Origin of the sequence: Planomonospora sp. ID67723 (assembly GCF_015711605.1) — a bacterium.
Lineage (GTDB): Bacteria > Actinomycetota > Actinomycetes > Streptosporangiales > Streptosporangiaceae > Planomonospora_A.
In genome coordinates this window covers 340,055-397,397 of the sequence record NZ_JABTEZ010000003.1, presented here as the reverse complement: position 1 = coordinate 397,397, position 57,343 = coordinate 340,055, and the positions used below count along the sequence as shown (strand labels likewise).

Annotated in this window: 46 protein-coding genes (2 of these 46 cut by a window edge); 22 read left to right on the top strand and 24 right to left on the bottom strand. The window is 72.1% G+C overall.

The window, feature by feature from the left end; translation table 11 throughout:
- The 4 genes from HS041_RS23505 to HS041_RS23490 all read left to right on the top strand — a co-directional run.
- Positions 1–2,124: the 3' portion of a chitinase C-terminal domain-containing protein gene (locus HS041_RS23505; RefSeq protein ID WP_196442974.1), read on the top strand. The gene continues 186 nt to the left of window position 1, outside the view; 2,124 of the gene's 2,310 nt are visible here — the last part of the coding sequence; the start codon falls outside the window, past its left edge; the stop codon is at positions 2,122–2,124.
- A 180-nt stretch (positions 2,125–2,304) separates the two neighbouring features.
- On the top strand, positions 2,305–2,886 hold the full coding sequence (locus tag HS041_RS23500) for a copper resistance CopC family protein (protein WP_196442973.1): 582 nt from the start codon (positions 2,305–2,307) through the stop codon (positions 2,884–2,886).
- Positions 2,883–3,926 (top strand): CopD family protein, encoded by a 1,044-nt coding sequence (locus HS041_RS23495; RefSeq protein ID WP_196442972.1) that lies wholly within the window; start codon positions 2,883–2,885, stop codon positions 3,924–3,926. Before HS041_RS23500 ends, HS041_RS23495 begins: the two co-directional genes overlap by 4 nt.
- Before the next feature lie 139 nt (positions 3,927–4,065).
- Positions 4,066–5,316, top strand: coding sequence for an extracellular catalytic domain type 2 short-chain-length polyhydroxyalkanoate depolymerase (locus HS041_RS23490; protein WP_196442971.1), 1,251 nt, complete (start codon positions 4,066–4,068; stop codon positions 5,314–5,316).
- A 78-nt stretch (positions 5,317–5,394) separates the two neighbouring features.
- Here HS041_RS23490 and HS041_RS23485 read toward each other — a convergent pair whose 3' ends face one another.
- A complete protein-coding gene (locus tag HS041_RS23485; RefSeq protein WP_230879565.1) occupies positions 5,395–6,522 on the bottom strand; it encodes a hypothetical protein in 1,128 nt (375 codons plus the stop codon).
- A 107-nt stretch (positions 6,523–6,629) separates the two neighbouring features.
- Here HS041_RS23485 and HS041_RS23480 point away from each other — a divergent pair, with 107 nt between their 5' ends.
- From HS041_RS23480 to HS041_RS23470, 3 genes are read left to right on the top strand one after another with little or no spacing between them, the layout of a single operon-like run.
- Complete coding sequence (locus HS041_RS23480) at positions 6,630–7,133, top strand: GNAT family N-acetyltransferase (RefSeq protein WP_196442969.1); 504 nt, start codon at positions 6,630–6,632, stop codon at positions 7,131–7,133.
- Positions 7,134–7,177: 44 nt separating this feature from the next.
- Complete coding sequence (locus HS041_RS23475; protein WP_196442968.1) at positions 7,178–9,883, top strand: alpha/beta fold hydrolase; 2,706 nt, start codon at positions 7,178–7,180, stop codon at positions 9,881–9,883.
- Complete coding sequence (locus tag HS041_RS23470) at positions 9,880–10,815, top strand: ABC transporter permease (protein ID WP_196442967.1); 936 nt, start codon at positions 9,880–9,882, stop codon at positions 10,813–10,815. The genes HS041_RS23475 and HS041_RS23470 overlap by 4 nt, the downstream gene beginning before the upstream one ends.
- Before the next feature lie 6 nt (positions 10,816–10,821).
- Here the strand turns inward: HS041_RS23470 and HS041_RS23465 are convergent, their stop codons facing one another.
- A complete protein-coding gene (locus HS041_RS23465) occupies positions 10,822–10,989 on the bottom strand; it encodes a hypothetical protein (RefSeq protein WP_196442966.1) in 168 nt (55 codons plus the stop codon).
- A 139-nt stretch (positions 10,990–11,128) separates the two neighbouring features.
- Between HS041_RS23465 and HS041_RS23460 the strand changes: the two genes are divergently transcribed.
- On the top strand, positions 11,129–13,249 hold the full coding sequence (locus HS041_RS23460) for an ATP-binding protein (RefSeq protein WP_196442965.1): 2,121 nt from the start codon (positions 11,129–11,131) through the stop codon (positions 13,247–13,249).
- Between the two features lie 45 nt (positions 13,250–13,294).
- Here the strand turns inward: HS041_RS23460 and HS041_RS23455 are convergent, their stop codons facing one another.
- A complete protein-coding gene (locus HS041_RS23455) occupies positions 13,295–14,293 on the bottom strand; it encodes a 4-epi-cubebol synthase (RefSeq protein WP_196442964.1) in 999 nt (332 codons plus the stop codon).
- A 69-nt stretch (positions 14,294–14,362) separates the two neighbouring features.
- Positions 14,363–14,746, bottom strand: coding sequence for an ankyrin repeat domain-containing protein (locus HS041_RS23450; RefSeq protein ID WP_374058869.1), 384 nt, complete (start codon positions 14,744–14,746; stop codon positions 14,363–14,365).
- 111 nt (positions 14,747–14,857) lie between these two features.
- On the opposite strand from HS041_RS23450, the gene HS041_RS23445 reads away from it, so the two are divergent.
- Together HS041_RS23445 and HS041_RS23440 are read left to right on the top strand one after the other, a co-directional pair.
- The gene (locus HS041_RS23445) at positions 14,858–15,766 is read left to right on the top strand and encodes a proteasome assembly chaperone family protein (RefSeq protein WP_196442962.1); all 909 of its coding nucleotides are present in this window, start codon (positions 14,858–14,860) and stop codon (positions 15,764–15,766) included.
- Positions 15,759–16,808, top strand: coding sequence for a Gfo/Idh/MocA family oxidoreductase (locus tag HS041_RS23440; protein ID WP_196442961.1), 1,050 nt, complete (start codon positions 15,759–15,761; stop codon positions 16,806–16,808). The genes HS041_RS23445 and HS041_RS23440 overlap by 8 nt, the downstream gene beginning before the upstream one ends.
- Positions 16,809–16,941: 133 nt before the next feature.
- Here HS041_RS23440 and HS041_RS23435 read toward each other — a convergent pair whose 3' ends face one another.
- On the bottom strand, positions 16,942–17,739 hold the full coding sequence (locus HS041_RS23435; protein ID WP_196442960.1) for a tyrosine-protein phosphatase: 798 nt from the start codon (positions 17,737–17,739) through the stop codon (positions 16,942–16,944).
- Positions 17,740–17,900: 161 nt separating this feature from the next.
- On the opposite strand from HS041_RS23435, the gene HS041_RS23430 reads away from it, so the two are divergent.
- Positions 17,901–18,776 carry a hypothetical protein gene (locus tag HS041_RS23430; protein WP_196442959.1) on the top strand — a complete coding sequence of 292 codons (876 nt, stop codon included), beginning with the start codon at positions 17,901–17,903 and terminating at the stop codon, positions 18,774–18,776.
- Positions 18,777–18,870: 94 nt separating this feature from the next.
- On the opposite strand, the gene HS041_RS23425 is transcribed toward HS041_RS23430, so the two are convergent.
- Positions 18,871–21,498 carry an ATP-binding protein gene (locus HS041_RS23425; RefSeq protein WP_196442958.1) on the bottom strand — a complete coding sequence of 876 codons (2,628 nt, stop codon included), beginning with the start codon at positions 21,496–21,498 and terminating at the stop codon, positions 18,871–18,873.
- Positions 21,499–21,625: 127 nt separating this feature from the next.
- Between HS041_RS23425 and HS041_RS23420 the strand changes: the two genes are divergently transcribed.
- The gene (locus HS041_RS23420) at positions 21,626–22,771 is read left to right on the top strand and encodes an acyl-CoA dehydrogenase family protein (RefSeq protein WP_196442957.1); all 1,146 of its coding nucleotides are present in this window, start codon (positions 21,626–21,628) and stop codon (positions 22,769–22,771) included.
- Between the two features lie 168 nt (positions 22,772–22,939).
- Here the strand turns inward: HS041_RS23420 and HS041_RS23415 are convergent, their stop codons facing one another.
- The gene (locus HS041_RS23415; protein WP_307845427.1) at positions 22,940–25,033 is read right to left on the bottom strand and encodes a M6 family metalloprotease domain-containing protein; all 2,094 of its coding nucleotides are present in this window, start codon (positions 25,031–25,033) and stop codon (positions 22,940–22,942) included.
- Between the two features lie 147 nt (positions 25,034–25,180).
- Here HS041_RS23415 and HS041_RS23410 point away from each other — a divergent pair, with 147 nt between their 5' ends.
- Entirely contained in the window at positions 25,181–26,293 is a 1,113-nt protein-coding gene (locus HS041_RS23410) for an amidohydrolase family protein (RefSeq protein ID WP_196442956.1), read from the top strand.
- 137 nt (positions 26,294–26,430) lie between these two features.
- Positions 26,431–27,123: a nucleotidyltransferase domain-containing protein gene (locus HS041_RS23405; RefSeq protein WP_196442955.1), complete on the top strand. Its 693-nt coding sequence runs from the start codon at positions 26,431–26,433 to the stop codon at positions 27,121–27,123.
- 111 nt (positions 27,124–27,234) lie between these two features.
- Here HS041_RS23405 and HS041_RS23400 read toward each other — a convergent pair whose 3' ends face one another.
- The 3 genes from HS041_RS23400 to HS041_RS23390 all read right to left on the bottom strand — a co-directional run bounded on the left by HS041_RS23400 (position 27,235) and on the right by HS041_RS23390 (position 30,810).
- Positions 27,235–28,785, bottom strand: a complete 1,551-nt coding sequence (locus HS041_RS23400) for a sensor histidine kinase (protein ID WP_196442954.1) — start codon at positions 28,783–28,785, stop codon at positions 27,235–27,237.
- A gap of 115 nt (positions 28,786–28,900) precedes the next feature.
- Positions 28,901–29,581 carry a response regulator transcription factor gene (locus HS041_RS23395; RefSeq protein WP_196442953.1) on the bottom strand — a complete coding sequence of 227 codons (681 nt, stop codon included), beginning with the start codon at positions 29,579–29,581 and terminating at the stop codon, positions 28,901–28,903.
- Between the two features lie 173 nt (positions 29,582–29,754).
- Positions 29,755–30,810: a carbohydrate-binding protein gene (locus HS041_RS23390; protein WP_196442952.1), complete on the bottom strand. Its 1,056-nt coding sequence runs from the start codon at positions 30,808–30,810 to the stop codon at positions 29,755–29,757.
- A 168-nt stretch (positions 30,811–30,978) separates the two neighbouring features.
- Between HS041_RS23390 and HS041_RS23385 the strand changes: the two genes are divergently transcribed.
- Positions 30,979–32,517: a gamma-glutamyltransferase family protein gene (locus HS041_RS23385; protein WP_196442951.1), complete on the top strand. Its 1,539-nt coding sequence runs from the start codon at positions 30,979–30,981 to the stop codon at positions 32,515–32,517.
- Between the two features lie 94 nt (positions 32,518–32,611).
- On the top strand, positions 32,612–32,908 hold the full coding sequence (locus tag HS041_RS23380; RefSeq protein ID WP_196442950.1) for a hypothetical protein: 297 nt from the start codon (positions 32,612–32,614) through the stop codon (positions 32,906–32,908).
- 99 nt (positions 32,909–33,007) lie between these two features.
- On the opposite strand, the gene HS041_RS23375 is transcribed toward HS041_RS23380, so the two are convergent.
- Positions 33,008–33,673 (bottom strand): HAD family hydrolase, encoded by a 666-nt coding sequence (locus tag HS041_RS23375; protein WP_307845426.1) that lies wholly within the window; start codon positions 33,671–33,673, stop codon positions 33,008–33,010.
- 210 nt (positions 33,674–33,883) lie between these two features.
- On the opposite strand from HS041_RS23375, the gene HS041_RS23370 reads away from it, so the two are divergent.
- Positions 33,884–36,187, top strand: a complete 2,304-nt coding sequence (locus HS041_RS23370) for an ATP-binding cassette domain-containing protein (RefSeq protein WP_196442949.1) — start codon at positions 33,884–33,886, stop codon at positions 36,185–36,187.
- Between the two features lie 26 nt (positions 36,188–36,213).
- Here the strand turns inward: HS041_RS23370 and hrpA are convergent, their stop codons facing one another.
- The 7 genes from hrpA to HS041_RS23335 form a co-directional block, all read right to left on the bottom strand.
- The gene (gene hrpA / locus HS041_RS23365; RefSeq protein ID WP_196442948.1) at positions 36,214–40,107 is read right to left on the bottom strand and encodes an ATP-dependent RNA helicase HrpA; all 3,894 of its coding nucleotides are present in this window, start codon (positions 40,105–40,107) and stop codon (positions 36,214–36,216) included.
- A 219-nt stretch (positions 40,108–40,326) separates the two neighbouring features.
- Positions 40,327–42,630: a glycoside hydrolase family 6 protein gene (locus HS041_RS40145; RefSeq protein ID WP_196442947.1), complete on the bottom strand. Its 2,304-nt coding sequence runs from the start codon at positions 42,628–42,630 to the stop codon at positions 40,327–40,329.
- Between the two features lie 162 nt (positions 42,631–42,792).
- Positions 42,793–43,698 carry a class F sortase gene (locus HS041_RS23355; protein WP_196442946.1) on the bottom strand — a complete coding sequence of 302 codons (906 nt, stop codon included), beginning with the start codon at positions 43,696–43,698 and terminating at the stop codon, positions 42,793–42,795.
- Positions 43,691–44,242: a hypothetical protein gene (locus HS041_RS23350; RefSeq protein ID WP_196442945.1), complete on the bottom strand. Its 552-nt coding sequence runs from the start codon at positions 44,240–44,242 to the stop codon at positions 43,691–43,693. The genes HS041_RS23355 and HS041_RS23350 overlap by 8 nt, the downstream gene beginning before the upstream one ends.
- Positions 44,243–44,365: 123 nt before the next feature.
- Complete coding sequence (ppgK, locus tag HS041_RS23345; RefSeq protein WP_196442944.1) at positions 44,366–45,100, bottom strand: polyphosphate--glucose phosphotransferase; 735 nt, start codon at positions 45,098–45,100, stop codon at positions 44,366–44,368.
- 80 nt (positions 45,101–45,180) lie between these two features.
- Positions 45,181–46,941: an ABC transporter ATP-binding protein gene (locus HS041_RS23340; RefSeq protein ID WP_196442943.1), complete on the bottom strand. Its 1,761-nt coding sequence runs from the start codon at positions 46,939–46,941 to the stop codon at positions 45,181–45,183.
- A 97-nt stretch (positions 46,942–47,038) separates the two neighbouring features.
- Complete coding sequence (locus HS041_RS23335; RefSeq protein WP_196442942.1) at positions 47,039–47,611, bottom strand: NADPH-dependent FMN reductase; 573 nt, start codon at positions 47,609–47,611, stop codon at positions 47,039–47,041.
- A gap of 200 nt (positions 47,612–47,811) precedes the next feature.
- Between HS041_RS23335 and HS041_RS23330 the strand changes: the two genes are divergently transcribed.
- Complete coding sequence (locus HS041_RS23330; protein ID WP_196442941.1) at positions 47,812–48,732, top strand: trypsin-like serine peptidase; 921 nt, start codon at positions 47,812–47,814, stop codon at positions 48,730–48,732.
- Positions 48,733–48,765: 33 nt separating this feature from the next.
- Here HS041_RS23330 and HS041_RS23325 read toward each other — a convergent pair whose 3' ends face one another.
- Positions 48,766–50,403, bottom strand: coding sequence for an ABC-F family ATP-binding cassette domain-containing protein (locus HS041_RS23325; protein ID WP_196442940.1), 1,638 nt, complete (start codon positions 50,401–50,403; stop codon positions 48,766–48,768).
- A gap of 285 nt (positions 50,404–50,688) precedes the next feature.
- On the opposite strand from HS041_RS23325, the gene HS041_RS23320 reads away from it, so the two are divergent.
- Both HS041_RS23320 and HS041_RS23315 read left to right on the top strand, forming a co-directional pair.
- On the top strand, positions 50,689–51,441 hold the full coding sequence (locus HS041_RS23320; RefSeq protein ID WP_196442939.1) for a lipocalin/fatty-acid binding family protein: 753 nt from the start codon (positions 50,689–50,691) through the stop codon (positions 51,439–51,441).
- Between the two features lie 164 nt (positions 51,442–51,605).
- Positions 51,606–52,757 (top strand): acyl-CoA dehydrogenase family protein, encoded by a 1,152-nt coding sequence (locus HS041_RS23315; RefSeq protein WP_196442938.1) that lies wholly within the window; start codon positions 51,606–51,608, stop codon positions 52,755–52,757.
- An 80-nt stretch (positions 52,758–52,837) separates the two neighbouring features.
- On the opposite strand, the gene HS041_RS23310 is transcribed toward HS041_RS23315, so the two are convergent.
- The 5 genes from HS041_RS23310 to HS041_RS23290 all read right to left on the bottom strand — a co-directional run bounded on the left by HS041_RS23310 (position 52,838) and on the right by HS041_RS23290 (position 56,611).
- Complete coding sequence (locus tag HS041_RS23310) at positions 52,838–53,095, bottom strand: hypothetical protein (protein WP_196442937.1); 258 nt, start codon at positions 53,093–53,095, stop codon at positions 52,838–52,840.
- Positions 53,096–53,137: 42 nt separating this feature from the next.
- Positions 53,138–53,572, bottom strand: a complete 435-nt coding sequence (locus HS041_RS23305) for a hypothetical protein (RefSeq protein ID WP_196442936.1) — start codon at positions 53,570–53,572, stop codon at positions 53,138–53,140.
- A gap of 102 nt (positions 53,573–53,674) precedes the next feature.
- Complete coding sequence (gene mihF / locus HS041_RS23300; protein WP_196442935.1) at positions 53,675–53,983, bottom strand: integration host factor, actinobacterial type; 309 nt, start codon at positions 53,981–53,983, stop codon at positions 53,675–53,677.
- A 90-nt stretch (positions 53,984–54,073) separates the two neighbouring features.
- A complete protein-coding gene (locus HS041_RS23295) occupies positions 54,074–55,492 on the bottom strand; it encodes a DJ-1/PfpI family protein (protein ID WP_196442934.1) in 1,419 nt (472 codons plus the stop codon).
- Between the two features lie 111 nt (positions 55,493–55,603).
- Positions 55,604–56,611, bottom strand: a complete 1,008-nt coding sequence (locus HS041_RS23290) for a GlxA family transcriptional regulator (RefSeq protein WP_196442933.1) — start codon at positions 56,609–56,611, stop codon at positions 55,604–55,606.
- A 205-nt stretch (positions 56,612–56,816) separates the two neighbouring features.
- On the opposite strand from HS041_RS23290, the gene HS041_RS23285 reads away from it, so the two are divergent.
- Positions 56,817–57,224, top strand: a complete 408-nt coding sequence (locus tag HS041_RS23285; protein WP_196442932.1) for a hypothetical protein — start codon at positions 56,817–56,819, stop codon at positions 57,222–57,224.
- Positions 57,221–57,343, top strand: partial view of a zinc-dependent alcohol dehydrogenase gene (locus HS041_RS23280; RefSeq protein ID WP_196442931.1) — the 5' portion only. 1,047 nt of this gene lie beyond the right edge of the window; only the first 123 of its 1,170 coding nucleotides appear in the window; its start codon is at positions 57,221–57,223; its stop codon lies beyond the right edge, outside the window. The genes HS041_RS23285 and HS041_RS23280 overlap by 4 nt, the downstream gene beginning before the upstream one ends.

Here is a 57,343-nt window from a genome sequence, read left to right as displayed (position 1 = left end):
GGCCGGGAGAAGATGGGCGCCGACCACCCGCGCCGCATCATCGGCTACTTCACCAGCTGGCGCACCGGCAAGAACGGCCAGCCGTCCTACCTGGCCAAGGACATCCCGTGGGGCAAGGTCACCCACATCAACTACGCGTTCGCGCACGTCGGCAGGGACAACAGGATCTCGGTCGGCGCCGACGGGCCGGGCAACGCGGCCACCGGCATGGAGTGGCCGGGAATCGACACGCTCGACCCGGCCCTGCCGTACAAGGGCCACTTCAACCTGCTGAACAAGTACAAGAAGGCCAATCCCGACGTCAAGACGCTGATCAGCGTCGGCGGCTGGGCCGAGACCGGCGGTTACTTCGACGACTCGGGCAGCCGCGTGGCCTCCGGCGGCTTCTACTCGATGACCACCAACGCCGACGGCTCGGTCAACCAGGCCGGCATCGACGCCTTCGCCTCCTCCACGGTGGACTTCATCCGGAAGTACGGCTTCAACGGCGTCGACATCGACTACGAGTACCCGACCTCGATGAAGGACGCCGGCCACCCGCTGGACTGGCAGATCGCCAACGCCCGCCGCGGCTCGCTGATGAAGGGCTACGCCGCGCTGATGAAGACCCTGCGCGACAAGCTCAACACCGCCTCCGCGGCCGACGGCAGGTACTACATGCTGACGATCGCCTCGCCGTCCTCGGGCTACCTGCTGCGCGGCATGGAGACCTTCCAGGTCACCCAGTACCTGGACTACGTCAACATCATGTCCTACGACCTGCACGGCGCCTGGAACGAGTTCGTCGGCCCCAACGCCGCCCTCTACGACGACGGCAAGGACGCCGAGCTGGCCAAGTGGGGCGTCTACACGACCTCCCAGTACGGCGGGATCGGCTATCTGAACACCGACTGGGCCTACCACTACTTCCGCGGCGCCATGCAGTCCGGCCGGATCAACATCGGCGTGCCGTACTACACGCGCGGCTGGCGCAACGTCACCGGCGGCACCAACGGCCTGTGGGGCAAGGCGGTCGGTTCCAACTGCCCGACCGGCCTGACCGCCTGCGGCGACGGCGCGCGCGGCGTCGACAACCTCTGGCACGACCTGGAGAACGACAAGGAGGTCAGCGGCGGCGGCAACCCGCTCTGGCACGCCAGGAACCTCGCCGAGGGCCGCATCGGCTCCTACGCCCCCGTCTACGGGCTCGACCCGAACGACCCCGAGGACAGGCTGACCGGCACCTACACCGAGCACTACGACCCGACCATGGCCGCGCCGTGGCTGTGGAACCCCGCCAAGAAGGTCTTCCTGTCCACCGAGAACGAGAAGTCGATCGGCACCAAGATCGACTACGTCAAGGACAAGGGCATCGGCGGCATCATGATCTGGGAGCTGGCCGGCGACTACGACTGGGACGCCGCCAAGGGCGAGTACTTCATGGGCGACACGCTCACGACCCTGATGTACGACAAGCTCAAGACCGCCGCACCGTACGGCGCGGCCCGGTCCAAGGTCGCGATCCCCGGCCAGAAGCTCGACGTGCGGATCGAGGCCGGGAACTTCCCGGCCGGTGACAGCAACTACCCGATCAGCCCCAAGCTGACCATCACCAACAAGTCCTCGCTGACGGTCCCCGGCGGAGCCGAGTTCCAGTGGGACTACGCCACCGCCGCGCCGAACAACGCCAAGGACCAGTCCGGCTTCGGACTCAAGATCATCAGCAGCGAGCACTCCACCGCCGGCAACGTCGGCGGGCTGAAGGGCGACTTCCACCGGGTCTCGGTGAAGCTCCCCGCCTGGCAGTCCCTGGCCCCGGGCGCCTCGGTGACCATGGACTACGTCTACTACCTGCCGACCCCGGGCACCGCCAACCACACGCTGACCTTCGGCGGCAAGACCTACGGCCTGGCCATGGACAACGCCCGGGGCGCCACCGAGCCCGACCCGAGCCCGACGCCGACCGTCACCCAGGACCCGGGCGGCGACTGCGCCCACCCGGCCTGGGAGCCCGGGAAGATCTACAACGGCGGTGACAGGGTCTCGCACGAGGACCGCAACTGGGAGGCCCGGTGGTGGACTCAGAACAACGAGCCCGGCACCACCGGCGAGTGGGGCGTCTGGAAGGATCTCGGCCCCTGCTGAGGCACCCGGCGGGACGCCCGCGCCACAGCGCCCGCTGAGGCGTCCGCCGGTCCGCCGGTGACGGAACCCCCGCCCCCGCCCGGTTCTCCGGGCGGGGGCGGGCCGCGTTCCCGGGGCGCCCGGCCGGGATGGGAACATGGTTGGGTTATGAGGACACCCAACACAAGGTCGCGATCGGCGATGCGGCTGCTCACCGTCCTGCTGCTGGCCGGTGCCACGCTGCTCGGCGCGGGGACCCCGGCGCAGGCCCACAACGTGCTGATCGGCAGCGATCCCGAAGACGGCGCCCGGCTCGCCGCCGGCCCGGAGAGGATCACGCTCACCTTCGACCAGCCGGTGCGGCAGGGCTTCGCGAAGATCAGCGTTACCGGCCCCGACGGGACCCGCTGGGAGGACGGCGAGGCCGCCGTCAACGGCGAGAAGGTCACCATCGGCGTCGGCCCCCTCGGCCCGGCCGGGGAATACACCGTGGGCTACCGCATCCTCTCCTCCGACGGCCATCCGGTCGCCGGCAAGGTGGCCTTCACCCTGACCACGCCGGGTCAGGGGGCCGCCTCCCAGGCGCCCCCCGCCGCCACCGCCCCGGCCGCCACCGCAGCACCCGCGACGACCACCCCCGACCTGAGCGCCCAGGCGGCCGAGGCCGCCCAGAACGGCGGCGCCGGCATGGCCGTGCTCTGGATCGCCGTGTCCCTGGTCGTGCTCGGCGGCGCCACCGTCGTCGCGCTGCGCCGCAGCCGGGAACGGGAGGCCGCGGAGTGACCGCGACCACCGGACCGGCCGGGGGTCACACCTCCGAGCGGGGCGCGGTCAGGAGACTGCTGCTCGGCGGCCTCGTCTCCGGAGCCGTCGTCTCCGTCCTCGTCGCGACGGCGCTCGGCGCCGAGGAGGCGGTGCCGGGCATCGTGCTGCCCGGCCCCCTGGTGGTGTACGGCCTGCCGGTGCTGCGGGTCCTGCTGGACCTGGCGGCGGTGGCGGTGGTCGGGCTGAGCCTGCTTCCCAAACTGCTCGGCTTCGACGACCCGGAGCGCACCGAGCCGGTGATGCGCCGGGCCCGGCCGCTGGCCGTCTCCTTCGCCTGGGCCTGGGCGCTGCTGGCGCTGGCCGTCATCGTGTTCCAGACCGCCGAGCTGAACCCCGGACAGGTTCCCACCCCCGGGATGATCGCCGGATACGTCGGCAGCGTGGGCGCGGGCCAGGGCATGCTGTTCACCGCCGCCTGCGCGCTCGCCTACGCCGGGATCGGCCTGCTGGCGGTGCGGTTCGGCGAGAAGGTCCCGGCCGAGCTGCGGATCGTGGTCGCCATGTTCGGCCTGCTGCCGATCCCGGTCACCGGCCACGCGGTGGACTCGGTCTGGCACGACCCCATCATGATCTCGATGGAGCTGCACGTGCTGGGCTCGGCGGCGTGGACCGGCGGGCTGGCCGCGATCGCACTGCTCGCCGCCCGCGACCGCGAGCTGCTGGCCCGCGTGCTGCCCAAGTTCTCCCGGCTGGCGACCACGGCGCTGGTCCTGGTCGGCGTCTCCGGCCTGGTGAACGGCCTGGCCACCATGGCGCTCACCCCCACGGTCGAACTGCCCGGCGCCCTGCTGACCAGCGAGTACGGCCTGCTGGTGGTGGCCAAGACGGCGGCCATGGCCCTGCTGGTCCCGCTCGCCGCCCACATCCGCTTCCGCCTCCTGCCGCGGATCGAGCGGCGGGAGGCGACGGCCGTCGTCGGGTGGGCGGCGGCCGAGGTCACCGTGATGGGGCTGGCCTACGGCGTTGCGGTGGCGCTGACCACGGCCCTCATCGCCTGACCCGGTCGCGGCGCCGGCGTCTCCGCGGAGGATGGTGATCCACGCCATATCACATCTCCGGAGAGTGATGGTGAACCACGTGGGCCGGGATGCCCCGAAAGCCGAAGATGGCGGCATCCCCCCACCTGGAGGCGTCCAGATGAGACTTCGGCGAACACTCGCGACCACCCTGTCCGCGGTCGTCGCGGCCGCGACGACGGCGACCGTCGCGGCGGCGTCCGTTCCTCCGCCCGTCCAGGGCACGCTGCAGCGTTACGACGTCACGGACGTGTACGTCTCGGGGCTGTCGTCCGGCGGCTTCATGGCGAACCAGCTGCACGTCGCCCACTCGACCGTGATCGAGGGCGCCGGGATCTTCTCGGCCGGCGCCTACCGCTGCGCCCAGGGCAACCTGGGATCCGCGCTGTACGCGTGCATGGACACGATCCTGGCCCGCAGGACCCCGGCGGAGCTGGCCGCCGAGACCGCGGAACTCGCGTCGGCGGGCAGGATCGACCCGGTCTCCGGCCTCTCCGGCGACCGGGTGTACCTCTACCACGGAACCGCGGACGGCACGGTGAAGGAGCCGGTCAACGACGACCTGGCGGCGTACTACCGCCGTCTCGGCTCCGACGTCGTCTACGACAGGACCTCCGGTGCCGGGCACGCCTGGGTGAGCCGGCTGGGAGCGAACGCCTGCTCCTCGACCGCCTCTCCGTACGTCAACAGGTGCGGTGACAGCGATCCCGTGGGAGACATGCTCGGCCACCTGTTCGGCGCCGTCACCGCGCCCGGCGGAACGGCCCTCACCGGGAAACTGGTCGAGTTCGACCAGGACCGGTACGTCCCGGGCGGGAGCGCGAGCGCCGTCAGCATGGGAGAGGAGGGGTTCGTCTACGTCCCCCGGGACTGCGAGTCCGGCCCCTGCAGGCTGATGGTCACGCTGCACGGCTGCTACCAGTACTACGGGCTGGTGGGGAACGCGCTGATGGACAAGTCCCATCTCAACGAGTACGCCGACGCCAACCGCATGATCGTGCTCTATCCGCAGGCGACGACCGCCGCGGACAACCCGCGCGGCTGCTGGAACTGGTGGGCCTACGGCGGGGACGGCGCCTACGCGGAGAAGGGCGGCAAGCAGATCACGGCCCTGATCACCATGGTGCGGGCGCTGGGCGGCGCCGGCGGGACCGGCCCGACACCGACACCGACACCGACACCGACACCGACACCGACACCGACGGCAGCGTGCATCACGACGAGCAACCACGCGCACGTCTCGGAGGGCCGGGCCTATCCGCAGTACGGCCACGCCCACGCCAAGGGGTCCGGCCAGGACCTCGGCCTGTGGAACGTCCACGTCACCAGCTCGGTCAGGGAGTCCGGCCCGGGTCACTGGGTGAGGTGCTGAACCGCCGGGAGGAGCCGCACGGCCCCGCGGGCCCGGGCGGAGATCCTGCCGCCGCTGCGGCGGGATCTCCGGACCGGCTCACCCGGCGGCCACGGCCTCCGCCGCCGGGGCGCGGAGCCGGTACCGGCTGAGGAACCACTCACCGCCCAGCCAAAGGACGGCGAGCCCGGCTCCCCCGATCGCCACGGTCACCGGGCTGATCAGGGGCGGGGAGGCCAGCCACGCGTTCTGCAGCCGGAGCGCCTGGTCCACCACGATGGTCGCGAGCAGGGAGCCGACCAGTGCCCGCAGGATCGGGCTGCGGAGCAGGAACGCCAGGTCGATGGCGACCGCCCCGGCGATCAGGAAGGCGGGGACCGCCGAGCGAGGGAAGTCGGCGACCGCGAGCAGCGGCCAGATCAGGGTCCGGTAGGCGACGTAGACGCCGATCACGGCGGTGGCGGCGAACGTCCGGCCGATCATCGCCCGGGCGAAGACGAGCACGATCATCGCGACGGCCACGGCGTAGAGCGGGTAGACCTGGTCGGGCACCGGCAGCGAGAAGTTGACCACCATCTCCCGGTCCACCGGGCGGCCCATCTGGTCGGCGGCGAACTGCAGCAGGATCGGCTCGGCCTCCGGCCTGCCCGCGTCCCACGCCCTGATCCCGAAGACGCCGTACTCCTGGTGCTGGGCGGGGAACCAGACGTTCTCGAACATGAACACGAACAGGGCGCTCAGGACGAGCGTGCGCGTCCGGCCGGGCGGCGCCCCGGTGAACCAGCCGCGGATCACCCCGCAGATCATGAAGAACGTGCCGATGTACAGCAGCATGTGCGACGGGCTCCACGAGGTGATGTCGAGCCCGTTGATCTGGTGGTTGATCAGGTCCAGCGGGACGGCGATCAGGAAGGTCGCGGTGCCCCACTGGATGAGGCGCTGCGCCGTCTTGTCGACGCCGTAGCCCGTGTAGACATGGATGATCGTCAGCGCGATCACGATGACCGTGCCGACGCTGTTGAGCAGGTGCGGCGGCGCCAGGTCGTCACGGAGCCACTTGAAGTGCCAGGAGACGTCCCAGGACGCCCCGAGCACCTTGAAGGAGAACGCGACCAGCCAGCCGAGGTAGAGAACCCGGAACAGGTCCTCGGGGGTCTGCCTGCCTGCCTCCCCACGAGTCCAGTACGGCAGTGCCCACCCGATGACCGAGGTGGCGGTTCTTCTCATACTCGCTGCTGGCTTCACGCGTCGAAATGATGCCCGGCCTTGATGAAGACCGCAATCAGGGACATCCCCGAGACCTCGATCGATAATCTCCAGATGTGAGAGCTTTCGTGAGAGAAGGAGCTCCCGGCGACGTCGAGGCCGTGTTGCGGATCAAGAACGAGACCTGGAGAACCGCCTACCGCGGCCTGCTCCCGCAGGACTTCCTCGACGGGCTGAGCGTCACGCCCCGGGCGGTGGAGACCTGGCGGGCGCGGATCGGCTCCGGCGCGCAGCGCCTCGTGGTCGGCGAGACGGCCGGGGAAGTCTCCGGCTTCGCCCTGTACGGCCCGGCGGAGGACGAGCGGATCGGCGGCGGAGAGATATACGCGATCTACGTGCTCGCCGGGCACTGGTCCACGGGGCTCGGCCGGGCCCTGATGACACGCGCGACCGGCCACCTGGCCGCGCTGGGGCACCGCGAGACCGGCCTGTGGGTGCTGGAGGGCAACGCCCGCGCCCGCCGGTTCTACGAGCGCTTCGGCTTCACCCTCTCCGGCCGCGTCCAGGACGTGGACGGCCTGCCGTTCCCGGTCCCCGAGGTGCACTACCGGATGGTTCAGGCCACCGGCTGAACCCGTCTCAGCGATCTCTCAGCTCCGCTCTGTAATCTCCCTTCATGAGGCTTTCGGGGAGACGTGCCGCCTGGACCGCGGCGGCCGTCGTGCTGGTCGTCGCCGTCACGACCTGGGTGGTGTGGCCGTCCGAGCCGCGGATACGGGTTCAGGACCAGGCCATCACGGTGGTCGACGGGCCCGCCGACGACCAGCGGGTCACGCTCGACACGAGCTTCTTCCCTCCTGCGGAGGGCGGCAAGGCACCGGCGGTGCTGCTCGCGCACGGCTTCGGCGGCAGCAAGCAGAGCGTCCGCGAGGCCGCCCTCCGGCTGGCGCGGGAGGGGTACGCCGTGCTGACCTGGTCGGCACGGGGATTCGGCCGCTCGACCGGGCAGATCGCGCTCAACTCCCCCGACTACGAGGTCAAGGACGTCCGCCAGCTCGTCGACTGGCTGGCCGGCCGGCCCGAGGTCCGGCTCGACGGCGACGGCGACCCGCGCGTGGGCATCGCGGGCGGGTCGTACGGCGGAGCCATCGCGCTGATGGCCGCCGCCCACGACAGCCGGATCGACGCGATCGTCCCCCAGATCACCTGGCACGACCTGGCCGACGCCCTCTTCCCCGACGCCGGCGGGCAGGGTCCGGAGAACGGCGTGTTCAAGCGGATGTGGGCCGGGCTGTTCTTCAGCCGGGGCGGCCCCCAGGCGGGGGGCGGCCTGGCGGCGCTGACCGGGCAGGGCGGCTCCGGCGGAAACGACGCGGACGACCGGGCCGGGCAGGACCGCGCGGATCCGGCGACGGCCAGGCCGCCGACCGCCGAGGAGGTCAGGTGCGGCCGGTTCCTGCCGGAGATCTGCGACATGTACCAGCAGGTGGCCGAGACCGGCCGGGCGACCGCCGCCGCCGTGGCGACGCTGCGCAGGTCCAGCCCGGTCTCCGTGCCGGGCAGGATCAGGATCCCGACCCTGCTGATCCAGGGACAGCGCGACTCGCTGTTCCCGCTGGGTCACGCCGACGCCAACGCCAGAGCCGTCGCGGCGACCGGCGCCCCAGTCGGCGTCGCCTGGTTCGACGGCGGACACGACGGCGGCAACGGTGAGATCGACTGGCTGCACGAGCAGACCCTCGGCTGGTTCGACCACTATCTGAAGCAGGCTCCCGCGGGGAACACCGCGGGAACGGCCCGGCCCGGATCGGCGCGGCTGCCGGAGGGCGTCAGCCCGTTCACCGTCACCCGTGACGGCGGCCGGGACCCCGGCACCCGCCAGCAGGTCCGGCTGCACGCCACCTCCGGCGCCTACTCCGGCCTGGCGGGAGCGGAGCGGGTCTCCGTCCCCCTCAGCGGTCCCGAGCAGCCGGTGGCCAACCCGCCCGGCGGCTCCCCCTCCTCGATCTCGGCCATCCCCGGCTTCGGCGGCCTGGCCGGAGCCGGCAATCTGAGCGTGTCGACGGACATGGCGGGCCAGAGCGCGAGCTTCGAGTCCGCGCCCCTCGCCTCCCCCCTGCAGGTCACCGGTTCCTCCACGGTCAAGGTCAGGGTCCGGGTCGCCACCCCCGCCGAGACGGGCGCCGGCGACGGCGGCGCGGAGGGGGCCCCGGGAGGGGACGCCGCGGGCCCGCGGGAGGTGACGCTGTTCGCCAAGCTGTACGACGCCGCCGGCGGGGCCCAGGCCCCGGTCCTGCCCGAAGGGCTCGTCGCCCCGGTCAGGATCACCGTGCCCGGGGGCGGCGCGGGAGAGGCCACCGTCGTCCTGCCCGCCGTCGATCACCGCTTCGACGTCGGCCACCGGCTGCGCGTCACCTTCACCACCACCGACCTCGGTTACGACACCCCGGACGCCCCGGCCGTCTACCAGGTCGGCCTGGCCGCCCCGGCGCTGACCGCGCCCACCGCCACCGCCCTGCGCACCCCGCCCACCGGCCCCGCCTGGTGGACCTGGGCCCTGCCGCTGGTCTCCGTGGTCGCCGCGGCGGCCCTGATCCTCACCGGACGGCGTCGGCTGCGCGACGACCACGAGCCGGCGCTGGAGGCCGTACCCCTGCGGATCGAAGGGGTGACCAAGGCCTACCGCAACGGCGAGCTCGCGGTGAACGACCTGTCCTTCACCGTCGAGCAGGGCCAGGTGCTCGGTCTGCTCGGCCCCAACGGCGCGGGCAAGACCACCACGATGCGCATGATGATGGGCCTGATCCACCCCGACGCCGGCGAGATCAGGATCTTCGGCCACCGGGTCGTCCCCGGCGCGCCGGTCCTGTCCCGGCTGGGCTCGTTCGTCGAGGGCGCCGGGTTCCTCCCGCACCTGTCGGGCCGGGCCAACCTGGAGCTGTACTGGAAGGCCACGGGCCGCCCCGCCGGGGACGCCCGCTTCGAGGAGGCCCTGGAGATCGCCGGGCTCGGCGCCGCCCTGGAGCGCGCCGTGCGGACCTACTCGCAGGGCATGCGCCAGCGCCTGGCCATCGCCCAGGCCATGCTCGGCCTGCCCGACCTGCTGGTCCTCGACGAGCCCACCAACGGTCTCGACCCGCCCCAGATCCGTGAGATGCGCGAGGTCCTGATCCGCTACGCGGAGCGGGGCCGTACCGTCATCGTCTCCAGCCACCTGCTCGCCGAGGTGGAGCAGACGTGCAGCCACGTGGTGGTCATGCACCGCGGCCGCCTCGTCACGGCCGGCCCGGTGAGCGAGCTGCTGCGCGACCGCACGACCGCCGACGGCACGGCCACCCGCCTGGAGGACGTGTTCCTGGACCTGATCGGGGAGAAGGCATGAACGACGCCAACGGCACGGGCGCCGCTGCGGGGACGGACGGCTCCGGTACGGCTCTCGCCGGACCCCGCGGCCACGACACGGCTCACGGGGCGGCCCGCGGATACGCGCCGGGGCACACGCTCCCCCTCGGTGTGGAGATCGTCCGGCAGTTCAGGCGCCGCCGGACCATGGTGATGTTCGGCCTGCTGCTGGCGCTGCCGTGGGTGCTGGTGGTCGCGTTCAAGGTCGGCGGCGGATGGGGGCGGCCCGGTGGCGCCACCCTGCGCATCTCCGACTTGGCCACCGAGGGCGGGCTGAACTTCGCCGCGTTCGCGCTCTCGGTCTCGGCGAGCTTCCTGCTGGTGGTCGCGGTGGCGCTGTTCTGCGGGGACACGGTGGCCAGCGAGGCCGACTGGTCCTCTCTGCGCTACCTGCTGGCCGCGCCGATCCCCCGCGACCGGCTGCTCCGGCAGAAACTGATCGTGGCGCTGGTCTACTCGGCGGCGGCGGTGATCTGCCTGCCGCTGATGGCGCTGCTCGCCGGGACCCTCGCCTTCGGCTGGAACGACGTCCGCGTCCCGGGGACGGGCGAGACCATCGCGGCGCTGGACGTGCTGCCCCGGTTCGGGATCGTGATCGGCTACGCCCTGGTCAGCCAGCTCGTGGTCGCCTCGCTGGCCTTCCTGCTCTCCGTCGGCACCGACTCCCCGCTGGGGGCGGTCGGCGGGGCGGTCGGGCTGGTGATCGTGAGCAGCATCCTGCAGGCGGTGGACGCGCTCGGCGCGCTCCGCGAGTTCCTTCCGACGTTCTGGAACACGGCCTGGCTGGACGCGCTCACGCCCCAGCCCGACTTCAGCGGCATGATCAAGGGCGTGGCCGTCTCGGTGACCTACTCGGCGATCCTGGTCGCCTTCGCCTTCCGCCGGTTCCGGAGCAAGGACGTGGTGTCGTAGGGCCGCCTACCCCCAGTGGGGCGGGCGGTCCTCCAGCAGCCGGTCGTCGTCGCCGGAGCCGCGCCACTCGCCCCACCCGAGGTCGGTGTCGTCGGAGGTCTGGTCGGGCAGGATCTCCGGTCCGTCCTCGAAGAGGTCGACGGTGCGCAGGTCGTCTGGGTGCTGCTCTGTCACCCGTCCATGGTAACGAGCGTCACGATCGGCGACGACCACCCAGGTAAAGCCCGCAGTACGCGCCCACAGCACAAAAGACAGTCAACGGCCCAAGCTGTACGATGCCAGAGCAGGTGTCAGCTACCCCCGTGAGGCGGCCATGGCAACGCCATCAGGATGGCGGCGAGAGGGCAATCTCCCCAACGAGCTCACGAGCTTCGTGGGACGCACCAGGTTGCTGACGACGCTGCGCCAGCGTTTGCAGGAGCACCGCCTCGTCACCGTCACCGGGATCGGCGGTGTCGGCAAGTCCCGGACCGCGCTGCGCATCGCGCACATGGTGCGCGGCCAGTTCAAGGACGGCGTGTGGTTCGCCGACCTGGCCCGCCTCCAGGACCAGGGGATGGTCCGGCACACGATCACGTCCGCGCTCGGGATCGCCGACCAGTCGCCGCGCTCGGCGGACGAGACGCTGGTCGAGTGGCTGGGCGACCGCGAGATCCTGCTGATCATCGACACCTGCGAGCACCTCGTCGACGCCTGCGCGGCGCTCTTCGAGGACCTGCTGTCCCACGCGCCGGGGCTGACCATCCTGGCCACCAGCCGCCAGTCGCTGAACGCCCGGGGCGAATACACCGTCACCATCCCGCCGCTGGCCGTCCCCGGCGACGCCCCCGGGGAGAACCCCTTCACCAACGAGGCGGTGCAGCTCTTCGCCGCCCGGGCCGGCGCGGTCCTGCCCAGCTTCACGCTCGACGAGCACAACATCGGCCCGGTCTCCGAGCTCTGCCGCCGGCTGGACGGCATCCCCCTGGCCATCGAGCTGGCGGCGGTCCGGATGCGGGCGCTGTCGGTGGAGCAGATCCTCGCGCTGCTGGCCGACCGCTTCAGCCTGCTGGCCGGCGCCAGCCGCACGGCGTTGCCCCGGCACCAGACGCTCCGCGCCGCGATCGGGTGGAGCCACGAGCTGTGCGAACCCGCCGAACGGCTGCTCTGGGCCCGGCTCTCGGTCTTCGCCGGGGACTTCGAACTGGACGCCGCCCGCTACGTCTGCGCCGGGGAGAACCTCCCCGGCGAAGGGATCATGAATCTCATCTCCAGCCTGGTGGAGAAGTCCATCCTGCTGAGCGACGGCACCCCCTCGGGGCACCGCTACCGGCTGATCGACACCCTGCGCCAGTACGGCGAGGAGTGGCTGGACAAGCTCGGCGAGACCGACGCGGTGCGCGAGCGGCACCGCGACTACTACCTGCAGCTCGCCATACGCGGCGAGGAGGCCTGGTCCGGCCCCCGCCAGGTCTACTGGTACGTCCGGATGCGGCACGAGCACGACAACGTCCGCGTCGCGCTCGACTACTGCCTGAACAGACCCGGCGAAGCGGAGGCCGGCCTGCGGCTGCTCTCCTCACTCTGGTTCATGTGGGTGGCCTGCGGGCTGGCCCGTGAGGGCAGGCTCTACCTGGAGAAGGCGCTCTCGCTGGTCCCCAACCCCAGCTCCGAGCGGTGCAAGGCCCTGTGGGTGCTGTCCTACATCCACAGCAGCCAGGGCAACACCAAGGGCGCCATCGAGGCCGCGGAGCAGTGCAGCTCCGACGCGGTCCGGGTGGGCGACTCGGGCGCCGTCATCCTGGCCACCAAGATGCTGGGGACCGCGGCGTTCCTCCAGGGCGACCTGCAGAAGGCCAGCGCGCTGCTCGGCGTCGCGATCGAGTTCCACAAGAGCGGCCGCGAGCTGAACCCCGGCCTGCTCCCCTCGATCGTCGAGCTCTCGATGGTGCTGCTCATGCAGAACGACCCGGCCGAGGCCGAGGTGCTGCTGCGCGACTGCATCGCCGTGTGCACCCAGCGCGGCGAGGTCTGGCTGCGCTCCTACGCCATCTACGCCCTGGCCACCGCCTTCCACGGGCTCGGCCGGGCGGACGAGGCGATGGCGCACGCCCGCGAGTCGCTGCGGCTCAAGCGTTACTTCCACGACCTGCTCGGCATCGGCCTGACGGTCGAGCTGATCGCCAGGCTGACCCTGGACGAGGGCCGTCCCGCGCTCGCGTCGCAGCTGATGGGAGGCGGCCAGCAGAACTGGCGGGCGTTCGGGATGCCGCGGCTGGGTTCGCCGTTCTTCAACACCGAGCACGACCAGGCCATCAAGGAGTGCAAGCGGCTCCTCGGCGAGCAGGAGCACGAGGAGATGTTCGCCCGGGGCAAGAAGCTCAACCTGGACGAGCTGATCGAGCTCGCCCTCGGCGACGACCCCGAACCGGAAGACCCGTTCTCCCCGATCTGAACCGCCGGTCCGGATGCGCCGTCCCTTCTGACCCCCCGGTCCGGGTCACCCGGCGCGCAGACCGTCCCCCTTCCAGGCGGTGGTGTAGCGAGGGCTGCTCAGCGAATAGTCGATGCTTCCGCTGACCCAGTACTCCAGCCCTCGCACGTAGGCGTCCACCGCCTCCGAGCCGAGCTCCGCCAGCGACGTCCCCAGCCCGACCATCCGGCCGACGGCGAGGTTCCTCATCCCGCCGATCTCGTCCATGGCCTCCTGGAAGGAGCAGCCGCGGTGCCGGGCCAGCACGTTCACCAGGTTGTTGACCGAGTTGCCCGCGCCTCGCTCCTTGGGGTAGGAGATGAGGTCGTTGTCCCAGACCACGACGTCGTTGGCGCTCTCGGTGATCGCCCGCACGTCTGGATGGCGCCACTCCTGCGGAGTGAGGCGCAGCCCGGAGGCGACGTCGATGAGGGCGAAGACGGTGAGCATCGCCCCGGTCCGCCGCCGCATGAGGATGTAGTCGTCGAAGGTCGGCACCACCTTGTCCTGCCGGTTGGCCGCCTCCCAGACCTGGGCGAACAGGTAGTCCTTGGTGACGCCGCGCCACCGGTCGACCTGGTCGGCCCCGCCGTACCGGGAGACCCGGCCCTTGAGCTCCAGCAGCGCCCGGGCGAACACGTTTTCCACCTGCCCGTCGTCCTGCCCCGCCTCGAGATCGTCGAGGACGGCGACGAACTGCGGCAGCGCCCGGGCGATCTCGGCGGCGTGCCGGTCGGTCTCGCAGAAGACGTCGTCGAAGGCGAACAGCCACACACACCAGTCGGTCACGAGGCGAAGGGTGTGGTAGGCGGCGTAAGGGTAGGTCCGGGCTCCCAGCCAGCCGTACCTCGCCTGCCTGTAGCGGGACAGCATCTCGGTGCCGTCCAGCAGTCCGGCTCCGGCGGCCCAGACGATGGTCTCCTTGTCGACCCGCTCCGCGTAGGGACTCACCTCACTGGGGAAGGGGCAGGACAGCGGGGGGAGCTGGAGGGGCTGGCAGGACAGGTTCGCCGGAGGGAGTGCCACAGAACAAGCATGGCCGAAGGCCACAAAATTTCCTATATACGTGGAATAACGGACAGCCTAGCCTTTCGGCTATTGACCGAACCATTCAAGATACTCGTCCTGGCCGAACATCCGCGCCGCGTCGGACGCCGACGGCGTGCCGGCGTCCGGATCCGCGCCCGCTTCCAGCAGCGCCCGGATCACCTCGGACTCCTTCTTGAAGACGGCTCCGGCGAGCGGGGTCTGGCCGCGGTCGTTGGGCCGCCCCGGGTCGGCGCCCAGCACCGCCAGCGCCCGGACCGTCTCCGTGTGACCGTGGTAGGCGGCGAGCATCAGCAACGTGTCGCCCCTGTCATTGGTCAGGTTCGCCGGGACGCCGGCCTCGACGTAGGCGCGCAGGTGCTCGGTCTCCCCGCGCCTGGCCAGGTCGAACAGGCGGGTGGCGAACTCCTCGAGCTCCGGGTCGGACTGCATGCAAACCATTGTGCCCCGGTAGGGTGCCCTCCAGTGTCGCCGGGACCGCCGGAATTCACCGGGCATCCCGCGGGTTCATCTGAAGAGACGATCGACGAAAGGCTGGAAACGGTGTCCGACCCGACGGATCTCTACCGGCTCAGCGAAGACCTTCCTGAGCTGACCGATCCGGTGCTGCTCTACCACTTCGACGGTTTCGTGGACGCGGGCGGGGCCGGTCGGCTCGCCGTCGGCCATCTCCTCGCCGAGCTGGAGCACCGGGTCATCGCGACCTTCGACGTGGACCGCCTGCTCGACTACCGGTCCCGGCGCCCGGTCATGACGTTCGACACCGACCGATGGGTGGACGTCGAGAGCCCCCAGCTCGTCATGCGCCTCGTCCACGACGCGACGGGCACGCCGTTCCTGCTGCTGTCCGGTCCCGAGCCGGACCGTGAGTGGGAGCTGTTCACCGCCGCCGTCGAGGCCCTCGTCATCCGTCTGGGCGTCGGCAAGCTGGTCACCACGCACGGCATCCCGATGGCCGTCCCGCACACCCGCCCGCTGGGCGTCACCGGTCACGCCAGCCGTCCCGAGCTGGTCTCCGGGCAGACCAGCGCCTTCGGCAAGGTCCAGGTCCCGGGGAGCGCGGCCGCCCTGATCGAGTTCCGGCTCGGCGCGAAGGGCCACGACGCCCTCGGCTACGCCGTGCACGTCCCGCACTACCTCGCCCAGGCCGAGTACCCCACGGCCGCGGTGACCGCGCTGGAGGCGGTCACCGGCGGCACCGGCCTGGTCTTCCCGCTGGAGAGCCTGCGTGAGGCCGCGAGCCGCACCACCGCGGAGATCGCCGCGCAGATCGAGGCGTCCGAGGAGCTGTCCACCGCGATCAGCGGCCTGGAGCAGCAGTACGACGCCTTCGCCGCCGGTTCCGAGCGGGAGAACCTGATCGCCGAGCCGGCCGAGATGCCCACCGGTGACGAGCTCGCCGCCCAGTTCGAGGCCTTCCTGGCCGAACGGGACGAGCGCCGCAATGACTGAACTGCGTGTCGGCCTGGTCGGGTACGGCGTGGCCGGAGCGTTCTTCCACGCCCCGCTGATCGCCGCCACGCCCGGCCTGCGGTTGTCGGCCGTGGTGACCCGTGACCCCGGGCGGGCCGACGAGGTCTCGGCCCGGTACGGCGCGCGGCCGGTGGCCGACGCCGCCGAGCTGAACGACTCCGTCGATCTGGTCGTGGTCGCCTCCCCCAACCGCACCCACGTCCCACTGGCCGAGGCGGCCCTGAAGGCGGGGCTGCCGGTGGTGGTGGACAAGCCGCTGGCGGCGACCGCGGAGGAGGCGCGGGGCCTGCTGCGGCTGGCCCGTGAGAGCGGGCTGATGCTGACCGTCTTCCAGAACCGGCGATGGGACGGCGACTTCCTGACGATCGAGCGGCTGGTCGCCTCCGGCGAGCTCGGCACCGTGAACCGGCTGGAGTCCCGCTTCGAGCGGTGGCGACCGGTCCCCAAGGGCGGCTGGCGGGAGCTGGGCGGCGCGGAGGAGGTCGGCGGCCTGCTGTACGACCTCGGCAGCCACCTGGTCGACCAGGCCCTGCACCTGCTGGGCCCGGCCGTCTCGGTCTACGCCGAGTCCGACGTCCGCCGGTCCCAGGTCGTCTCCGACGACGACACCTTCATCGCCCTCGCCCACGCGAGCGGCGCCCGGTCGCACCTGTGGGTCAGTGCGGTGACCCCGCAGCTCGGGCCGCGTTTCCGCGTGCTGGGCTCGCGAGCCGCCTACGTCAAGCACGGCCTGGACGTCCAGGAGGACCGCCTGCGCGCGGGTCTCACCCCGGACTCGCCCGGCTTCGGCGACGACCCCGAGGAGCGCTGGGGCGTGCTCGGCACCGACGCCGACAGCCGCAGGATCCGCACCGAGCCCGGCGACTACCTCGGCTTCTACCGGGCCGTGGCCGCGGCTCTCCGCGAGGGTGCTCCGCCCCCGGTCGGCGTCGAGGAGGCGGTCGAGGCCCTCACCGTCCTGGAAGCCGCCCGCCGCTCCGCCGCCGAGGGCGTGACCGTCTCCCTGCGCCCCGCCCCGTAGGCCCCGCCGTCGTCCTCGCCTCGGCCCCCCACCACCGTGGGCGGGTTCCCGGTCCGCGCTTCCCCGGCCGCCGTGGCCGGGGAAGCACCGGTCGCCGGGCTTCCGGTCGCGGAGGCTCCCCGCTGCCGGGGTCTCAGTCGCGCAGGCGGGACTTCAGCGCCCGGGAGTCGGCCTCGGTCCAGCCCTGGGCGGCGAGCCACTCCAGCGGCCCGCCGAAGCGGTCGTCCAGCACGCGGAGGAACTGCTCGATGTACTCGTGGCGGGGACGGTGCTCGTCGGCCGAGCGGGTGTCGAGGTCGTCGCGGTAGGTGGAGCTGGCGCGCAGCCGGGCCAGGATGCCCTCGATGCGTTCGCCGGTGGCGACGTAGTCGGCGACGATGGCCTCGCGGGTGGCCCCGGCGACCTCCAGAGCGAGGGCGCAGACCACGCCGGTGCGGTCCTTGCCCGCCGCGCAGTGCACGATCGCGGCACCGTCGTCGTGGGCCATGGCACGCAGGGCGGCCACCACGGAGTCGGGGCGGTCGCGCAGGTAGGCGTAGTAGAAACCGGTGACCCGCAGCTCGGCCAGGTCCTCCTCGGCGCGTTGCTGCCAGGGCAGCACCCGGTCGGCGTCGATCGTGTCGGCGTCGACGTCGGTGTGCTTGCCCCCCTCGGCGAAGAGGGTGAGGTGGTGGATGCTCACCTCGGGGACCCTGGTGAGCGGGCCGGGCCCTTCCAGGGAGACCTCGGGGCCCGAGCGCAGGTCGATGACATGGCGGAGCTTGAGCTCGGCGACGAGGCGTTCGACGTCGCGCTCGGTCAGCCCCTGCAGGTTGTCCGACCGGTACACCCGGCCGAATCGTGTGGTCCCGCCGTCTACGGTGGCGAGCCCGCCGAGGTCGCGCACGTTGACGGCACCGTCAAGATCGATCCATCGCGTGAAGTCGTTCATCACGGACGAGTCTATACATCGGTATATGACCGCACAGTTAGCAGACAGGGTGTATTACCGAAAATGCCAATGTTCATCCTCTAGCGTCCTAAATTGCTCCACAACGCTCAGGATGCTTAAAAGTGGGAAGCACCTGACGATTCTCACCGCGAGGAGGTCGTGTGGAGCCACGCACCCGTCCCCCCAGCCTGGTCGTCGATCCCTCCCTCCCCGCCTCCGTCTCCTCCGTGCTGCGCTCCAGCCCCGAAATCCTCCGCTCGGTCCGGCTGGGCGACATCCCCTCCGCCCCGGGGCCGGACCCGGTCAAGGTGTTCTCGGTCACCGCCCTGCTGGGACTGGTCTGGGCGTTGACCAGCCTGGCGGGCATGCTCGTCCTCCTGGTCGTGGTCGGCGCCCTCACCGGGATGCGCCGGCTGACGGCCGACCCCGCGGCCCGGCAGGCACGGCGCCGCATGCGGGTGGCCCTCGACCACGGCAACCGGTTCATCCTGCCCGAGGACCTCGACGCCGGCTGCGGCGCGCTGCTGCGCCGCGCGCAGGACGCCGCCGAGACCGTGCTCGGCTCCCAGGTCAACCGCGCCGGCCTGCTCGATGCGATCGACAACGCGGTGACCCTGCCCGACCAGGTATGGCAGATCGCCACGAAGCTGGCCCGGCTCTCGGCCATGAGGGCCGAGCACCGGCGGATCGTCCCGGGCACGCCGCCTCCCGAGGTGGCCGAGGCCTTCGCCCCCTACTCCAGGGCGCTGGAGCGGGTCGCGGACTCCCTGACCGAGCGGGTCCGGGCGCTGGAGGAGTACGCCGCCCAGGTCCGCAGGGCCGACGCGGTCTACCACTCCTACCGGCAACTGGAACTGCTGGCCGAGCGGACCTCGCAGTACGAGGACCTGCTCGCCGAGACGGCCGGCGACGAGCTGGCCGTACCGCGCCTGGAGGAGATGACCGGCCAGGCACGGCAGATCAGGGAGCTGTTCCTGGAGAGCATGGAGGAGGCCCGCCGGGCCGCAGGGCACCTGGCCGGCACCGGGAGGACGTGACCGGGCCCCTCCGGAACCGGCGACCCGCGACCGGGCGTCCCTGCGGGGCTCCGCGCGGAGCCTGTGGAACGGGGCACCGGAGACGGGGGCCGGGTCAGGTCCGGTCCGGGCACTGCCTGGCGCGGTGCAGGAAGTCCAGGGTCCGGCCCATCCCCGACTGGTTGCCGAGGCTGCGGTAGATCTCCAGAGCGTCGCTGAGCGGCGGGATCGCCGCCTCGCACTCCCCGGCGTCCAGGTGCGCCTCTCCGAGGTAGCGCAGGCCCCGCGCCATCCACCACCGGTCCTCCAGCTCCTCGAAGGCGGTCACGGCCTGCCGGAGCGAGCGCTCGGCCTCCCGGATCCGGCCCGTCCGCGCGTGCACCCGCCCGGCGGAGAGCTCGGTCCTGGCCACACCCCAGGAGTCGCCCAGTTTGTCCAGCAGATCGGCGGCCTGCCGGATGTACTTCAGCTCGTTCAGCCGGTTCGCCGGGTTGCCGACCTCGCCGGCCGCGCGCAGGCAGCGGGCGAACTCCCATTCCTCCCCCCGGAGCCGGAACATCTCCGCGGCGCGGTCCAGGCTGAACCCCGCCCGGGTGAAGTGGTCCTGGGCGGCGCGGAGCTCCCCTCGCTCGCGCAGGCTCCGCGCGGTGGCGCCGAGCACCTCGCCGTAGGCGCGCAGCGTCTGCGCCTCGGAGTAGCGGTTGCGGTCGTGCTCGAAGACCGCCAGGGCCTCCTCCAGCAGTTGCATGGCCTCCTCGGGCCGGCGCTGGGCGAGCCGGAGCTCGGCCAGGTTGCGCTGGGTCCTCGCCGACCACCACCGGTCCTCCTCGCCCTTGAAGGCGGCGATCGCGCCGACGAGGTAGCCCTGCGCCCGGTCGAGGCTGCCGTCGCTGAAGAGGGTCATGCCGACCGAGCGCATCGCCCGGGCGGCCCACCACCGCTCGCCGAGGTCGGTGAAGACGGCCAGCGCACGTTCGGCGTCCTCGCGGGCGGTCTGGTGGCTGCCCTGCCCGCCGGTCACCGCCGCCCGGTCCAGCAGCGCGATGCCCAGCGCCCGCCGGTCCTCCATGTTCTCGGCGGCCTCGCACAGGATCTCGGCGACCGCCCGCCAGTCGGACCAGTAGGCCCGCAGCGAGTGGCACAGCGAGCAGAAGGCCCGGCTCAGGCCCCAGGTCAGCTCCCACAGCTCCAGGCTCCGCGCCTCGTTGATCATGGCGACCGCGGTCAGCCGCTCGGCGTTGAGCCAGTCGGCCGCCGAACTCTGGGCCCGCGCCGTGGCCGCCTGGTCCCCGTCGTGCTGCCCTCTGTGGCTGTTGTGGCCGCTGCGGCCGCTGCGGCCGCTGCGGCCCCAGTCCTGCGGCCAGCGGGCCATGGCGGCCGCCTCGCCCCGGCGCCGGTAGCCGGAGAGCACGCGCTCGACGGCGGCCCGGCCGGAGTCGTCGGCGTCGTGGAAGCCGGCCAGCTCGCGGGCGAAGATCCGGACCAGGTCGTGCAGCCGGTAGCGCATCGTGCCGGAGGAGTCGACGCCCGAGCACTCGGCGAGCTGGGTGTCGATGAGCGCCTCGAGCTGGTCGGCGCCGTCCAGCTCGGAGGTGGCGAGCAGCTCGCCGGCGACCCAGCCGGGCACGTCCGGGGCGGTGAGCAGGCTGAGCCCGCGCAGCAGGCGGCGCTGGATGCCGGTGCAGGCGTCGTAGCTGAGCTGGAGCGAGGCACGCACGCTCTTGTCCAGGCTGGGAGCCAGCTCGAGCTGGTCCAGGCGGCGGCGCTCGTCCCTGAGCCGGCCGGCCAGCTCGCGCAGCGACCAGTTCTCCCGCGTGGCCAGACGCCCGCCGCAGATGCTGATGGCCAGCGGCAGGTGGTCGCACATGTGGACGATCTCCCGGGCGGACTCCGGATCGGCGGCGACCCTGTCGTCCCCGGCCAGCCGGGCCAGCAGTTCCACGCCCTGGGCCTCGCCGAACACCGACAGCCGTTTGTCGTAGGTGTTGAGCAGGTGCAGCGGATGCCGAGAAGTGATCATGACCGCGCAGCCCGGCTCGGCCGGGATCAGATCCTTGACCTGGTCGCCGCTCTCGGCGTTGTCCAGGCCGATCAGGATGCGCCTGCCCTTGGTCCACGTCAGCCAGAGCTTGCGCAGTTCGTCCAGGCCGCCCGGGTCGGTGGTGAGCCGCACGCCGAGCGCCCGCAGGAAGCCGGTCAGCACCTCCTCGGGCCGGATCGGGGCGTCCACCGCGCCCCGCAGATCGGCGTAGAGCCGCCCGTCGGGGAAGCGGCCGGCGATCTCGTGGCTGAACCTGGTCATCAGCATGGACTTGCCGACGCCGCCCCTGCCGTACACCGAGACGACCAGCGGCGAGGCGCCTTCGTCCCGGCCGCGCGGTCGGCGCCGGGCGAACACCTCGCGCAACTCGGCCAGCGCGTCGGTCCGGCCGGTGAAGTGCGCGGGGACCGGCGGCCACTGGTCGGGAGGGCGCCAGGAGTGGTCGGGCGGGGCGGCGGGCAGCGCGGACCGCCGGTCGGTCGTGGCCCAGGTGAGCAGGCCGACCAGGAGTCCGGCGAGCACGGTGACGGCGACCTTCGCCATGGTGGGCAGGTCCCACACGTCCAGCGACGTGGCGAGGATGCTGGCCACCGCGGCGGCGATTCCGGCCGCAGCGGGCGCCGCCAGCGAGATCGTACGGCGCGGCGGCCCGCCGGGCGGCCTGCCCTTCCGGCGATCGGGAACCTGTGACGACCCGGGCATCTGCTCCCCCGAGGAAGACCGCGCCCCGGCGGGGCCGGCATGCTGCTTTCAAGATTCATTCAAGCAGACGCAAAGCCGGCGGTCCCCCTCCGAAGGCGATACCGACCGGTCGGTACACTGATATGTCATGAAACGTACTCTCTACGGTCCCGACCACGACGCCTTCCGCGCCTCGGTCCGGGAGTTCGTCGCCCGCTCGGTCGCCCCCCGTGCCGAGGAGTTCATCGAGAACCGGATGATCGACCGCGAGATCTGGCTGGAGGCCGGGCGGCAGGGCTTCCTCGGGCTGGAGGTCCCGGAGGAGTACGGCGGGAGCGCGGCCGGGGACTACCGCTTCAACGCGGTGCTGGGCGAGGAGCTGTCCGGCCAGAGCGCGGCCCTGTCCTCCAGCTTCGGCATCCACTACGACGTGGTCGCGCCGTACCTGGTCGAGCTGACCACCGAGGAGCAGAAGAAGCGCTGGCTGCCGCGCTTCTGCTCCGGCGAGATGATCACGGCCATCGGCATGACCGAGCCGAGCGGCGGCTCCGACCTGGCCGCGCTGCGCACCACCGCCGTCCGCGACGGCTCCGACTGGATCGTCAACGGCTCCAAGACCTTCATCACCAACGGCTACTGCGCCGACCTGGTCGTGGTCGCCGCCAGGACCAGCCCGGAGAAGCGGGCCAAGGGCATCACGCTGCTGGCGCTGGAGACCGGGATGGAAGGCTTCACCCGGGGCCGCAAGCTGGACAAGGTGGGCCAGCCGGAGGCCGACACCGCCGAGCTGTTCTTCGAGAACGTGCGCGTCCCCGGGGAGAACGTGATCGGCGAGGTGGACCGGGGCTTCATCGCGATGATGGAACGGCTGCCGCAGGAGCGGCTGGGCTCGGCGGTGGCGAACCTGGCGCATGCGGCCGCGGTGCTCGCCGAGACCCTGGTCTACGTCAAGGAACGCAAGGCCTTCGGCCAGGCCGTCGGTTCCTTCCAGCACAACAAGTTCGTCCTGGCCGACCTCGTGACCAAGATCGAGGTCTCCCAGGCCTTCGTGGACCAGTGCATCGCCGCCCACGCCGAGGGCGAGCTGAGCGCGGTCGACGCCGCCAAGGCCAAGATGTGGACCTCCGAGGTGCAGAACGAGGTGCTGGACGGCTGTGTGCAGTTGTTCGGCGGCTACGGCTACATGAAGGAGTACCGCGTGGCCCGCGCCTGGATGGACGGGCGGGTGACCCGCATCTGGGCCGGGTCCAACGAGATCATGCGCGAGCTCATCGGCCGCGACCTCGGCCTTTAGCGCGTCTCCGGGCCCGGCCGGTTCGCGGCGGCTCCCCGGCGCGGACCGGCCACCGCCCGTGCCGGCCCTCACCTCCCGGCTCGGAGAGGGGGTGCGGCGCGCGCCGTACCCCCTCTCAGTGTCCTGCCGCCCGCCGTCCTCCTGCTCGGACTTCCTGCCCGGTCCCTCCTACAGGCCGACCACGTGGCAGGTCGCCCTGGCCGTCCTGGACGGGTCGCTCTCGGAGACGGCGGTCAGCGTGACCGTGGCCAGCCGGCTGCCGCCCGGGGCCCGCTCGGCGTGGACCACCGCCTGCGTGCGGGCTCCCGCCTTCGCGGTCGCCAGTTCGTTGGGCACCGAGGCCGTCCAGCCGCGGCCTTCGACGGTGGCCGAGAGCCGGTAGACGTCACTGCCGAGGTAGGCGCTCACGTCCTCGGGATGCCGTCCCTGGGCGGGGGCCTTCCCTCCGGTGTTGAACAGCGGGAAACTGCAGGTGGAGTAACCCTGAGCGGGCCTCCCCACAGCCGGGAGCAGCCGCACGCCGCGCCTGGCCGGACCCGCCCCGTCCAGGGAGCGGATCGCGACCGTGTAGGCGAGCACGCCCGTGCGGTCACGGTGCACGTCCAGCACGTAGAAGTGCAGGCGGTTGGCCTCGTCGACGTACTCGAACTCGCTGCCGGAACCGGTCCCCGCGTGGAAGAGGGCGTCCGAGAGCTGGCGGTAGTCGCCGACCGTGATCGGCACCGCGGTGCCGTCCGGCAGGACGTAGTCGGTCATCCCGATGTCCTGCGGGTTGGCGTCGATCACCCACTCGAACGGGGCCCGGTCCTCGTTCTTGGTCTTGGCCAGCAGGACTCCGGAGTCCGGGGTGAAGGAGTCGGAACCCATCCGGTCGACGACCTCGACGGTGTAGTTCTCGTAGCCGCCGCCGTCGCAGAACGGGTCGGTGGCCACGTCGCAGGCCGGGCTCCTGTCGCCGGTGTCGAAGGCGACGTTGACGCCCGACAACCCCTTCTCGCCCGGCTGCACGGCGCGGGCGGTCACCCTGGCGACCACCGGCCCGGACTCGTCGAGCGCCTCGCGCGACAGGCGCAGGACGTTCTTCTCGTCGACCATCTTCAGCTTGATCTTGTTGCGGAGCATGTGCTGGGCGCCCATCGAGCCGCCGCCGGTGGGCGGGATCATCCAACGGCTGTGCGGGCCGCCGGGGCCGTTGAAGCTGCCCCGGCTGAGCATCTCCCAGATGCCGGTGTAGGCGCGGCGCGGCGGTACCCCGAACGGGTTGTTGTAGTTGTCGCCGATGCCCAGGATGTGGCTGAGCTCGTGGGCGTAGACGCCCTGGCCCGAGCTCTCGGCCTGGGTGGAGGAGCCGCCTCCGGCGTTGGGCCAGATGGAGGCGGCCGAGGCCCAGGACGTCCACTCGACGTAGCGGGTCCTGGCCCAGTTGGGCAGGGCCGGGTCCGGCGGGCCGAATTCGTCGGTCACCGCCTCCTTCGTCGGGAACTTGATCGGCCCGAACTCCTGCCAGGTGGCCGACTCGTCCTGCCCGGCGCTCAGATAGAAGACGAAATCGAACCCGGCGGGGACCTCCGGCCCCTCGGCGGCGGTCCACGCGGCCCGCCCGTCGGTCCTGATGTTCCTGGTGCAGGTGTCCCCTGCCGGGCAGGCAGTGCCGCCCTGGAACTCCATGGCGTACTCGTGGGACTTGCCGGGCATCTGGTACGGCCCGAAGGCGGTCAGGTCGACGCCGTAGCGCCCGCCGGAGTCCTCCATCCAGTACTCATGGATGGTGTGGCCGCGGTTGAGCTGGTTGGGGGTGTTGAGGAAGTCCTTGTAGAACCGGGCGACCTCCTCGCGCGGGACGTCGTGGGCCTCGGCGCTGGGGTTGCCGAAGACCGTCGAGCCCTTCGGCCGGGTGACCACGAACGGCTGGTTGGGGTAGTCGAGCAGGACCAGCGCGCCGCGGAAGGTGCGCTCGGAGCCCTGGACCGCCGGGTCGGCCCAGTTCGTTCCCGGGGGCTTGACGTAGTCGGCCCACGTCATGTGGTCCGGGTTCTTCCAGTTCTGCGGATCGATCGGGGCGGGGGCGCCCGGGCGGCCGCCCCGCAGCGCGGTCGCCGGGGCGTCCTGCTGCCAGGGCTGCTGCTGCGGCCAGTGGTTCAGCCGCCAGGGGTGCTCGGGATCGGGAGCCGGTTCGGCGGACGCGGGGATGGAGGCGAGGCCGAGGGGAAGCAGGATCACTGCCGCGATCAGCGCCTTCGCCAACCTGGGGGGTTTGATCACGATAAATGACGTTATATAGCAGTCAAGCGGAGATCAACGGCCTTCCTTGAATCAGCAGGACCTCCCTGCGCCACGGAAGCCGGGGTGTTTGAGAAGTCCGGACCGGCCCGTCTAGTCTCTCCGGAGGACCTTCGGACAGGAGTGCCTATGCCCATGCGCGCCGGTCGCCTCCTCGGCACGCATGCGCTCTCCGCGGTGACGGTGCACAGCGCCCCGCTGCTGCTGCCCGTCTCCGGACCGCCGGTCGCCGACGGCGCGCTCGCCGTCCGGGGCGACCGGGTGATCGCCGTCGGACCCCGCGCGGAGATCGAGGCCGCCCATCCCGACTCCGGCTCGGTGCACTGGCCGGGCATGATCGTTCCCGGGCTGATCGACGCGCACGTCCGGCTCGACCGGGGTCTCCTGTCCGCGCCCGCCCACGGCGTCACCGCGGTCGCCGGCGTGGCCGCCGACCTGGACGCCGCCTCCGTCCCCGGCGAGACCGCCCTCGGCGGGGTGACCTACCTGGAGACGCGCTGCGAGGACGAGCACCTCTGGGAGGCGAGCGAGCGCGACCGGCTCATCACCGCCATCCGCGAGGTGGACCACCCCGGGATCATCGGCATCGCCGCGCACTCCCCCGACCCCGTGGTCATGGAGGACCTGGCCATCCTGTCCAGGACCTTCGGCCTGCGGCTCCTGGTCGAACTCGGCCGCCCCACCGCAGCCCCGGACTCCGGATTCCCGGACGCGGTCTTCCTGGACGCCGGCTTCCTGGACCGGGTGGGCGCACTGGGCCCCGGCACCCACGTGGCGCTCTCCGGCCCGCTCGGCGAGGCCGGCCGCAAGCTCCTGCGCGCCCGGGGAACCGTCGCGGTCCTCTCCTCCCCCTTCGCCGCCGAGGGCCTGCTGGACGGCGAGAACACGATCGCCGTCGGCACCCGGACCGGCGGCGACCCGCTGACCGCCGCCCGCGTGCTCGGCCGCACCCTCCCCCGCGATCCCGCCGTGGACCGCTTCCTGGTCGAGTCCCTGACCCTCGGCGGAGCCCGGGCCCTGGGCCTGGCCGAGGGTCCCGGCCGCCTGGGCGGCCTGGAGGCGGGCAGCCGTGCCGACTTCGCCGTCTTCGCGGTCGAGGCCGACGCTGAGACCGCCTGCACCGCCCTGCTCCACGACGGACCGGGCCGCTGCCTGGCCACCTACACCGCCGGGCGCCCCGCCTGGCGCCGTACGGCCGCGCACGAGACCACCGGCCCGGCGGACGCCACCGCGACCGGCTGACCTCCGGCCCGGGGCGGCCCGCCCCTTCACCGGACGGCCCGGCGGAAGGCGCCCCGGAGGCCGACACCGTACGGCCTGGCCTTCCACGTCGTCCACGGCGGATTGCGCCGGACGGCGCGGGGGCCGAGAGTCGTGGGATGGATCTTCACCACGCCCTCGCCGTCAGGGCGGCCGGCGAACTCGCCGCCCGCGACGACGTCCTCGCCGTCCTGATCGGCGGTTCGGTGGCCCGGCGCGAGCATCGCCCCACGTCCGACGTCGATCTCCTGGTGGTCACCGCCGAGCAGACGTCGCTTCCGGTCTCCCGGCGCACCGTCCGTGACGGGCTGCTGGTCGAGTGGATCGCGCGGACCGAGGCGGCCTGGCTCGCGCGCTTCGACCGGGCGCGCACGTCGTGGCTCTTCGCCTTTCTCGAGGGCGAGGTGGTGCACGACTCCGGCCCGGCGGAGCGGCTGGCCGCGCGGGCGCGGGCGGTACTGGAAACGTACCGGACCTCGGTCGAGGCCCGCCAGAACCTCGCCTCGCTTCTCTGGCACGGCCAGGCCAAGCTCGATCGGGCGGCCGAGTCGGGTGACGTCCGGGAGCAGGGTTTCTGGTCGTCGATCTGCGTCGAGACCGTCGTCGACGCGCTGTACGCGATCCACGACGTCCCCCGGACCGCGGGCTCGCGCCGCATGGCCCATCTGCGCATGGTGCCGCTGACCGAGCACGAGGAGGACCTGCTGGACGCGCTGCTGACCGCACCGGCCCGCGAACGCTTCCAGGCGCTCCGGCACCTGATGGCCCATCTCCGGAGCGCCCTCGGGGAACCCGACCTGGAACTCCCCTGAGGGTGGGGCGACCGGACCGGCGGCCGGGGGACGGGACTCCGCCGACCTGGCGACGCCGCGGCGACCGGGGTCGCCGGGGTTCCGTGGCGGTCGGCGCGGCGTCCCCGACGGTCACTTCAGCCAGGACACGGCTGCGGGCCGCTCCGCCGGGCGGCCCGCCCACGGCAGGAGCACCTCGACGCGTGTCCCGCCGCCGTCCCCCCCGGCGCCGCCGTGCGGGCCGGTCACGGTGACGGTGCCGCCGTGCAGCGTCGTCTGCTGGTGGACCAGGGTGAGGCCGAGGCCGGAGCCGGGGCTGCCGGCGCGCCGGTGGAACCGGGCGAACACCGTTTCCCGGTCGGCGGGCGGGATGCCGGGGCCGGCGTCCTGGACGGCGAGGACGACGCCGCCGGCCGGAGCGGGGAGGTCGGAGGACGGGCCGTCCGGGGGCGTGACCGGGGAGAGAGCCGGAACCGGAGCCGGAGACAGGATGACGGTGATCGTGGCGTGGCCGTGGGCGTCCGCACCGTGGAGCGCGGCGTTGTCGAGCAGGTTGTCCACGATCATCCGCAGCCCTTCCGCCCATCCGCGGACGGGGAGGCCGTCCGCGAGCACGGTGGTGATGACTGCGTGCGGGTGGCGGCGGCGGGCGTCCTCGGCCGCGGCGGCCACGATCTCGGTCAGGTCGACCTCGGTGAAGGCCGCGGGGTCGAGCAGTTCACCGCGGGCCAGCCCGCGCAGCATCATGATCAGGCGCTGCATCCGGGCATGCTCGGCGACCAGGTCCGCGACGGTCTCGGCACGCTCGGCCGGGTCCAGCTCCGGGTGGTCGAGCAGGCCCAGGTTGGTGCCCATGCTGGTCAGCGGTGTCCGCAGCTCGTGCGCGGCCGTGGCGGCGAAGGCGCGGGCGGTCTCCAGCGCCTCGCCCGTGCGCGTCACCGCCGCGTCCCGCCGGTCCAGCAGCTCGTTGACCAGACCGGCCAGCTCGTCGATCTCGGCGACCCCCGAGGCGGTCGTCAGCCGGGCGCCCGTACGGGACGGCGCGTCGATCCCGCGCGCCTGCCGGCGGAGTGCCGTCAGCGGCCGGACCGCGAAGCGGCCGAGCCCCAGACCGGCCGCGGCCCCCGCGCCCGCCGCGACCAGCGTGGTCAGCCCCACCCTCCTGACGAGCGTGCGGAACTGCCCGGACAGGCGGTCCTCCGGGTCGAACACCCACAGCCGGCCCCGGTCACCGCGGACGCCGAGATCCGCCGCCGCGAACCGCCACCGCCGCCCGCCGTCGGTGAAGGTGGCCGGTCCGATCGCTCCGCCGGCGAGGATCCCGCCCTTTCCGGCCTCGCCCGGCCCGGCCCCGGCTGCGGGCAGGACCGCGGGCACGGCTCCGACGACGAGCGGCTCGATCCCGGGCACCTCGAGGTACATCCCGCCCGGGCTCTCCGCGCCCGTGGCCGCCACCGCCAGCCGCCGGCCGAGGAGGTCGGGCGCCGTGCCGGTCGTCAGGCGGGCCCGCCGGGCGTAGGTCGAGGCCATCGGCGTCAGCGCGCGCAGCCGTACCGTCAGTTGCCGGTCCCGCTCCTCGCGCAGGTCCTGGGCGGCCAGGCCCAGCACGAGCGCCCCGGCCAGCAGCACCAGGAGCGGCACCAGCACGGCGAGGCAGACGGCGAAACGGGTGGACAGCCGCATGGCCGGACGCCCCGCGAGACGCCTCCCGGCCGTCCCGGGAGCGGCGGCCGGCCGGTTCACGACCGCCCCCGCGGCGGTGAGGGGCTCCCTGCCGGTTCGGCGCCGGGCGACGGGATCACGGCGGGGACTCCCGCAGCACGAATCCGACCCCGCGCACCGTGTGCACCATGCGAGGCTCTCCCCCCGCCTCCAGCTTGCGCCGCAGGTAACCGACGAAGGTGTCCACCGCGTTGCCGGTCACCTCGAAGTCGTATCCCCAGACCCGCTCCAGCAGCACCGGGCGCGACAGCACGACTCCCGCGTTGCGCGCCAGCACCTCCAGCAGGTCGAACTCCCGCCGCGTCAGCCCGACCTCCCTGCCGCCCAGGGCGACCCTTCGGGCGGCCGGATCGACCGTCAGCGGGCCCACCCGGACCAGGGCGCCGGGCGTGCGGCCGGCCCGGCGCAGCAGGGCGCGCAGCCGCAGCACCAGCTCCTCCAGGTCGAACGGCTTGACGACGTAGTCGTCGGCCCCGGCGGCCAGCCCGGCCACCCGGTCGGCCGTCTCGTCCATGGCCGACAGCATCAGCACCGGCACCTCCGAACCCGAGGCCCGCAGCCGGGTGCACACCTCCGTCCCCGGCAGCCCGGGCATCGATACGTCGAGGACGACCGCGTCGGCCCCTCCCGCCAGATCCAACGCCCGGCTCCCGGAAGCGGCGGTCTCCACGGAGAACCCCGCCAGCCGCAGGCCCCTGCCCAGGGAGCGCAGGATCGCCGCGTCGTCGTCGACGACGAGAATCCGATGCCCTGCCATCGAGCGCTCCTGTGCGGACGGCCCGGTCCGGCGGGTCCGGGGATGCCCGACACCTTATTGCCCAGCCTGCGCTTCCGTCATCGCCCGGCCTGTGCTTCCGTCATCGCCCGGACCGCGTCTGCGCCGCCCCCGCCCCGGCCGGCCGCACCGGTCGGGGTAGCGCGGATCGCGGTCTAGACGCGCTGCCAGAGGGCGGGGGCGCTGGACGGTTCCCAGCCGGCCAGGGCGGTGTGCGCCTGCAGGCACCGGTAGGTCAGCCCGGCCCAGGTGACCCGGGCGCCGACGGCGTAGGCGGTGCCCGCCTTCCACGGCGTCGCGCCCGTCGGAGCGGGCGAGGGGGCCGGCGTCCCGGTGGGAGCGGCCGTGGGCGTCGGGGTGGGGCCCGGGCCGGGGGTACCGCCGGTCAGCTGGTAGCCGCGCATGTCACGGAGGAGCAGGTAGGTGTTCTGCAGCGACCCGGAGGTGTCGCCGAGCGAGCGGTAGATGCCCCACTTGGGACGGACCCGGTCGGCCAGGAAGGTGTCGACGCCGGTCTTCCGGGCGTCGATCACCGTGGTCCCGCCGTCGCGGATGACCCAGCGCACCGATCCGTCGGTGCCGTCGCCGATCTTGATCTCGTACTCGACCCGCACCCACTTGTCCTGCAGCGGTTCGAGATCGGTCCGCCCGACGAGGATGTCACCGGCGAAGATCTTGTGCTCGATCGTCTGCTTCCCGCCGACCCTGCGCAGCGAGGTCACCGTGATGGGGGAGGTGCCGGTGCCCGGCTGCTTGGTCTGCATGATGTGCGTGAAGGTGCTGGTGGCCTTGAGCGAGCCGGGAACGTACATCGAGTAGGTGACCCGCCAGGTCTCGCCGAGCCGCCACTGCAGGTACGACGCGCCGTTGCGCATGCCGGTGACCTCCTGGCGCTGCCTGTCGGCGGCGCTGTCGCGGTCCACCGTGTGCATGTCGAACCGGAAGGTGTCGCCCACCGCCTTGATGTGGGGTTTGGCCGCGGGGTGGGAGCCCGCCCGGTCGTCCTCGACGGTCTCGAAGGCGGAAAGACCCGTTCGTGAGGGCTCCGGCGCCCAGCGGAGCTGCCAGGCGGGCGCGGCCCCGGCCGCGGCCGGAACGGCCCCGCCGGAGGATCCGGTGACGGAATCGGCGACGGATGCGGCGGCGGGGACGGCGCAGGCCGGCAGGGCCAGGGCGGCGAGGAGCAGCAGGGCGGTACGCGGACGTGTCACGGCGGTCACCTCGGGACGCGGATCGGGGGTGACGACATCCTGCCTCAGCCAGCTTCGTTAGGAAAGGTTCCTAACGATTAAATTCTCTTAAGGTGCCGCGGGAGACCCGTGACCGTGCCCGCGCCGCGGGCACGCCCTCGCCGGGAGGGGAGGCCGTACGCTCTGCACATGCACAACACGCGCTACGCACGCTCCGGCATGGTCTGCACGGTCGATCACCTGGCGTCGAGGGCCGGGGTCGCCATGCTGGACAGGGGCGGCTCGGCGGCCGACGCGGCCGTGGCGGCCAACGCCGTGCTGGCGGTGACGGCACCGCACATGTGCGGACTGGGCGGGGACCTGTTCGCCCTCGTGCACGACGGGCCGGGGGCTCCGGCGGCGCTCAACGCCTCCGGGCGGGCGGGGTCGGGCGCCGACCCCGAGCGGCTGCGGGCCGAGGGACACGAGCACATGCCCTTCCACCACGACGTCCGCTCGGTTCCGGTGCCCGGATGCGCGGACGGTTGGCTGGCCCTGCACGGCCGGTACGGCAGGCTGCCGCTCGCCGAGGTGCTCGCCCCGGCCGTCGGCCACGCCTCGGGCGGTTTCCCGGTCTCCCCGCTCCTGGCCCCCGGGCTGGCGAAGGTCGCCCCGCTGTGCGAGGACTTCGCCCCGGCGCGGGCAGCCGGGGACCTGGTCCGGCGGCCGGGGGTGGCCCGGGCTCTGACGGCGCTGGCCGGCGGGCGGGACGGGTTCTACCTCGGCGAGTTCGGCGAAGGGCTGCTCGCGACCGGCGGCGGCGAGTACACCGAGGACGACCTGGCCAAGGGGAGCGCGGAGTGGGTCGAGCCGCTGCGCACACGGGTCTTCGGGCACGACGTGTGGACGATGCCGCCCAATTCCCAGGGCTACCTGTTGCTGCTCGGACTCGCGGTCGCGGAGGGTCTCGACCTGCCCGCCGACCCCGCCGACCCGCTCTGGGCCCACCTGCTGGTCGAGTCCGCGCGGGTGGCCGGGTACGACCGGCCCGAATCGCTGTTCGAGGGCGCGTCCGTCGCCGCCGCCCTGGACTCGGCGGACCGGCGCCGCGCCCTGATCGATCCGGCCCGGCGGCTCGCCGTGCGCGACCTGGCCGCCTCCGGCGACACCACCTACCTGTGCGCGGTGGACGGCGACGGCATGGGCGTCTCGCTGATCCAGTCCAACGCCGCCGGGTTCGGCAGCCTGGTCTTCGAACCCCGCACCGGCATCAACCTGCACAACCGAGGCATCGGTTTCTCCCTCGTCCCGGGCCATCCCGCCGAGTACGGCCCCGGCCGCCGCCCCCCGCACACCCTGGTCCCGGCGCTGGTCACCCACGCCGACGGCTCGCTCCGCGCGGTCGCGGGCACCATGGGCGGCGACGCCCAGCCGCAGATCCTGCTCCAGGTCCTCACCCGCCTGCTCTCCTGCGGCCAGACCCCCGGCGAGGCGATCGGGGCCGCCCGCTGGCGGCTGGGTTCCGGCGGCACCGGCTTCGACACCTGGCGGGCGCCTGACGAGGCCGTGGTCGAGGTCGAGGAGGGCGCCCCGTGGGGCGAGGGCCTGGCGCGGCGCGGCCATCCGGTCGGCGCGCTGCCGTACGGCTCCGCCTTCGGCCACGCCCACCTCATCGACGTGCTCCCCTCGGGCGTGCTGGCCGGGGCGGCCGACCCGCGCTCGCTCATCGGAGCCGCGGCCGGGCTGTGACCGCAGGCCGCGAGTCGGCGCCGTCCCTGGACGCTCGGGATATATCTACTCCTGACCTGCGGTTTTCCTGCTCTGTATCGGGTAGTGCCCCGGTATGAGCCAACTACCTCCGGATCGCTACGGGATGAGCGACGAGCAGTCGATCGAGGTCGAGCAGGCGACCAGCGACCTCGGCTTCAACCACCAGATCGTCGAGGACGACCCCGCGCACCGGGACACCCTGGACGAGCGCCTCCGGCGCGAGGCCCCGGAGCGCCACCGGGCCCGGCACGACGAGGGCCGGCTGGTCGCGCCGGGCTCCGAGGAACTGCAGGAGTCCTACGTCACCGACGTCGACGTCCACGACCTGTCGGCCGAGGAGCGCGCGGTCCACATCCACCGCGTCAAATAGCCCTGCGTGGTCGCATCCCGGCGCCCCCGCGGCGGACCGCGGGGGACGATCCCCCGCGTGCCGGACCCGCGTCACCGGCGCGGGAACGGGCCGCGGCCGTCAGGGCCGCATCGCGGCGACCAGATCGGGGAAGCCCTCGACGACGTGGTCGGCCCGGGCCGCCTCCGGGCGGGCGGCGTGGAGGTATCCCCAGGGTCCGCGGCGGATCAGGGCCGTCCGCATGCCCGCCCGCCGGGCGGGGAACACGTCGTTGTCGAGACGGTCGCCCACGTAGAGGAGCTCCCCCGGCTCGCGGCCCGAGACCGCCACGACCTTGGCGAAGAACGCGGGATCGGGCTTGGACACACCCCACCCGTCGGAGGTGTATATGGCGTCCACCGGCAGGTCCATGGCGGCCAGCGCGTCGTGGGCCTGGGGAGGCTGGTTCCCGGCGATGATCAGCTCGTAGCCGAGCTCGCGCAGGGCGGCGAGGCCGGGCCGTACGTCGGGATAGAGGTCGGCGGCGTCGAAGTCGACCCGGAGCCCGTCGGGATCCTCGCGTTTCCACGCCTCCTGCTCCGTCTCGACGTCGAACCCCGGCCTGATGATCTGGAACGCCTCGGCGAAGGACCGGTCGAGCGCGGCCATGCCGCCCAGCACGCCGAGCATGGTGAACCGGGTGACGCCGAGCCGGTCGGCCCAGCGCGTCCAGATCCGCGTCTCGTCGATCAGGGTCTCCCCCACGTCGAACACCAGCGCCCGGATCACGGCATTCTCTCCCTCCACAGCCCTCCGTGGGCCCACCGCATCCTAGTGCCGCTCCCCGCCTCCGGCCGCGGGGCGGCCGTCCCGGCGGCCGGAGCCTTCGCGCACGGCCGGTCCCCTTCCAGCGGAGGGGTTACCAGCGAGTTGAAGGTTTTCCACCCCAACCATCGATCTCTTCTCCGGAAATCACAGAAAAGTCTTCATAGATACTTGAATGAGACACTTGAAGGCATGACTGTCGGCTACAGCGGTAACATCTCAGACCTGACCTCTCGCAGCGCCGCGGACAGCCACGACCTCATCCAGGTCCGTGGCGCCAGGGAGAACAACCTCACCGGCGTTTCCCTCGACATCCCCAAGCGGCGCCTCACCGTCTTCACCGGCGTCTCCGGCTCCGGGAAGTCCTCACTCGTCTTCGACACGATCGCCTCGGAGTCACGGCGGCTGATCAACGAGACCTACGCGGCTTTCATCCAGGGCTTCATGCCCAGCCTCAACCGGCCCGACGTGGACGCGCTGCACAACCTGAGCGCCGCGATCATCGTCGACCAGGAGCGGATGGGCGCCAACGCCCGCTCGACCGTGGGCACCGCCACCGACACGTACACCATGCTGCGGATCGTCTTCAGCCGGATCGGCACCCCGCACATCGGCCCGGCCTTCGCCTTCAGCTTCAACACCCCGCAGGGCATGTGCCCGCACTGCGAGGGCCTGGGCAAGGTGACCGACATCGACGTCGACGAGCTGGTCGACCGCGACCTGTCACTGAACGAGGGCACGATCAAGGCGCCCGGCTACGGCGTCGACACCTGGCCCTGGCAGATCATCGTGGCCTCCGGCCTGTTCGACCCGGACGTCAAGCTGCGCGACTACACGCCGGCCCAGTGGGAGGACTTCCTATACAAATCACCCATCAAGGTGAAGCTGGGGGCCAACAACTTCACCTATGAGGGCCTGGCGGCCAAGATCCGCCGGCAGTATCTAGGCAAGGACCGCGAGTCGATGAAGGGGCAGGCTCGCGCGTTCGCCGACCGGGCGGTCAAGCTCGCCCACTGCACCGACTGCGACGGCACGCGCCTGAACGAGGCGGCGCGCTCGTCGAGGATCGACGGCCTCAACATCGCCGAGTGCTCGGCGATGCAGATCAACGACCTGGCCGAATTCCTCCGGAAGATCGACGCCCCCTCGGTCGGGCCGGTCGTGGAGAACCTGCGCGCGACGCTGGACTCACTTGTGGAGATCGGCCTGGGTTACCTGAGCCTGGACCGGGAGTCGGCCACGCTGTCGGGCGGCGAGGCCCAGCGGGTGAAGATGGTCCGGCACCTCAACTCGAGCCTGACGGACGTCACGTACGTCTTCGACGAGCCGACCGCCGGGCTCCACCCGCACGACATCCAGCGGATGAACGGCCTGCTGCTCCAGCTTCGCGACAAGGGCAACACCGTGCTCGTGGTGGAGCACAAGCCGGAGATGATCCGGATCGCCGACCACGTGGTCGACCTCGGCCCCGGCGCGGGCGCCGCGGGCGGGCGGCTCTGCTACGCCGGCGACCTGGACGGGCTGCGCTCCTCCGGCACGCTCACCGGCCGCTACCTCGACCACCGGGTACGGCTGCGCGAGACGGTCCGCCGGCCCGCCGGGCAGCTGCAGATCAGGGGCGCCACGCTGCACAACCTGCGCGGAGTGGACGTCGACATCCCGCTCGGCGTGCTCACCGTCGTCACCGGCGTCGCCGGATCCGGCAAGAGCTCGCTCATCCACGGCTACGTCGCTGGCCGCGAGGGCGTGGTGGTGGCCGACCAGTCGCCGATCCGCGGCTCGCGGCGCAGCAACCCGGCCACCTACACCGGCCTGCTCGACCCGATCCGCGCCGCCTTCGCCAAGGCCAACGGGGTCAAGCCCGCCCTGTTCAGCGCCAACTCCGAGGGGGCCTGCCCGGCGTGCAAGGGCATCGGCCTCATCTACACCGACCTGGCGATGATGGCCGGGGTGGCGACGGTCTGCGAGGAGTGCGAGGGCAAGCGGTTCACCCCCGAGGTGCTGGAGTACACGCTGCGCGGCAAGAACATCAACCAGGTGCTGGAGATGCCGGTCGCCGAGGCGGCCGAGTTCTTCACCACCGGCCCGGCGCAGGCCATCCTGGACCGCCTGTCGGCGGTGGGCCTGGGCTACCTCGGCCTCGGCCAGCCGCTCACCACCCTGTCCGGCGGCGAACGGCAACGCCTGAAGCTGGCGGTCCACATGGCGAAGAACGGCACGACCTACGTCCTGGACGAGCCGACCACCGGCCTGCACCTCGCCGACGTCGACCACCTGCTGGGCCTGCTGGACCGGCTGGTCGACGACGGCAACACCGTCATCGTCATCGAGCACCACCAGGCGGTGATGGCCCACGCGGACTGGATCATCGACCTCGGCCCGGGGGCCGGTCACGACGGCGGTCAGGTCGTCTTCGCCGGCACCCCCGCCGAGCTCGTCGGCTCCGGCACGTCCCTGACCGCGCTGCATCTGCGCGACTACGTCGGCCGGCCCTAGGAAATCCCGCCCCGCGGCGGGGACGCCTACCGCTGGAAGGACTGCCCCAGGTCCACGCCCTCCATCGCCTTGCGGATGCGCTTGTCGGAGATGGAGTACGGCGTGCCGAGGGTCTGGGCGAAGTAGCTGACCCTCAGCTCCTCGATCATCCAGCGGATCTTGCGGACGTCCTCGTCGCCGCGGCGGGCGGGCGGGAGCTTCTCGACCAGGTCGTGGTAGTCGTCCTCGATGTCATGGATCTTGTGCATGCGCTCCTCGTCGCGGTACGGGTCGTCGGGGAGCTTCTCCAGCCGGCGCTCGGCCGCCTTGAGGTAGCGCAGCAGGTCGGGCAGGCGGGCGTACCCGGTGGCGGTGACGAAGCCGGGGTAGACGAGGTGGGCGACCTGGTCGCGGACGTCCTCCACGGCGGGAGCGGGGCGCGACTCGGCCAGCCGGGTGCTGAGGGCGTGCCAGACCGCCAGGATGCTCCGGACCCGGTCGACCACCTCGGCCGTGGTGTCGAACAGCTCGGCGCGGACCTTGTCGTGCAGGGTGGCGAAGGCGGACTCGTCCCAGACCGGCCCGCCGTACTCGCCCATCAGCTTGTCGGCGGCGCAGGCGATGCAGTCGTCGAACAACGCCGTCGCGCCCGCGTGCGGGCTGCGGCTCAGCGCCAGTTTGGCCTGGTTGTCCAGGCGTCCGAGGACCCACTTGGCCGGGGAGGGGGTGTTGAGCAGCAGCAGCCTGCGGGTGCCCTCCCACATGGCGCGGCGCTGCTCGGCCTCGGTCTCGAACATCCGCACGGCCACGCTCGCGCCCTCGTCGGCCAGGGCCGGATAGGCCTTCATCCGCCGCTGCTCGAACGTCTTGGGCAGCTCGCCCAGACTCCAGGTGGTCAGGCCGGACTGCTCCATGCCCGCGGCCTTGGAGAGGGTCTGGCGGAGCTTGGGGGCGAGCCGCCGCTTGAGCTCGGCCAGGTCCTTGCTCTCCGCGATCTTGTGCTTGCGGCCGTCGATCACCCGGAAGGTGATCTTCAGGTGGTCGGGGACGTTGTCGAGCTGCCATGCCTCCCGCGGGACCTGGATGCCGGTGAGGTTGAGCAGCTCCCGCTCCAGCACCGCCAGCAGCGGCTCCTGGGTGGGCTTGGCCCGCTGGAGCACCTGCTTGGCGTAGTTGGGGGCGGGCACGAAGTTGCGCCGGATGTTCTTGGGCAGGGAGCGGATCAGCGCGGTGAGGAGCTCCTCCCTCAGGCCGGGGATCTGCCAGTCGAAGCCCTCGACGTTGACCTGGTTGAGCAGGGAGAGGGGGATGTGCGCGGTCACGCCGTCGGCGTCGGCGCCGGGCTCGAACTGGTAGGTCAGCGGGAACCTGAGCCCGCCCTGCCGCCAGACGTCGGGGTAGTCGCGCTGGCTGACGTCCCCGGCCGTCTCGCTGATCAGCATCGACTTCTCGAAGTTGAGCAGGTCGGGGTCGCTCTGCCGGGTCTTCTTCCACCATGAGTCGAAGTGGCGTCCGGAGACGACGTCGGAGCCGACGCGCTGGTCGTAGAAGTCGAACAGGGTCTCGTCGTCGACGAGGATGTCGCGGCGGCGGGCCCGCTCCTCCAGCTCCCCGACCTCCTCCAGGAGCCTGCGGTTCTCGGCGAAGAAGGCGTGGTGGGTCTCCCAGTCGCCCTCGACCAGGGCGTGCCGGATGAACAGCTCGCGGCTGAGCTCGGGGTCGACGCGGCCGTAGTTGACCTTGCGCTGGGCCACGATCGGCACGCCGTACAGGGTGACCTTCTCGTAGGCCACGACGGCGGCCTGCTTCTTCTCCCAGTGCGGCTCGGAGTAGGTGCGCTTGATCAGGTGCTGGGCCAGCGGCTCGACCCACTCGGGCTCGATCCTGGCGTTGACCCGGGCCCAGAGCCGGGAGGTCTCCACCAGCTCGGCGGACATCACCCAGAGCGGCTGCTTCCTGGCCAGCGCGGAGCCGGGGAAGATCGCGAAGCGGGCGTTGCGGGCGCCGATGTATTCGGTGAGAGGGCGGCGGGGACCGTCCTGGGGACCCTTCTTGTCGATGTCCTTGACGCCGATGTGCGACAGCAGGCCGGACAGCAGCGAGGTGTGGATCTTCTGCTCGTCGCCGGGGGTGCTGTTGAGCGTGACCCCGAGCGACTTCGACATCTGCCGGAGCTGGCTGTAGACGTCCTGCCACTCGCGCACGCGCAGGTAGTTGAGGAACTCGGCCTTGCACAACCGCCGGAAGGCGCTCGAAGAGAGCTCCTTCTGCTTCTCCTGGAGGTGGTTCCAGAGGTTCAGGTAGGAGACGAAGTCCGACTCCTTGTCGGCGAACCGCCGGTGCATCTCGTCGGCGGCCTGCTGCTTGTCGGCCGGGCGCTCGCGCGGGTCCTGGATGGACAGGGCCGCGGCGATGACCATGACCTCGCGGACGCAGCCGTTGTGGTCGGCCTCCAGCACCATCCGGGCCAGCCGCGGGTCCACCGGGAGCCCGGCGAGCTTGCGGCCCAGCGGCGTGATGTGCTTGGCCTCGTCGAAGGCGCCGAGCTCGCGCAGCAGGTCGAAGCCGTCCTTGACCTGGCGCTGGTCCGGCGGCTCGACGAACGGGAAGGCCGCGATGTCGCCCAGTCCGATGGAGGTCATCTGCAGGATGACCGAGGCGAGGTTGGTGCGCAGGATCTCCGGGTCGGTGAACTCCGGCCGGGCGAGGAAGTCCTCCTCCTCGTAGAGCCGGATGCACACACCCTCGGAGACACGGCCGCAGCGGCCCTTGCGCTGGTTGGCCGAGGCCTGGGAGATCGCCTCGATGGGCAGGCGCTGCACCTTGGTGCGGTGGCTGTAGCGGGAGATGCGGGCGAAGCCGGGGTCGACCACGTACTTGATGCCGGGCACGGTCAGCGAGGTCTCGGCCACGTTGGTGGACAGCACGACGCGGCGGCCCCGGTGCGGCTGGAAGACCCGGTGCTGCTCGGCGGCCGACAGGCGGGCGTACAGCGGGAGGACCTCGACGTCGCCGCGTTTGGACAGCGCGTCGGCGGTGTCGCGGATCTCCCGCTCGCCGCTGAGGAAGACCAGGATGTCGCCGGGCCCCTCCAGGCAGAGCTCGTCCACCGCGTCGCCGATCGCCTGGATCTGGTCGTCGTCCTCGCCGAGCGGCCGGTAGCGCACCTCGACGGGGTAGGTCCGGCCGGAGACCTCCACGATCGGGGCGTCGCCGAAGTGCCGGGAGAAGCGCTCCGGGTCGATGGTCGCCGAGGTGATGATCACCTTCAGATCGGGGCGCCTGGGCAGGAGCTGCTTGAGATAGCCGAGGATGAAGTCGATGTTGAGGCTGCGCTCGTGCGCCTCGTCGATGATCAGCGTGTCGTACTGGGCGAGCTCTCGGTCGCCCTGCAGCTCGGCCAGGAGGATGCCGTCGGTCATGACCTTGACGAGCGTGCCGTCGCTCACCTGGTCGGTGAAGCGCACCTTGTAGCCGACCGCCTCGCCGAGCGGGGTGTCCAGCTCCTCGGCCACCCGCTCGGCCACGGTCCTGGCCGCGATCCGGCGGGGCTGGGTGTGCCCGATCAGGCCCTTGACCCCCCGGCCCAGCTCCAGGCAGATCTTCGGCAACTGGGTGGTCTTGCCCGAGCCCGTCTCACCGGCGACGATCACGACCTGGTGGTCGCGGACGGCCTCCAGGATGTCGTCCTTGCGCTGGCTGACCGGGAGCGCCTCCGGATAGGTCACCGCCGGCACGCCCGCACGCCGCTCGGCGATCCGGCGTTCGGCCCGTTCGATGTCGGCGCCGATCTCCGCGGCGATCTTCTGCTGCGCGGAGCGGTTCCTGACCTTGCGTGCGCCGTCGAGCCGCCGCCCCAGCCGCCGCTGGTCGCGGAGGGTCAGCTCGGGCAGGCGCGCGTGGAGGTCGGCGAGTGGAGATGTCAACTGAGGCGTTCCCATGTCGGTGCCAGGATACTTTCGGCCCACGGGTCAGGAGCCAACCGCCCATGGTGCCTGACCCGTTCCCCGCGTGCATCCCAATATCCGCCCGGCTACGGCACAGCCGCACTTCCTCCCCCGGCGCTCCCTCGCGAGCGGGCCGGACACGGGTACGGCCCCGCCGCCCCCTTGTGGGGGGCGACGGGGCCTCGGGGCCCTACCGAACCGTGCCGGCGGGGACTACTGGACGGGCGGGTAGGCGTTCTTGAGCAGCTCCTGGAACTGGGCGGAGAACCAGTGACCGGAGACCGGGGCGTCCGGCAGCGAACCGCTCATGCTGTTGCCGTTGCGCTCGTTGCCCTCGTAGGTCGGGTCGCACATTCGGTCGAAGCCCTTGCCCTCGTCGTTCGGGATGGCCTTGCTGGAGCCGTCGGACTCGCCCGGCGGCTTGATCCAGACGTAGGCGTCCAGGCCCGGAGCCGGGTTGGCCTGCGGCCGCTCGCCGAGACCGGCGCCGCTCTGGTTGCACCAGTTGCCGGCGTGGATCCGGCGGTCGATGCGGGACTGGTTGACGAAGGTGTTGACGTCGGAGGAGGTGCTCGGCGCGCCCGGCCGGGCGGTTCCGCCCCAGCCGTTGCGGGAGGTGTCGATCAGCATGCCGATGGTCGACTTGAAGCCCCTCCTGATGAGCTCCTGCCGGAAGGCCTGGGCGAAGGAGAGTTCGTCGACGTAGTAGTTCCAGTCGACCCAGTCGGACTGGCGGATCGTCTGGCCGCCGATGGTCGTGTTGATGGTGAAGTGCGGCTCCTTCAGCGCCGAGTAGTTGGCGGTGTTGGTGATGAAGCCGTCGACGCTCTCGAAGCCCTTGGCGGTGCCGGCGACGGTGGTGGCGAACAGCTCGGCGGAGGGGCCGAAGTTCGTGTCCCAGCCGATCCAGCCGTGGTGGGCGGCGTCGATGTAGGTGTAGACGTTCGGGATGGCGTGCAGCTTGTCCAGGGCGTAGCGGATCCCGTTGACGTAGGCCCCGGTGTCCTTGGCCTCCTGGCACTTGGCCACGTTGAGGTTGGTGACCAGGTTGGGCAGCGAGTCGATCTCGACGATCGTCACGATCCGCAGCGCCGCGTACTTCGGGTCCTTCATGATGGCGGCGATCGGGTCGATGTACTCGTTCTTGTAGCGGTTCAGGCCGTCCTGGGCGATGAGCAGCTCACCGTTGGAGGCCAGGGCCGAGCAGTCGCGGTTGGGCAGGTTGTAGATGACGAACTGGATCGTCAGCGGCTTGCTGCCGTTGGCGGCGTCCTGCTTGAGCGCCTCGTCCAGGTGGGCGCGCAGGCCCATCGACGAGGAGCTGCCCGCGATGGCCGCGATGCGGTCCAGCCACACGCCGGTGGAGATGTTCGCCACCGCGGCGCCGCCCGGCTCGGCGGCGGCCTTGGCCGACCAGTTGGGGTTCACGTAGCCGGTCGCGCCGTCGTAGGGGTTGTCGACGTGCTCGCCGACCGGCGGCGTGTCGCCGTCGTTGTCCTCCTCGGTCGCGGTGACCGAGACGCCGGTGTGGCCGCTCGCGGCGGCCGCGATGGTGGCGGTGCCGTCGGTCTCGTCGGCGTCCTCGGCGGCGGAGACCGTCACGTTCTGCGCCGTGTTCCAGTTGGACGCGGTGAAGGTCAGCGAGGACGGCGCGACGGTGATGTCACCGTCACCGGTCTTGGTGAGGTTGACCGTGACGTTGCCCGACGGCGCCTGGCTCAGCTTGAACCCGGTGGTCTTGCTGCCGCCCTCGGGCACGCTGACCGAGGTGGGGGAGGCGACGATCGACGGGGTGCCTCCGCCCGTCACGGTGAAGGGAACCTCGGCGCTCTCCTTGCTGAGGACCGGGGTGCCGTTGTCGTAGGCCTTGGCCTTGGCGGTGTGGGATCCGGCGGCCAGGCCGGTGGCGGAGTGGGAGTAGGGGGCGGTCGTGTCGGTGTTGACGAGCGCCCCGTCGACGTAGAACTCGACCTTGCTGACCGCGCCGTCGTCGGAGGCCGTCGCGGCGAGCGGCACGGCCGCGCCCGCGGCGTGCGAGGAGCCGCTCGCCGGGCTGGTCAGGCTGACGGTCGGGGCCTGGTTGACCGGCGGCTGCCCGCCGCAGGCGACGCCGTTGACCGTGAAGTCCGTCGGCTTCGGGTTGGAGCCGCTCCACGAGCCGTTGAAGCCGACGTTCGTCGAGGCCCCGGTGGCCAGCTTGCCGTTCCACTCCAGGTTCTTGGCGGTGACCTTGTCCGCCTCCTGCTTCCAGGTGGCCGACCAGCCCTGCTGGAGTTTCTGCCCACCGGTGAAGGTGAAGCCGAGGGTCCAGCCGTCCAGCGCGTCACCGAGGTTCTTGACGGTGACGCTGGCGGTGAAGCCGCCCTGCCAGTCGTTGGTGGAGTAGGCGACGTCGCAGGCGACGGCCGCGTGGGCCGTCGCCGCCTGACCGGTGGCGAGACCGGCGGCGGCGACCAGCACGGCCGCCGCGGTCGCAGCCCGGTTCCGCCAGGCATGGCGGCGCGGATGAGCTCTCATTGGTGTCATCTCCAGACGAGGGGTGGGAGCGCTCCCATAGTCCGGATGTTTCCGGGATGTGTACAGCATGTGACCTTTCACGGGCCGTCCTGTGCGGCGCTGTCCCCGTCTGACCTGAGGGAACACCCGCGCGGCCCGATGAAAGTTTCAGGCGCCGGCCGGTCACCCCCGGGGGAAGTCCGACAGCCGGTACCAGGCCGCGAAGTCGCCGTAGACGATCAGGTTCTCCTCGTAGGAGTGGCGCTCGCGGTCGTACCGGCCCCCGCAGGTGACGAGCCTGATCGTCGGATACGGCCGGGCCCGGTAGACCCGGCTCACCGGGAAGGCCGCCTTGGGGGCCCGCTCGACCGACGTCACCCGGAAGACCACCACGCTCCCGTCCCGGCGGATCACGGCCACCGTGTCGCCCCGCACCAGGCCGGGCAGCCGGGCGAAGACGGCGGGGCCGGTCCTGGTGTCGAGGTGGCCGACGATCACCGCGGGGCCCGCCTCGCCCGGCATCGGGCCGGACCTGTCCCAGCCCGCCAGGTCGGCACGCCAGAGCGGCGGCGCCTCCAGAACGCCCTCGGAGGTGGGTCCGATCCAGGTGATCGGGGCGTTGACCCCGGCCCTCGGAACCACGAGCGCCAGCGGTTCGGCCGCACCGGGCTCACCCGGCAGCGGGGCGGGCCAGCCGACGCGCCTCCCCTTGCGCGTGCCCGCTCCGGCGGAGGCCACCGGCGGGACCGGCACGGCGGAGTCCCTCGGGGGGGCGGGTGCGGTGACCGGCAGGGAACGGGCCAGGGACGGGTCCGCCCGCTCCCCGGTCGCCGCCATGCACCCCGTGACCAGCAGGGCCGCCCCGAGTCCCAGCGCGGGGACGGCGGTTCTGAACCCCGTCGCCGGGATCATGCGGCCGACGGCCTCCGCGACGTACCGCGAGAGCGCCGTCCCGCGCCCGGGGCCCCTCCGCGTGTGCCGCCGGGCCGTACGGGCGCCTCGCCCGGCCACCATGGGACGGCCCGCCCCAGGACGGCCGGCCACGAGAGGGGCGGTCACAAGGGGGTCGGTCACGAGAGGGTCAGCCACGCCCCGCCGCCCGGCGGCGCCGTACCAGCGCCAGCCCTCCCGCGCCGGTCAACAAGGCGGCGGCACCGCCGAGACCCCAGGCCATCACGGCCGGTGCGGTCCCCCTTCCGGCGACCGCCTCGGGCCCCGCCTCCCGCTCTGCCGCTCCCCCCGCCAGGGCGAGACCGCCCCCGCCGGTGTCCGGACCGCCGGCGCCGACGACCTCGTAGGACCCGTAGAGGGTGACGTTGGTGCCCTCGCACTCGACCTCCACGACGTAGCTCCGGGGCTCGGCCCCCTGGGCCACCCGGGCCGTGCCGGACGGGGTGCCCACGCTCCCCCCGGTCAGCTCCACGTCGCCCTGGAACGCCTCGGACTTGGCGGTCGCGGGTCCTCCGCAGTCGTGCGCCGTGACCTCGACGCTGCCGCCGGGCGTGACCCGGCCCGGCGAGACCTCCACGTCGTCCTGGAGCGCCCCGGCGGGCGCCGCCGCCACCGCGACCATGACGGCCGCCGCCCCGGCCGCCCCGATCCACCGCCCCAGCACACCCGTCCGCCACACCATCTCGCGCTGCTCCCACCCGGTCGGATCTTGCTGACCCCCGCTATCTACCCAGGCCAGAGAGCATGTCCGGCAAAGTGCCGCCAAAGACTGATCGGCCTTTCCGACAGATGCCGCACAGGGCGATCAAAGGTCCGCGGCTGCCATCGCGGCGCCGACGATCCCGGCCTCGTTGCGCAGCGCGGCCGGGACGAGACGAGTCCGCACGTTCACGTGGGGCAGGAACTTGTCGGCCTTCTTGCTGACCCCGCCGCCGATGACGATCAGCGAGGGGGAGAACAGCATCTCGACGTGCCGGAGATACTCCTCGACCCGTTCGGCCCATTCCTCCCATTTCATGTCGTGGTGCTCGCGCGCGTGGTCGGAGGCGCGCTTCTCCGCGTCCTTCCCGCGGAGCTCCAGGTGGCCCAGCTCGGTGTTGGGCACCAGGTGACCGTCGACGAACAGGGCGCTGCCGATCCCGGTGCCGAAGGTCAGCATCAGCACCACCCCGGCCTCGCCCTTGGCCGCGCCGACCGCCATCTCCGCCAGCCCCGCGGCGTCGGCGTCGTTGAGCACCGCCACGGGACTGCCCGTCGCCGTGGCGAACAGCCCTCGGGCGTCCACTCCGATCCATCCGGGGTTCATGTTGGCGGCCGTCATGGTGATGCCGTCCAGCACCACCCCGGGGAAGGTCACCCCGACCGGCCCGCTCCAGGAGAAGTGCGCCGCGATCTGCCCGACCACCTCGGCGACCGCCTCGGGCGTGGCCGGGACGGGCGTCGGGATCCGCAGCCGCTCCTCGGTCAGCTCACCCCTCTGCAGGTCCACCGGGGCGCCCTTGATCCCCGAACCTCCGATGTCGACTCCCAGTGCTCGCATGGTGTGCCTCCTCGCCGCCCCCCTACCCCTGAACGCGGACGGCAAAATCGCGGGACGGTCAGCTGCGCCTTCCTCCCGGGTCAGGCGAGCTGGGCTCCCTGGAGCCCGGCGTAGACGCCGCGCACGCGCATCAGCTCCTCGTGGGTGCCGATCTCCTCGATCCCGCCGTCCCGCATCACCACGATCCGGTCGGCGCCCCGGATCGTGGAGAGGCGGTGGGCCACGACGAACACCGTGCGACCGGTGACCAGGCGGGCCAGCGCCTGCTGGATGAGCGCCTCCGAGCGGGTGTCCAGGGCGGAGGTCGCCTCGTCCAGGATCAGCACGCGCGGGTCGCGGATCAGCGCTCGGGCGATGGCCAGGCGCTGCCGCTGGCCGCCGGACAGGCGGGCGCCCCGCTCCCCGACCACCGTGTCGAGCCCCGCGGGCAGCCGGTCGATGAACTCCGTCGCGTTGGCGTCCTCCAGCGCCTGCCGTACCCGCTTCTCGGAGACGTCGGCCAGGCCGTAGGTGACGTTCTCCCTGATGCTGCCCTCGAACAGGATGGACTCCTGCGGCACGACCGACAGGAACCTGCGGTAGGTGCGCAGGTCCAGCGTCTCCATGTCGCGGCCGTCGAGCAGGATCCGCCCCGAGGTGGGACGCAGGAAGCCGATGACGAGGTTGAGCACGGTCGACTTCCCCGCCCCGGAGGGTCCGACCAGGGCGACCGTCTCCCCGGGGCTCACCTTCAAGGTGAAGTCCTTCACGGCCGGGGCCTCGCCCGGATCCCCGTAGGCGAACCCGACGCCGCGGAACTCCACCTCGCCGCGAGCGGAGACCACCTCGGCCTTGCCCGCGTTGTGCTCCAGGTCGGGGGCCTGGAGCACCTCGCCGACCGACCGCACCGAGGCCAGCCCCTTGTTGATCACGGGGGTCAGGCTGAGCAGCGAGGTGACCGCCGAGGTGAGGATCGGGAAGAACGTGCTCAGCATGACCACGTCGCCGCTGTTGACCGGGATGACCTGGTAGTAGGCGACGAGCGCGGACCCGGCCAGGACGGCGGCGCCGAGTGCGTTGAGCAGGATCCAGGCCAGGGCGCCGAAGCTGCCGTTGAGCAGGTCGAGCCGGAGCCCCTTGCGCAGCACGCTGGTCAGCGTGCCGTCGACCCGGTGCAGGGCGTCCCGCTCCAGGCCGTGCGCGCGGGTGATCGGGATCAGCGTGGTCATCTCACTGACCCGGGCCGACAGCTTCTCGACCTCGCGGCGGAAGCTCTCGTTGTCCTCGCGCATGCGGGAGCGCATCTTCATGACCAGGTACGCGGCGGCGGGCACGACCACCAGGAAGACCGGGATCGCGGCGGGCACCCGGAAGGCGACCATCACCAGCCCGCCGGCCAGCGTGGTGAGGGCGGACAGGCCCATGTCGCCCGTCTGCTGGGCGGTCTGCTCGATGCTCTCGACGTCGCGGATCACCTTGGTCTGGAGCACGGCCGCGCTGACCCGCGAGTGGTAGCCGATGGACAGGTGCTGCATCCGGCGGCACAGCGCGGAGCGCAGGCCCGTGCCCACCCGCCGGATTGCGCCGTGCAGGCAGCGGACGTAGAGAAGGTGCAGGGGGTAGTTGAGCAGCAGCAGGGTCAGGAGCACCGCCGTGTTGACCCACAGGCTCGCGACGGGGCTGCGGTGCTCCACGACGTCGATGATGTTGGCCGTGATCAGCGGCAGAACCCAGATGGGACTGTGCTTGACCAGGAAGGCCAGGACCGCGACGAGGAGCTTGAGGCGCTCCTCCTTGAAGAGGTAGGCGAGCGTGCGGATGGGATGCTCGCCCCTGTAGCGATGATCGAGAGCGCCGACCACGAATCCCCCATATAAGGATAGATCTCCACATCATCCTCCCTTGTGGAGATTTCCTGCATGTTTCGCCTCCGTCCGAAGCACCGGGGCCGGAACAGGCTCAGAGGCTGTACGGCCGGGCCTCGCGCGCCTCCCGCAACGCGGTCCCCCACCAGATGAGCTGGTCCAGCAGGACCTTGGCCGCCCCGTTGACCCCCGCCGGGTCGAGCGGCTCCCCGTCCTCGTCGAACCGGCCCTCCACCCGGTGGAAGCTCACGGTGTCACGCAGGGAGACCACGTGCAGCTCGGCGAAGACGAGCCGGAGCTGCTCCACGGCGCGCAGCCCGCCGGACTGCCCGCCGTACGAGACGAACCCGGCGGGCTTGGCGGCCCACTCCCGGCGGACCGCGTCGACGGCCAGCTTGAGCACCGCCGGATAGGCGTGGTTGTACTCGGGGGTGATCACCACGAAGCCGTCGGCGGCGCCGATCCGGGCGGCCAGCTCACGCGTGGCCGGATCGGTCTCCGACGGCGGGCGCCCGGGATGGAACGGCGGCAGCGGGATCCGGTTGAGATCGATGACGTCCAGGCGGAGATCGGCCCGCCGCCCGGCCTGCCCGAGGAACCACCGGCTCACGTTCGCCCCCGAGCGGCCCTGCGGACTGGTGGCGGCGATGACGGCGATGTCGAGCATGGCGTTACTCCTGGCTGAGCGGCGTGTCGCCCGCCAGTCTGCAACCTTAAGCATGCTTGAGGTCAACTCGCATCGGGTCGGCCAGCCCGGACGTCTCGGTACGGCATCTGCTAGGTAGATCTTCGTTTGGGCGTTACTTGCATGTTTGGGCGTTTTATAGATTTATATCCGCTTTACTAGCCATTGACCCTAGGACGTCCATGATCGCCCTCGCGCTCTCCCTCGCCCTCGTCGGCCCTCAGGCCGTCACCGACCCCGAGCCCATCAGCCACTCCGTATCGGAGACCGCCGAGGCGAAGGCGGTCTTCGGCTACTGGACCGGCGCCCGGATGAACGCGGCCCGCCCGGCCGCCCCGCGCAAGGGCAGCGCCGCCCCTGCCTTCCAGCGGACCGGCACGCCCACGGCGGTGGCCAGGAACGTCGCGCCGCTGGCCATCAAGGGGACGGCGCAGCCGCGCAGCATCGGCAGGGTCTTCTTCACCCTGGGCGGCCAGGACTACTCGTGCTCGGCGAGCGTGGTGAACTCCCGGGGCCGCAACCTGCTGGCCACCGCCGCGCACTGCGTGTACGGCAACAGGCAGTGGGTCAGGAACTGGATCTTCATCCCCGGCTACGCCTACAGCAAGGGCCAGCACCTCAAGCCCTACGGCGTCTGGACCATGGCCAAGGTGGCCATCGAGCCCGAGTGGGCCAAGTCGTACGACCCCGACTACGACTACGCGTTCGTGACCGTCGGCAAGGTCAGCGGCAGGAACATCGCGAACGTGGTCGGCGGCCAGGGCATCCTGTGGAACCAGCCCGCCAAGATCAGCATGCGGATCTTCGGCTACCCCGCCGAGTACCCGTGGGCCGGCACGAAGGTGGTGAGCTGCGGGCAGACGACCGCGCTCTACACGGTGCCCTCCGCCGGCATCGCGCGGCACCGGTTCGCCCGCTGCCCGCTCAACGGCGGTTCCAGCGGCGGCCCGTGGATCCGGGGTTACTCCACGGCCACCGGGACCGGCTACCTCGTCGGCGTGCAGAGCATGAAGTGGATGAACGCCGACGGCGCCACCGTCTGGAACTCCTCGCCCTACCTCGGCGACCGGGCCTACAAGCTCTACCTCAAGCTGGGCCGCTGACCCGGGCGCTCCCCCGCACGCCGGCGCGGCGGGTCACAGCTCCGTGATCTGTCCGGCGTCGGCGTGGATGCGGCGGGTGGTGTGCACGGCGTCCAGCATCCGGCGGTCGTGGGTGACCAGCAGGAGGGTTCCGGGGTAGGAGGCGAGCGCCGACTCCAGTTGCTCGATCGCGGCCAGGTCCAGGTGGTTGGTGGGCTCGTCGAGGACGAGCAGGTTCACCCCCCGGGCCTGGAGCAGCGCGAGCGCGGCCCGGGTGCGCTCCCCCGGCGACAGGGTCGCGGCCGGGCGCACCACGTGGGCCGCCCGCAGGCCGAACTTGGCCAGCAGCGTGCGGGCGTCGGCGGGGACCATGCCGTCCGTGGCGGAGGCGAAGGCCTCCAGCAGCGGCTCGTCGCCGAGGAAGAGCCCGCGCGCCTGGTCCACCTCGCCCACGACCACGCCGGGCCCGAGGGAGGCGTGGCCCTCGTCCAGGGGGATGCGCCCGAGGAGCGCGCCCAGCAGCGTCGTCTTGCCCGAGCCGTTGGCGCCGGTGATCGCCACCCGCTCGGCCCAGCCGATCTGCAGGTCCACCGGGCCGAGGGTGAACGCGCCACGCCGGACCACGGCTCCGCGCAGCGTCCCGACGACCGCTCCGGCCCGGGGGGCGAGCGCGATCTCCATGCGGAGCTCCCACTCCTTCCGGGGCTCCTCGACCACCTCCAGACGCTCGATCAGCCGCTCGGTCTGGCGGGCCTTGGCGGCCTGCTTCTCGGTCGACTCGACGCGGAAGTTACGGCCGATCTTGTCCCCGTCGGTCGCCTTGCGCCGGGCGTTCTTGACGCCCTTCTCCATCCAGTTGCGCTGGGTGAGGGCACGGGCCTTGAGCTCGGCGACGGTGCCGGCGTATTGCTCGTACTCTTCGCGGGCGTGCCGGCGGGCGACCTCGCGCTCGGCCAGGTAGGCCTCGTAGCCGCCGCCGTAGGCCCGCACCTGCTGCTGGACCAGGTCGAGCTCGACGATCCGGTTGGCCGTCCTGGCCAGGAACTCGCGGTCGTGGCTGACCAGGACCGTCCCGGCGCGCAGCCCGGTCACGAAGCGTTCCAGCCGCTCCAGGCCGTCCAGGTCGAGGTCGTTGGTGGGCTCGTCGAGCAGGAAGACGTCGTAGCGGCTCAGCAGCAGGGAAGCCATGCCCGCCCGGGCGGCCTGGCCGCCCGACAGGGCCGTCATCGGACGCTCCAGCCCCACCTCCAGGCCGAGGTCGGCGACGACCCCCTCGGCCCTCTCCTCCAGGTCCGCGCCGCCCAGGGCCAGCCACCGCTCCAGGCTCGCCGCATAGGCGTCGTCGGCGCCGGGACGGCCCTCCACCAGGCCCTCGGTGGCGACGTCGAGCGCACGCTGCGCGTCGGCCACCCCGGTCCGCCGGGCCAGGAAGGCGGCGACCGTCTCGCCGGCCCGGCGCTCGCGTTCCTGGGGCAGGTAGCCGACCGTGGCGGTGGGCGGGCTGAGCCGTACGGCGCCGTGCTCGGGCGGGAGCAGGCCCGCGAGGATGCGCATCAGGGTGGACTTTCCCGCGCCGTTCACGCCGACCAGGCCGACGACGTCGCCCGGGGCGACGACCAGATCCAGTGCGGAGAAGAGGGCGCGGTCGCCGTGTCCGGCGGCGAGATCCTTGGCGACGATGGTGGCGCTCATGAATGAACGGTATCCGCAGACGACCGGGCCGCCGAACGGCCCTTCTCCCGATCCCCCGCATGTAATCCCGGCAAATCGGACAGATTTATATTCTGTTTCCGCGATTCGCCCGGCGCGCGGAATCGGCGGTCGACCTGCGATCTTGTCGCCGAAACGTGATCAGACGGAAACTTGAGTCAGGATTTTTCGGGATTTAAGGCAACATCTTCACCCTCTGCCTCGTCGTTAAAGGCTGTGGAAGCGATCACCCGAGCTCGCTTCCAGAGAACGGGGAGAGGAATGATCTTGATCAAGAGAATCGCGGTCGGTGTCCTGTCAACGGTCGTGGGCGGCTCGCTGCTCCTGACCGCCGGAGCCGGTACGGCCTCCGCGACACGCGCCCAGCTCGCCGTGAAGATCGCCAACGTGAACCCCAACCCGGTCGTCGTCAAGGGCGGCGAGGAGACCCCGGTCACCGTCGAGGTCCGCACCACCGAGGCGGTCCGCGTCGAGCTCCGCCTCCGGCCGGACAGCGACCGCGCCCGCACCCTGGCCGCCGAGGAGCCCAAGGTCATCCACGAGGGCGACCTGTGGCGCTTCGTCGCCAGCTTCGACAAGTCCGACTACGAGGGGCGCTGGCTCGCGATCGCCGACGCCTTCGACAAGGACGGCAAGAAGGTGACCGACCAGGTCAACTTCTCCGTCAAGCACGAGGCCGGCCAGGCGGAGACCCGCCTGACCAGGTTCTCCGCCGACCCGGGTACGGTCCGCAAGGGCCGCTGGATCCACTTCTCCGGGCGCCTGCAGGTCCGTGAGGACTGGCGCTGGCAGGGCCTGGACGACGAGGAAGTGGAGATCTACTACCGCTCCAGCGGCTCCAGCGCCTGGAAGTACGTGACCTCCGGCGACACCGACCACCGGGGCCGGTTCTACGCCAAGAGCCGGGCCTTCAGGAGCGGCGAGTTCCGCGCCGTGTTCGAGGGCGACGACGAGCTCGGCGAGAGCGCCAGCCGCTCCGACTGGGTCAGGGTCAAGCGCTGGTCCCACCGCGGCCGGTAGCCGACACGTGCCGGACCCGGTGAACGGTTCCGGCGGACGCAGAGAAGGCCCGGGGCGACCCGGGCCTTCTCCGTGCCGGCGCCCCTCGGCGGCGACCGCCCCGGTTGACGCCCTCCCCCGCGGGCAGTGGAGCGGTCACACACCGCCGAGGGGAGATCGACACGATGACGACCGGTGACTTCTACGACTACGCCGACCTGCTCGACGGAGCCGAGAAGGAGGTCCTGCTGCGGGTACGGGAGTTCATGGCCGAGCAGGTCGCGCCGATAGCCGATGAGACGTGGACGCACGCCCGGTTCCCGCACCACCTCATCCCGGAGCTGGCCAAGCTGGACGTCGCGGGCCTGCCGTACCGGGGGGCCCGGAGCCTGCTGACCGGGTTCGTGGTGCTGGAGATGAACCGGGTCGACCCGTCGATGGGGACCTTCTTCGGGGTGCACAACGGGCTGGCGATGGGGAGCATCCACCGGCTGGGCTCGGCGGAGCAGCGGGACCGGTGGCTGCCCCCGATGGCCGCGATGGAGCAGATCGGCGCCTTCGCCCTGACCGAGCCCGAGGGCGGATCCGACGTGGCCGCCGGGTTGCGCACGACGGCCCGGCGCGAGGGCGACACCTGGGTGCTCAACGGCGCCAAGCGGTGGATCGGCAACGCGACCTTCGCGGACCTGGTCGTGGTCTGGGCCAAGGACGAGGCCGACGGGCAGGTCAAGGGTTTCGTGGTCGAGAAGGGCACCCCCGGCTTCACCGCCACGAGGATCGAGAACAAGATCGCCCTGCGGACGGTGCAGAACGCCGACATCACTCTGACCGACTGCCTGGTTCCGGAGGCGAACCGCCTGCAGGAGGCGAACAGCTTCCGCGACACCGCCGTCATCCTGCGCCAGACCCGCGGCGGGGTCGCCTGGCAGGCGGTGGGCTGCATGATGGGCGCCTACGAGACGGCCCTGGCCTACGCCGGGGAACGCGAGCAGTTCGGGCGTCCGATCGCGGGCTTCCAGCTCGTGCAGGACCTGCTGGTGCGCATGCTGGGCAACGTCACCTGCTCACTCGGCATGGTGGTACGGCTGGCGCAGCTCCAGGACGCGGGTGTCTACCGGGACGAGCACTCGGCCATGGCCAAGGCCTTCTGCACGGCCCGGATGCGCGAGGCCGTGGGCTGGGGCCGCGAGATCATGGGTGGCAACGGGATCGTCCTCGACTACGGCATGGGCCGGTTCGTGGCGGACTCGGAGGCGATCTACTCCTACGAGGGCACGAGAGAGATCAACAGCCTGATCGTGGGCCGCGCGATCACCGGGATCGGCGCCTTCGTCTGAGCGGGCCCGCGCGGTCCCCGTGCGGGCCCGCGCGACGGGCCGTGCGGCCCCGTGCGGGCCGCACGGCCGGGGCCGCCCTGTCAGGATGACGGGCCCATGTCCGGTTCCGGGGCCCGGGACCCGTCCCCGCTGTCGCCTTCCGGAGGGGAGGGCTCGACCGGATCGGCCGGGAGCGGCCGGCCGGGGAAGGCCGTGTCGGCTCCCGAGCGCTCCGCCACCGTCCGGCTCTCTCCCACATCCGCGTCCGGCACGGCGGGTGGCGCGTCACCGCTCCCCTGCGGCGGCCCGTCTTCCGGCTGCGCGGAGGGGCTCTCGGCGGGATCACGTTCGTCGTTCATACCGCCCCCCTCCCCCGCGGGGAGGACATCATTCCCGCCGGCTCACTCGGGCGCGGCCTCGTGGCCGGGGAGGCCGCGCGTGCGGCGGCGCTCCTTCATCTCGGCCTCGTAGAGATGGCGGCGACCGCCCGCCAGCGCGTTCCTGGCCCGCGCCTCCAGGTCTCGGAAGCAGCGGTAGTAGCCGTCGTCGTAGTCCTCGACGATCTGGAAGGTCCACCGGCTCTCGATCACGTTGCGCCCGATCAGCTCGGTGGAGACCGCGTCGGCGTATTCGTCGTGCCCGGCGGCGCGCAGCAGCTCCACGGCCTCGTCGAGCATCAGGTCGGCGTGACCGGTGAGCTGGTGGAAGGCGTACAGGTGCCCGCGGGCGCGTTCGGTCGTCTCCAGGGCCTCCGACAGCTTGCCCAGTGCCTCGACGGTGGCGTCGTCGAGCCCTTCGGGCCTGCGGTGCCGCGAATCGGGGCGATCCTCGCTCATGACGCGGCGGTACCCGGTACGGCGGCCTGTACTCCTCACCCTCCCGGGTTCGGCCGCCGGGCGGGGTGACCGGCTGCGCGCGTGCGCGAGCCGGTCACCCTCTCACTTCGACGTGGCCTCGATCAGCTTGCGGCGCTGCTGCGCGCCGAGCCCGCCGAGCCGGCGCGCCTCGTCCACGTCGGCCCGTGCCATCAGCTGCGCGGCCTTCACGCTGCCCACGCCGGGCAGGGCCCGAAGCGCCTGGGAGACCTTGATGCGCTTGGCGACTTCGTCGTCGCGGTCCAGCAGCTCCTTGAGGGTGACCGCCCCGGACCTGACGTCGGCCAGCAGCTTGGCGCGGGCCGTACGCGTCTCGGCCGCCTTGGCGAGGGCGGCCTGGCGCTGCTCGGGGGTAAGAGTGGGGAGAGCCATGGATTGCTCCTTCATGGTGTGAACGTGACCATCCTGCTACCCACAACGACCAGGGTAATCACTCCGACCTTCCCGGCAAGCCGGAACACATCAGACGCGCCGGAGGAGGCGCGACCGGGGAAGGAGGCCGACTCCGGCGGCGATCACCAGCACCGCGGCGAGCAGCGCGGTCGGGCGCCATGGCCAGGCGGCTCCCGTGAGCTCCAGATGCGCCGCGGGATACTCGGTGAACTTCGCGGTGGTGCGGGCGGTGGCCCGGTCGGCGTGGGCGGCGAGATCGCGCAGGACCGGGTCGAAGCCGGACTCCCCGCCCGCCCGCCCCCGATGGGGCAGCTCCACCTCCAGCCCGCGCGCGGCCGCCCATGCGGCCAGCCGCGGCTCGACCGCCCCCGCGCTCCGGACGCCCGGCACCACCAGCCGGTCCACGGAGCCGGTCCCCTCGCCCACCGGCTCGGCCAGCAGCACCATCCCGTGCCGGGTCCTGACCGTGCGACCGGTGGCGACGGCCACCGTGCGGAAGGCGAACGACGTGCCCGAGTAGGCCTCGAGGGCGGCCGCGACGTCGAGCTCTCCGGCTCCCCCGGTCAACCCGACGCCCACCGAGGGACGCCACCACGGGAAGGCGGCGTTGAGCCCGTACGGCAGGTCGGACAGGGACAGGCCGTTGACCGGGATCGCCGTCGGGCCTCCCACCGACCAGCCGGGGTAGGCCACGTCCCGGCCGATCCGGCCGGCCTCCCCGGCCCCGGCGATCTCCTCGACCAGGCGGAGCGCGCCGACCACGCCCGAGGTGACCCCGGCGGTCGTGGTGATCGGGCCGTCCTGGACGTAACGCCGTCCCCGCACCCACTCCACCTCGGGGTTCGACTCCTCCAGCGAGCCGATCCGCTTCCAGAACGAGGTCGCCCGCCGGCCGTCCAGCACACCGGCCGCGGCCAGCAGGTCCGAACCGGCGCACACGCCCAGGATCCGGGCGCCCCGGCCGGCCTGCCGGGCGATCCACGCCCGCAGCGCCGCCTCCCGCTCCCCTCTGGGCTCGACCACCGCGGGCACCACGACCACGTCCGGCGCCTGGGCCGTACCGGCGTCCACCCCGCCCAGCGTGTGGTCGGGGAGCACGTTCAGGCCCCCGGAGAGCGCCACCGGCTCCCGGCGCTCGGAGACGGTGTACACCGCGAACCTCTCCGAGCGCGCGAACACCTCGTACGGCGGGAGCACGTCGCCGACCACCGAACCGGTCGCGCCGAGCACCACCGCGACGACCGTCCGCCCGGACGGCACCGGCGCCGGGGCGGGCCACCCCTCCGGCGGCACCGGGGGCGGCACCGACGGGAAGCTCTCGTTCATCGACGCCGTCACCCCGGCGAAAGCGGCACCGGCCAGGACGGCGGCGGACAGCACGAGACCGGCCAGGATGCGGAGCAGGGCTCGGACACGGCGGCGCGAGGCGAAGGGCGCGGACGCCCCTGAGGACGCTGAGGACGCTGAAGGCACTGAGGACGAAGGCATGGCGGATCTCCTCGACGACGGAAAGGGGGGAGAAATGAGGGGGTGATGATCCGGGACGCCGGAAGCGGGCAAGACCCGGAAAGGCGATGGGGCCGGGACGCGCCGCGAGGGCTACGGGGCCGCCGGAGCGTGCCGGGAAGGCTGCGCGGTCACCGCGGCGTGCCGGGACGCCGACGGAGGTGCGCCGTACCGGGCGGTGAACAGCCGCCGGAAGTGGCGCGCGTCGCGGAACCCGCACCGGGCGGAGACCGCCTCGACGGTCAGGCCGGTCTCGGCCAGCAGCGTCGCCGCGAGCTCCAGCCGGAGCCGCTGCCGGTACTCCAGCGGGGTGATCCCGACCGTGGCGGTGAAGGCGCGGCTCAGCCCGCGTGGTGACAGGTGCGCCACGGCGGCGAGTTCGGCGAGGGTGTGCGGGGTGTCCAGGTGCTGTGCCAGGTGGTCCTGGACCCGGTGGACGGCCTCGTTGAGGTGGGCGCGGTACTGCAGGAACGCGCTGATCTGCCCGTCCGTCCCGGACCTCCGCAGGTAGACCACGAGCTGACGGGCGACGGCGGCGGCCAGCGCCGGCCCGTGGTCGCGCTCGACCAGCGAGAGCGCCAGGTCGAGCCCGGTGGCGATGCCCGCGCTGGTGCTCACCGGCCCGTCGTGGACGTAGAGCACCGCTTGCTGTACCCGGGCCGCGGGGTACCGCTCGCGCATCGCGTCGATCAGCGACCAGTGGGTGGTGCAGCGGCGGCCGTCCAGGAGGCCGGCCTCGCCGAGCGCGGCGGCCCCGCTGCAGACCGAGGCGACCCGCGCCCCGTCCCGGCAGGCGGCCCGCAGCCACTCCACCACCGTCCCGGAGACCAGGAGCTCTCCCGGCGCGGGCTCGTACACCCGGTGTCCGGGCACCAGCACGAGGTCTCCCGGTCCGACCGGCCGCAGGGGCCCCAGCCCGGCGAACCGCAGTCCCTGCGCCGAGACCACCTCGGACGCGTCCGCGACGTACTCCACCCGGTAGGGCGCCCCCAGATGGGCCGCCGCGTCGAAAGCCTGGACCGGACCGGCCAGATCGAGCAGGTTCACCTCCGGCAGCACCAGCACGATCACCCGACCGGTACCGCCTCTCGTCTCCTCCACGACCTCCACGTTAGGCCGCGCCGGGCGTCCGCATCAGGGCCGCGGCGGCCCGATACCGGACGGATCAGGCACTCGGATGTACGGCGGGGACCTGGGTGGTCGCCGGATGGAGGTGGCCGCGCACTCGCCCCACCGGCTGCGGCCGGCGGTTTTCCCCCGTGAACCCGGGGAATGGCGGGTGGCCCGACGACCTGAGGAGGCCACCATGGTCGCAAAACGAAGTATCGCCCTGGCCGCGCTCGCCGCCGGAGGCGTCGCCGCGCTCCGCAGGGCACGCGGGCGCGCCGCGCTCCGGCCCGGCCCCGCGGAGTGGTTCGCCGTCACCGTGGCGTGCGATCCCGCGGAGCTGACCGGCGTGAACCGCCCTGACGCGCTGGCGGAGCTGGCCGAGCACCACGAGGTGCGCATCAGCCCGGCGCCCGGCGGCCGGGGCACCGAGCTCGCCGTGCACTCGGCGGACGGAACGGTCCGCGAGCAGGTGAGGGCGCTCAAGCAGCTTCTGGAGACCGGCGAGGTCCTGCGGATGGAGGGCCAGCCGGAGGGGCACCGTACCGTGCTGGGCCGCGCCACCCTCCCGGTGGCCAGGCAGTTGATGAGGAGGGGTGTGCGATGAGAGCGCTGTGCTGGGCCGGCGTGAACGAGCTCGCGGTCCAGGACGTCCCGGACCCGGCGATCCTCAACCGCCAGGACGTGATCGTCCGCGTCACCGCGAGCTCGACCTGCGGCTCCGAC

What these genes read in the sequence shown, in the direction of transcription:
- HS041_RS23380 (WP_196442950.1), top strand. Translation starts at nt 32,612, where the DNA reads ATGAGCCAACTACCTCCGGATCGCTACGGGATGAGCGACGAGCAGTCG.
- HS041_RS23335 (WP_196442942.1), bottom strand. Translation starts at nt 47,611, where the DNA reads ATGCTCGACATCGCCGTCATCGCCGCCACCAGTCCGCAGGGCCGCTCG.
- HS041_RS23315 (WP_196442938.1), top strand. Translation starts at nt 51,606, where the DNA reads ATGACGACCGGTGACTTCTACGACTACGCCGACCTGCTCGACGGAGCC.
- HS041_RS23395 (WP_196442953.1), bottom strand. Translation starts at nt 29,581, where the DNA reads ATGGCAGGGCATCGGATTCTCGTCGTCGACGACGACGCGGCGATCCTG.
- HS041_RS23325 (WP_196442940.1), bottom strand. Translation starts at nt 50,403, where the DNA reads ATGAGCGCCACCATCGTCGCCAAGGATCTCGCCGCCGGACACGGCGAC.
- hrpA (WP_196442948.1), bottom strand. Translation starts at nt 40,107, where the DNA reads ATGGGAACGCCTCAGTTGACATCTCCACTCGCCGACCTCCACGCGCGC.
- HS041_RS23435 (WP_196442960.1), bottom strand. Translation starts at nt 17,739, where the DNA reads ATGAACGACTTCACGCGATGGATCGATCTTGACGGTGCCGTCAACGTG.
- HS041_RS40145 (WP_196442947.1), bottom strand. Translation starts at nt 42,630, where the DNA reads ATGAGAGCTCATCCGCGCCGCCATGCCTGGCGGAACCGGGCTGCGACC.
- HS041_RS23405 (WP_196442955.1), top strand. Translation starts at nt 26,431, where the DNA reads ATGGATCTTCACCACGCCCTCGCCGTCAGGGCGGCCGGCGAACTCGCC.
- HS041_RS23490 (WP_196442971.1), top strand. Translation starts at nt 4,066, where the DNA reads ATGAGACTTCGGCGAACACTCGCGACCACCCTGTCCGCGGTCGTCGCG.
- HS041_RS23295 (WP_196442934.1), bottom strand. Translation starts at nt 55,492, where the DNA reads ATGCCTTCGTCCTCAGTGCCTTCAGCGTCCTCAGCGTCCTCAGGGGCG.
- HS041_RS23400 (WP_196442954.1), bottom strand. Translation starts at nt 28,785, where the DNA reads ATGCGGCTGTCCACCCGTTTCGCCGTCTGCCTCGCCGTGCTGGTGCCG.
- HS041_RS23370 (WP_196442949.1), top strand. Translation starts at nt 33,884, where the DNA reads ATGACTGTCGGCTACAGCGGTAACATCTCAGACCTGACCTCTCGCAGC.
- HS041_RS23440 (WP_196442961.1), top strand. Translation starts at nt 15,759, where the DNA reads ATGACTGAACTGCGTGTCGGCCTGGTCGGGTACGGCGTGGCCGGAGCG.
- HS041_RS23460 (WP_196442965.1), top strand. Translation starts at nt 11,129, where the DNA reads ATGGCAACGCCATCAGGATGGCGGCGAGAGGGCAATCTCCCCAACGAG.
- HS041_RS23305 (WP_196442936.1), bottom strand. Translation starts at nt 53,572, where the DNA reads ATGAGCGAGGATCGCCCCGATTCGCGGCACCGCAGGCCCGAAGGGCTC.
- HS041_RS23350 (WP_196442945.1), bottom strand. Translation starts at nt 44,242, where the DNA reads ATGGTGTGGCGGACGGGTGTGCTGGGGCGGTGGATCGGGGCGGCCGGG.
- mihF (WP_196442935.1), bottom strand. Translation starts at nt 53,983, where the DNA reads ATGGCTCTCCCCACTCTTACCCCCGAGCAGCGCCAGGCCGCCCTCGCC.
- HS041_RS23285 (WP_196442932.1), top strand. Translation starts at nt 56,817, where the DNA reads ATGGTCGCAAAACGAAGTATCGCCCTGGCCGCGCTCGCCGCCGGAGGC.
- HS041_RS23475 (WP_196442968.1), top strand. Translation starts at nt 7,178, where the DNA reads ATGAGGCTTTCGGGGAGACGTGCCGCCTGGACCGCGGCGGCCGTCGTG.
- ppgK (WP_196442944.1), bottom strand. Translation starts at nt 45,100, where the DNA reads ATGCGAGCACTGGGAGTCGACATCGGAGGTTCGGGGATCAAGGGCGCC.
- HS041_RS23310 (WP_196442937.1), bottom strand. Translation starts at nt 53,095, where the DNA reads ATGAACGACGAACGTGATCCCGCCGAGAGCCCCTCCGCGCAGCCGGAA.
- HS041_RS23410 (WP_196442956.1), top strand. Translation starts at nt 25,181, where the DNA reads ATGCCCATGCGCGCCGGTCGCCTCCTCGGCACGCATGCGCTCTCCGCG.
- HS041_RS23500 (WP_196442973.1), top strand. Translation starts at nt 2,305, where the DNA reads ATGCGGCTGCTCACCGTCCTGCTGCTGGCCGGTGCCACGCTGCTCGGC.
- HS041_RS23330 (WP_196442941.1), top strand. Translation starts at nt 47,812, where the DNA reads ATGATCGCCCTCGCGCTCTCCCTCGCCCTCGTCGGCCCTCAGGCCGTC.
- HS041_RS23485 (WP_230879565.1), bottom strand. Translation starts at nt 6,522, where the DNA reads ATGAGAAGAACCGCCACCTCGGTCATCGGGTGGGCACTGCCGTACTGG.
- HS041_RS23425 (WP_196442958.1), bottom strand. Translation starts at nt 21,498, where the DNA reads ATGCCCGGGTCGTCACAGGTTCCCGATCGCCGGAAGGGCAGGCCGCCC.
- HS041_RS23450 (WP_374058869.1), bottom strand. Translation starts at nt 14,746, where the DNA reads ATGCAGTCCGACCCGGAGCTCGAGGAGTTCGCCACCCGCCTGTTCGAC.
- HS041_RS23420 (WP_196442957.1), top strand. Translation starts at nt 21,626, where the DNA reads ATGAAACGTACTCTCTACGGTCCCGACCACGACGCCTTCCGCGCCTCG.
- HS041_RS23385 (WP_196442951.1), top strand. Translation starts at nt 30,979, where the DNA reads ATGCACAACACGCGCTACGCACGCTCCGGCATGGTCTGCACGGTCGAT.
- HS041_RS23470 (WP_196442967.1), top strand. Translation starts at nt 9,880, where the DNA reads ATGAACGACGCCAACGGCACGGGCGCCGCTGCGGGGACGGACGGCTCC.